The following is a 55,521-nucleotide window of genomic DNA, read 5'->3' on the forward strand; positions in this document are numbered from 1 at the left end:
GGGCTATGAAGAGTGGATAGCGTTTAGAGTCTATGCAATCGTCCGGGATGCGACACATAGGCCAATAAGATAAAGCGCCAACCGCTATCAAATCGATACTAAATATGTTCCTGCAAGCCCGCCTTCAACCCCAACAACCCGCTGGAGCAGCCCGATGAAACGGCTGTTCGACGTCGTCGCTTCAGCCTGCGCGCTGCTGCTGCTGGCCCTGCCCTTGTTGGTCGTGATCTGGATGGTGCGCCGCAAGCTGGGCAGCCCGGTATTTTTTACCCAAATGCGCCCGGGCCTGCAGGGCAAGCCGTTCTTGATGGTCAAGTTCCGCACCATGACGGATGCGCGTGGGCCCGATGGTGCGCTGTTACCCGATGCCGACCGCCTGACGCCCTTTGGCCGCTTTCTGCGCGCCAGCAGCCTGGATGAATTGCCCGAGCTGTGGAACGTGCTCAAGGGCGACATGAGCCTGGTGGGCCCGCGCCCGCTGCTGATGGAGTATTTGCCGTTGTATTCGCCCGAACAGGCACGCCGCCACGCGGTGCGCCCCGGCGTCACCGGCTGGGCGCAGGTCAATGGCCGCAATACCCTGAGTTGGGACGACAAGTTCAAGCTGGACGTGTGGTACGTGGACCATCGCTCCCTGTGGCTTGACCTGAAGATTCTGTGGCTGACCGTGCGCAAGGTGCTGGTGCGCGAGGGCATCAGTGCGGCGGGCGAGGCGACAATGGGGAAGTTCACCGGCAGCAGCACGAACCGGGTTTCATGATAAAAATGGCATCTAACGCTTACCAGAAAAGCGCCAGCAGCTATAAATAGAGGAGCAAACGCCATGCAATCAAATCTGTACGCCGTGTATGGCGCCAGCGGTTACGGTCGCGAAGTGATGCCGCTGGCACGCCAGCAGTTGGCGCAAGCGGGCGTGGCGCCTGACAGGCTGGTGTTTGTGGATGATGCGCCGGGGCCGGCCCAGATCAATGGCCAGCGGCTGCTGACTTATGCACAGTTTCTGGCCGAGCCCGCTGCTGCCCGCCATGCTGTATTGGCCATTGCCAGCGGTGGCGTGCGTGAGAAGCTGGCGCAGCGGTGCACGCAAGACGGCGTGCACGCTTGGGGCGTAAGCGCCGCCAATGTGGTGCGCATGGATGCGGTGGCGCTGGGCGAGGGGGTCATCCTGAGCCCCTTTGTCACTTTGACCAGCAACATCCGTATTGGCAGGCACTTCCATGGAAACATTTACAGCTATGTCGCGCACGATTGCGTGATTGGAGACTTTGTCACGTTTGCACCGGGTGTGCACTGCAACGGCAACATCGTGGTGGAAGACCATGCCTACATAGGCACGGGCGCCGTGATCAAGCAAGGCCTGCCTGGCCAGCCCCTGGTGATTGGCCGGGGCGCGGTGGTGGGGATGGGCGCCGTGGTCACCAAAAGCGTGGCTCCAGGCGCCACGGTGGTGGGCAATCCGGCACGCCCCGTGGTATGTGCGTAACTTTTAAGATTTGTCCACAATTGGTTACAACGTTTATCATGCCAGCGTAAGCACTTTTCATTTTTGTTGGATACGCACATATGTTGAACACGCCGTTTTCACCGTGGCCCAGCTTTTCTGACGAAGAGGCCAATGCCGCGCGTGATGTGATCTTGTCCAACAAGGTCAACTACTGGACGGGTAGTGAGTGCCGTAACTTTGAAAAAGAGTTTGCGGCCTGGGCTGGCGCCAGCCATGCCGTGGCGCTAGCCAATGGCACGCTGGCGCTGGACGTGGCTTTGAAGGCGCTGGGCGTGGGGCCGGGCGACGAGGTGGTGGTTACCCCACGCACCTTCATGGCCAGTGTGTCGTGCGTGGTCAATGCCGGCGCCACGCCAGTATTTGCAGATGTAGAGGCTGACAGCGGCAACCTGAGTGCTGCCACCATTTCGGCGGTGATCACGCCGCGCACGCGCGCGGTGATTGTGGTGCACCTTGCGGGCTGGCCCTGCGACATGGACCCCATCATGGATTTGGCCCGCGAGCATGGCCTGAAGGTCATTGAAGACTGCGCCCAGGCCCATGGCGCACGTTACAAGGGCCGCAGTGTAGGCACCATAGGGCATGTGGGCGCCTGGAGCTTTTGCCAGGACAAGATCATGACCACCGGCGGCGAAGGCGGGATGGTCACCACCAACGACGAGGCGCTGTGGCGGGCCATGTGGGCGTACAAAGACCATGGCAAGAGCTACGAGGCGGTGTATGAACGCACGCACCCACCGGGCTACCGCTGGTTGTGTGATGGTTTTGGCACCAACTGGCGCATGCTGGAGGTGCAGGCGGCCATCGGCCGCATTCAGCTGCGCCATATGTCCGACTGGACGACGCAACGCACCAGGAATGCAGCGGCACTGCACCAGGCGTTAACGCCATTTGCTGGCCCTGACGGGGTACTCTGTTTGCCAGTTGTTCCCAGCCACAGTGTGCATGCTTTTTACAAGTGGTACGCCTATGTGCGCCCCGAAAACCTGGCCCCCGGCTGGACGCGGGACCGCATCTTGGAACAAGTGGGCGCCGCAGGCGTGCCGTGCTACCAGGGTAGCTGCTCAGAGGTCTATCTGGAAAAAGCCTTTGAAGGCACGGGATGGCGCCCGAGGCAACGCTTGCCCGTGGCGCGCAAGCTGGGCGAAACCAGCTTGATGCTGCTGGTGCACCCTACCCTCACGGCATCAGATACCGACAACGCCTGCCGGGTTCTGACGCAGGTGCTCGAAGCGGCGTCGTTGCCTGCATTGAAGCTTGCATGAGTGCCGGTATCCAGTCAGCGGCGTACCGGGTTTCGGCCGCCAGGTGGAAATTGATGTTTTTACTGGCCTTGTGGGTCACGCTGTTTTTGTTGCTGCTACCCGGGGAGGCAATACTGTCGCTGAAAATTTGGGTGGCCTCGTGGTTACCCTATGCCCAGATGCTGGATGAGTCCAGCGTTACCGACAATTCGGACAAATGGGTGCATTTTTCATTGTTCGCCGTGCTCGGGGCGCTGACAGCGCGTATTTGGTCGGGTCACCGCGCGCACAGTGCCGCACTGTTGGGGCTTGTGGCCTTGGCCATAGGCACCGAGTGCATTCAGCACTTCATACCCGGGCGCAGCGCCAGCTTTGGCGACTTCGCAATCGATATCGTTGGCCTGGCGGCAGGCTCCATCGTGATGCAGATGCGCGAACGCCGGGCCGCCCCGGCGCGGCTCAGTGCTTCAGGTGGCGGCAGCGGCGGGCGATGATGATGCCCGCTTGGCTTACTTGGCACAACCATTGATGACCCATAAAAATTACGTAGTCAGGCAGCTGGTCCATATGCCGCGCCCGTTGAAACGGGTACTGGCATTGGCCACAGATGCGCTTTTGTGTACCGCGACAGTGTGGCTGGCGCTGTGTCTGCGCCTGGAAAGCTGGGTGAGCCTTCAACCCATGCATTGGTGGGCCGTAGCAACCGCTGTATTGCTGTCTGCGCCTATTTTTTACGGCTACGGTCTCTACGCCAGTATCTTCAGATACGCCGGGTGGCAGGCCATGCTGGCCCTGGTTCGGGCCATGGGCGTTTATAGCCTGGCGTACATGACCGTATTTACCGTCGTGGGGGTTTCCGGCGTGCCCCGCACCTTGGGAGTATTGCAACCGCTGCTGCTGTTTATCGGTGTGGGTGTCAGCCGCGTTCTGGTGCGATTTTTTTTGGGCGATCTGTATCGCAGCATTATTAACAAGCGCAAGGCACCGGGGGTGTTGATCTATGGGGCGGGCTCTGCCGGGCGGCAGCTGGCCTCAGCACTGGGCCACTCTGCCGAGCATCGTCTGCTGGGGTTTATTGACGACCACCCTGGATTGCAAGGGCGCCAGCTGGATACCGTACCGATCTATGCGCCTGCCGATTTGCCGGCCCTTTTGCACAAGCTTCAGGTGACGGATGTCCTGTTGGCGATACCATCGGCGACTCACAAGCGGCGTCTTGAAATCGTTGATTTTCTGCGCGCTTTTCCGGTGCACGTGCGCACGCTGCCGGGAGTGGCAGATCTGGCGAACGGGCGCGTGTCTTTGAACGATATCGCCGAACTCGACATCGAAGATCTGCTGGGGCGTGACCCTGTAGCGCCAGACCCTGTGCTCATGCCCAGGCATGTGCGGAACAAGGTGGTCATGGTGACTGGAGCAGGCGGCTCGATCGGCCAGGAGCTGTGCCGCCAAATCGTGCAAGAAGCACCCAAGACGCTGTTGCTGGTGGAGCTGAGCGAATACTCTCTGTACCAGGTACAACAAAGTTTGGAGGCCGCGCTGACAAATCTGCGCCCCAGCGTGGTGGATGTAGAGCTGGTCCCCTTGCTGGCCTCTGCCCGCGATGAACAGCGCATGACGGAGATCATTGCCACCTGGCGCCCCGAGACGATCTACCATGCTGCCGCCTACAAGCACGTCCCTCTGGTTGAACACAACATGCTGGAGGGCTTGCGCAACAACGTGTGGGGAACCTGGATTTGCGCCAAGGTGGCCGCCGCCCACAGGGTTGCCAATTTCGTGTTGATCAGTACAGACAAAGCGGTGCGGCCCACCAATGTCATGGGCGCAAGCAAGCGGCTGTCCGAAATGGTGCTGCAAGCGTTGGCCGCGCAACCCCACCAATCCACTTGCTTCACCATGGTGCGTTTTGGCAACGTGCTGGGCTCGTCCGGATCCGTGGTGCCACTTTTCAGGCAGCAAATCGCGCAAAAGGGGCCCATTACCCTGACGCACACAGACATTACCAGGTACTTCATGACGATTGCCGAGGCATCGCAACTGGTCATCCAGGCCGGAGCAATGGCTGATGGTGGAGATGTTTTTGTGCTGGATATGGGTGAACCCGTGCGCATTTACGACCTGGCAAGCCGCATGGTCGAACTGTCGGGTTTGCGGGTACGCAACGATGCCAACCCGCACGGTGATATCGAGATCCGTATCACGGGCTTGCGCCCTGGGGAAAAACTGTATGAAGAGCTGTTGATTGGCGACGGCGTACAGCCTACAAGCCATCCCCGCATCATGAAGGCCCACGAAGTGTTCCTCCCATGGAGCCAACTCGAGCCCCGGCTTCACACACTGGAAAGCGCCATGGCCGCCTTCGACATGGACAAGACCCGCGCTCTGATGATGGAACTGGTGTCCGGGTACCAGCCAGCCAACGGACTGGTGGATTGGGTCTACCGGGAAGAGCAGCGCCAAAGGGCTCATTACCCCAAAGGACACAACAGCACCCCGTCATCCCCGTCATCCCCGTCATCCCTGTCATCCCTGCCAAGTGTCGAGGCAATGCCGTCGACGCCCGCACAGTGGTCTCAAATTTGATTGAGACGACTGGCCTCAGCCTAAGGCATGATTCAACGCGGCAAAGCCTCCGGCTTTACCCCCACAACCCGCAATGACAATGCCTCCCGGAGCATCGGTGAATCTCGCCCAAGGGTCGTCGAGCATGGCACGCGAGCAACACTGTTGCTGACAAACTCCCCCAAAGGTGCTAGCATGGCTCCCATTGTCGTAAAGAATGGAGTCCCATATGAAAAAACTCGCCGTACTTGTTGCAGTAGGCTCACTGGCAGCTGCAGCCAGCGCCCAAGAGACTATTGGCACGCTCCAAGGCGTGACAGGCGCCGTGAGCATCAGCGGCAAGAACTTCGTTTCCAAAGCAAAAGACGGGGCCGGGCTCACTGATGGGGCTTCCGTGCTGGTGTCTAGCACAGGCAAGGCAACAATTGTGCTGAAGAACGGCTGCACTGTATCTCTGGGAGCCAACCAGCATCTGACTGTGAACTCCAAGTTGCCGTGCGAACAAATATCCGCCTCGGTGAAGCACCTTTTCCCTGCTTATCAGGTCGCACAAGCGCCTGTTGGAGCTGGTCTGCCGCCGTCTCCGCCAGCTGTTTCATCTGCTGGCATCGCCCCGGTCGGGCCTATGCCTGGCGGTGTTGCTTGGGGACCGCTGGTTGGTTTTGCGGCCGTGGGAGCTATCGCGATTCACAGTGTCAACAACAATAATAACAACTCGGTATCTGGTTTGTAATTGACTACTACGTTCGAGACTATTCAAACCCAAAAAACCAGCCAAGTGTTATCTTGGCTGGTTTTTTTATGTGCGGGCGGCACTCTCTTCCTTGCGCCTTTGATCAGGGGAGGAAACCGTCATATTGCGCTGGTAGTGCTTCTCGCCTTGGGCTTGATAGTCGCTGCAGCGTTATTGGCACACGCAAGCTACCAATGGTTGGCCGCCGACAGGGTAACTCGATCCGGGATCCCAAAACTTTCGATCACGGATATTAGGCACGAAAGCAGCACCGTCACCTCAGGTGGGTTCTGGTGGATGCTGGTGATGTTGGTCGTGTTGAGTCCGATATGGGTCAGCGCGGTTCAACTTGTTCCTATCGGCAACGAAACATGGAGCAATCTGGCTGGGCGGGCAAGTTATCTCACAGCCCTGGCTTCCGCTGAAGTTCCTGTGCCAAACGCTCTTCCCATCAGTCTCGTCCCTTCCGCAACGTGGGCAGCGCTTTGGGCCACCGTACCGGTCTCAGCGGTGTTTGTTGCGGCATTGCTTCTGGGCCAGCGTGACGTGGAAAAATTGCTGCTGTTGCTTTTTTTTGCTGCCGGCATCCAGGCGATTTTGGGTCTCCTCCAACTCATCCAAGGACCCAAAAGCGCTTTTTATTTTGAATCTGCTTTTAGTGGAATTATTGGAAGTTTTAATAACAGAAACCACCTGGCAGATTTTTTAGCCATGCTTATCCCACCATGGTTTTATTTTCTGATGATTTTTTTGAAAAAGAAAAAAAATAGTCGAGAATCGAAACGCTCAAATCTTTCCTCTGCAACGCCACTATGGTTTTTTGGCGGTTTCGCAATGCTTGTCATGATTTTATTGACACGCTCCCGCGGAGGTTTGATTGCGGTGACATCAGTTTTATTTTTGACCATTCTTTTTTATATCGCAACCCAAGGCAAAAATTTCAAACTGATTCACAAACTGAGTGTTGTTGTAGTTTTTCTGTTGTTTTCGATTTTCGCATTAATGGCAGTTGACACCGACACACTCGCTCAAAGGTGGGAAGGGCAACAGTTTAAAACCGATGCAGAGATACGCAATGCGTATGCATTGGCGACCCTGAACGGCGCGCGAACGTTTTGGCCTTGGGGTAGTGGCATGGGCACTTTTGAGGCAGTTTTCCCACGTTTTCAGCCTCTCCAAACGCCGGGTTACGTTCCTCATGCTCACAATGACTATGCCCAGATGCTCATGGAACTGGGTGCAGCCGCCCCGGTCATCTTGACGGCTGCTGCAATTCTCGTTGGTTGGCAGATACTTGTTTTATGGCGTGCTGCAAAACGTAGGCGAGGCACAACCACTGAAATATCACTCAGGGTTTTTTCTGGCCTGGGCGCACTAGCACTCCTAATACACAGCTGGGTGGAGTTCAATATGCACATTCCTGCATTGGCCATAACCGCTGCATTCTTGGCAGGTATTTTTTTGAGGCCCCTCTCCTCCCACGTTGAATCTCGGTCCAAGGCGACGGGGACGCCCTCCAGCGTCAGTACGGCCTAAATCAACCCGTATTGCGCAACCCCGCTGCAATCCCGTTGATGGAGATGTGGATACCTGTCTGCACCCGCTCATCGCCCTGCCCCGCACGCCAGCGGCGTACCAGTTCGACCTGCAGGTGGTGCAGTGGGTCGATGTACGGAAAACGGTGCTTGATGGACCGCGCCAGGGCCGTGTTGTGCGCCAGACGCTGCTTGTCGCCAGTGATACGGGTGAGCGCATCGGCCGTGCGGTGCCACTCAGCCTCGATGGCGGTGAACACCTTCTTGCGCAGGCGGGCATCAGTCACTAACTCGCTGTAGCGGGATGCCAGAGCCAGATCGCTCTTGGCCAGCACCATGTCCATGTTGGACAGCAGCGTGCGGAAGAACGGCCACTGCCGGTACATGCGCTGCAGCAGGGCCAACTGGGTCTTGGGGTCTTTGCCCTCGGCATTCACAAAGGCTTCGACGGCAGAACCAAAGCCAAACCACCCCGGCAACGTAAGACGGCACTGCCCCCAGCTGAAGCCCCACGGAATGGCACGCAAGTCCTCGATCTTCTGGCTGGCCTTGCGCGATGCGGGGCGCGATCCAATATTCAGCTCGGCGATCTCGCGGATGGGCGTGGAGTTGAAGAAGTACTCGGTAAAGCCCGAGGTCTCGTACACCAGCGCGCGGTAGCTGGCCATGCTGGCCAGCGAGAGCTGCGCAGCAGCATCCAGAAACGCCTTGGTGGCAGGCTTGGTGGGCTGCAGCAAGGTGGCTTCGAGCGTGGCGGCCACCAGGGTTTCGAGGTTGCGGCGGCCGATTTCGGGGTTGGCGTATTTCGACGCGATGACTTCGCCCTGCTCCGTCAGGCGAATCTGCCCGCGCACCGTACCAGGCGGCTGCGCCAGGATGGCCTGGTAGCTGGGACCACCGCCCCGGCCCACCGTGCCGCCCCGGCCGTGGAACATGCGCAGCTGGATGCCGTGGCTGGTGGCAAGTTCGTCGAAGAGTTCGACGAGGGCAATCTCGGCGCGGTACAGCTCCCAGTTGCTGGTGAAGATGCCGCCGTCCTTGTTGCTGTCGCTGTAGCCCAGCATGATGTCCTGCTCGCCACCACTGCGCTGCACCAATGCCGCCACGCCGGGCAGCGCATAGAACTCGCGCATGATGGGCGCGGCGTTGCGCAGGTCTTCGATGGTTTCGAACAACGGTACCACGATGAGGTGGTTCTTCGATTCGGCATCGAGCGTGCCGTTCATCAAGCCCACTTCCTTTTGCAGCAGCAGCACTTCGAGCAGATCGCTCACCGTTTCGGTGTGGCTGATGATGTAGTGGCGAATGGCTTCGTGGCCAAACCGCTCACGCATCACCCGGGCGGTTTCAAAAATGGCAAGCTCGCCCTGGGTGTGGGCCGAATACTCGGCGCACACCACGCGCAGCGGGCGTGCGTCATTCAGCAGCTTGATCAGCAGCGCGCGCTTGGCGGCCTCTTGCAGGCCCGCGTAGTTCGGCTCGATGCGCGCCTTGGCCAGCAATTCGGCCACCACCTCTTCGTGCTTGTCAGAGCTTTGGCGCAGGTCCACCGTGGCCAGGTGGAAGCCAAACACCTGCACGGCGCGGATCAACGGGTGCAGACGCTCTTGCGCCAGCGCTTCGCCATGGTGTGACTTGAGTGATGTCTCGATCACACGCAGATCGGCCAGAAACTCCTCTGCGCTGGCGTAGGCATTCTGGGGCGCAACGGCATGGCGCGCGGCCTCACCGCCCGTCAGGTCTTTGAGCGATGCCGCCAGGCGGGCGTAAATGCCGGTGAGGGCGCGACGATAAGGCTCATCCACACGATGCTCGCTGGTGTCGGGCGAGCGCTGAGCCAGGGCTTCCATCTCGGGCGACACCCGCACCAGGCGCGCAGACAAAGACAGTTCTCCACCCAGGTAGTGCACCTCGGTCAGGTAGTGGCGCAGCGCCACGTCAGACTGTCGGCTCAGTGCGTATTGCAGCGTTTGCGCAGTGACGTTGGGGTTGCCGTCGCGGTCGCCGCCAATCCATTGGCCCATGCGCAGAAAACTGTGCACGGGGTATTGGCCCAGTTCGGCTTCCAGGTCCGCATAGATCTTCGGGATCTCGCGCAGGAAGGTGGCTTCGTAATACGACAGCGCGTTCTCGATCTCATCGGCCACGGTGAGCTTGCTGTAGCGCAGCAGGCGCGTTTGCCACAGCTGCGCCACGCGGGCACGCAGCAAGGCTTCGTTGGCGGCCAGTTCGCGAGGGGTGAGCGCGTCCTTGGCGCTGTTGTAAAGCTGCGCGCGCACCTGGATGTCATCGCGCACGGCCAGCAGTTGGGCGATGTCGCGCTCGGCGTCCAGAATGCTCTTGCGCTGAACTTCGGTGGGGTGGGCGGTGAGCACGGGTGCCACGTAGCTGCCGGCCAGCGTTTGCGAAATCGTCTTGGGCGCAATGCCGGCCCAGCGCAGGCGCGACAGGGCCACTTCAATGCTGCCTTCTTGCGTATCGCCCGCACGTTCATGCACAGCGCGGCGGCGGATGTGGTGGCGGTCTTCCGCCAGGTTGGCCAGGTGACTGAAATAGGTGAAGGCGCGGATCACGCTCACCGTCTGGTCGCCCGAGAGGGACTTGAGCAGCTTCTTGAGCGCGCGGTCGGCGTCCTGATCGGCATCGCGGCGGAAAGCCACAGACAGCTTGCGCACCTGCTCGACCAGTTCGTAGGCCTCCACCCCCTCTTGCTCACGGATCACGTCGCCCAAAATACGCCCCAGCAGGCGGATATCGTCAATCAGGGGCTGGTCCTTGTCGGATCGTTTCATGCGCGAGGGTCTCCGGAGATGGGAAAGAGGTGCCCGATCAGCGCCGCTACTGCAATAGACACGCGCCACATCAAGGTCACCGATGCGGGCGCATGCTAGCATCGCCCGCCGCAGAATGATTACAAACAGGTTACGAACTTGAGCCCCGTCCAATCCCCCCTTTCCATCGTCATCGCCACCCGCGAAAGCCGCCTTGCGCTGTGGCAGGCAGAGCATGTGCAGGCACTTTTGCGCGCAAGGGGCCACTCTGTGGAACTGCTGGGCATGACCACCAAGGGCGACCAGATTCTGGACCGCTCGCTATCCAAGGTGGGGGGCAAGGGGCTGTTCGTGAAAGAGCTGGAAGTGGCGCTGGAAGAAGGCCGCGCCCACATCGCCGTGCACTCGCTCAAAGATGTGCCGATGGAGCTTCCTGAAGGCTTCGCACTGGCCTGCGTGATGGAGCGCGAAGACCCCCGTGACGCATTCGTTTCGCCGCGCTACGCCAGCCTAGAAGCGCTGCCGCAAGGTGCGGTGGTGGGCACATCCAGCCTGCGCCGCCAGGTGCTGCTGCAAGCCCTGCGGCCTGACCTGAAGATTGAGCCCCTGCGCGGCAACCTCGACACCCGTTTGCGCAAGCTCGACGAAGGCCAGTACGACGCGATTGTTCTGGCCGCAGCGGGCCTCAAACGGCTGAAGATGGGCGAGCGCATCCGCGCCACATTCGCCCCCACCGCCATGCTGCCTGCCGCGGGCCAAGGGGCCCTGGGCATTGAAGTGCGCAGTGATCGCCAAGACTTGATTGACGCCCTTGCGCCGCTGGCCCACATGCCCACCTGGCTGACGGTGACGGCCGAGCGCGCGGTGAGCCGTGCCATGGGTGGCAGCTGCTCCATGCCCTTGGCCGCCCATGGCACCCTGACCGGCACCACCCTGCAGCTCGATGCCGCATGGGGCGACACGGAAGGCAAACTCCCCTTGGTGCGCGCCAGCGCCAGTGCTACCGTCACCACGCTGGCCCAGGCGGATGCGTTGGGGCTTGCCATTGCACAGCAACTGCGCGATGGCGGTGCCGTCGGCACAACGCCTGCCACCGCGGGCTGAATCACCCAGGCGGCGCCTTGCATCCCCCGCAAGTCATCGTGACCCGGCCAGCGCGTGAAGCCGCGCACTGGGTGGGCCAGTTGACCCAGCGGGGCATTGCTGCGGTAGCGTTGCCCTTGATCCACGTGGGCCCCGCCTCTGAACCCACGCTGCAACAGGCCCTGCAGCACGCATGCAGCCGTTTGGACAGCTACCGCGCTGCCATGTTTGTCAGCGGCAATGCGGCCTTGTATTTTCTTGAATCATTTCATGCTCTAGCGCCCATCCATAAAGCGCCAGCAGCTATCAAAACAAGAGCATGGTCACCCGGTCCAGGCACAGCGCGCGTGTTGCAAGAGGCTGGCTGGCCCGCCCCCCTGATTGATGGGCCCGCAGCCCACGCACCGCAGTTCGACTCCGAAGCGCTGTGGGAGCAAGTCCACACCCAGGTTCGCCCGGGGGATCGCATCCTGATCGTGCGTGGCCGCTCTGCCGGCGTGCACGAAAACCAGGGTTCCGGTCGCGACTGGCTGGCCCGCCAGATCGAAGCCGCCGGGGGGCATGTGGATTTCGTGGTGGCTTACGAGCGTGGCGCCCCGCAGCTGTCAGCGGATGATTTAGCCCTCGCCCGCCAGGCATCCCACAACGGATCCCTGTGGCTGCTCAGCAGCTCCGAAGCCGTCGCCCATCTGGTTGAATCGTTGCCGCAGCACCACTGGCACACCGCCCGCGCACTGGCCACCCACCCCCGTATTGCGCAGGCAGCCCACGACGCCGGCTTTGGCGAGGTGCGGGAATGCCGTCCAGCGCTTGCGGACGTGGTGGCCTCGATAGAATCGGGCGCATGAGCTCTGCGCCACCCAACGATCTTCCACAGCCCCCTGCTGCCGCCATTGCACCGCCCCCCGCTGAGGCAGTGATAGCACCGGCCGCCGCCCCTGGGCGCGCCACGGGCGTGGGCATCACCCACTTGTTGCTGGGCGTGGTGGCGGCAGCGGCACTCGCCAGCAGCGTCATGCTGTGGCAAAAGCTCACCGGCATCCAGGAACAGCTGGCGCGGCAGTCGGCAGACTCGGGGGCGCTGGCGATTGAGGCGCGCACCATCGCCCGACAGGCGGAAGATCAAGTCCGAGAAATGTCTGCCCGGCTTTCGGTGGCAGAAGCCCGCGTGAGCGAAGTGGCGCTGCAGCGCAGCCAGCTTGAAGAGCTGATGCAAAGCCTGTCGCGCTCACGCGACGAAAACCTGGTGGTGGACATTGAATCAGCCATCAGGCTGGCGCAGCAACAGGCCCAGCTCACTGGCAGCCTCGATCCACTGGTCGCAGCCCTGAAAACCGCCAACCAGCGCATCGAGCGCGCCGCCCAGCCGCGCCTGGCGCCCCTGCAAAGGGCCATCGGCCGCGATCTGGACCGGCTGACCCGCGCTGCCGTGACGGACACCGCCGGCCTGCTGGGTCGGCTGGACGAGCTGGTACGCCAGGTGGATGACCTGCCCGTGCTCAACGCCGTGGCGCAGGCAGCAGCCACGCGGCGCCTGTCAGCACCCGCCGCAACCAGCACCGCCGCTGACCTGGCCAACCTGCCCTGGTGGCAAGCCACCCTGCAGCGCAGCTGGGAAGTGGTGCGCGACGAAGCCCGCGGGCTGGTACGCGTCAGCCGCATTGATCAGCCAGAAGCCATCTTGCTGGCCCCTGACCAGACCTTCTTCCTGCGCGAAAACCTCAAGCTCAAGCTGCTCAATGCCCGCCTGGGCGTGCTGGCACGGCAATACGACTCAGCCCGCGCCGACCTGGCAGCCGCCACCGCGGCGCTGAACAAATACTTTGACCCCACCTCGCGCCGCACCCAGAACGCAGCCACCATGCTGCAGCAAGCCCAGCAGAACATGAAGGGCGCTGAGCTGCCACGGCTGGACGAAACCCTCTCTGCGCTGGCGACCGCCGCCGCAGGCCGATAAAGAGGGCCCCCAGCATGCGCGCAGCTCTCTGGCTCTTGGCATTGTTTGGCGTGGCCGTGGCTGCTGCGCTGTTTGCGGGCAACAACCAGGGCACTGTCACCCTGTACTGGCCGCCCTACCGCGTAGACCTGTCACTCAATCTGGTCGTGCTGCTGCTGGTGGGCGGATTCACCACGCTGTACGCGGCCCTGCGGGCCCTGGCAGCCCTGCTGGCACTGCCCCACCAGGCCCGCCGCTGGCGCGTGCAGCAAAAAGAACGCGCCATGCACCATGCGCTGCTGGACGCGCTAACGCACATGCTGGCCGGGCGCTTCCTGCGCTCTCGCAAATCAGCGCTGGCTGCGCTGGCGCAAGAAGGTGCATTGCAGTCCGCTGGCGAGCCGGTACCCCATGGCAAGCAACTGCGCGCGCTGGCGCATCTGATTGCGGCCGAATCCTCCCATGCCCTGCAAGACCGGGCCACGCGCGAAAGCCACCTGCAAAACGCCCTGGAAGAGGCCCCCGCCAAGGGCAACGGGCAAGACCAGGAACTGCGTGAGGGAGCCCAGATTCGCGCCGCCCGCTGGAGCCTGGACGACCGGGACCCCAACGCAACCCTGGAGCGCCTCGCTGCGTTGCCACAAGGGGCGGCCCGTCGCACTCTGGCGCTGCGCATTCGCCTCAAGGCCACACGCCAGGCACGGCAAACCCGTGAAGCGCTGGACACCGCCCGTTTGCTGGGCAAGCACCGCGCGTTCTCGGCAGGTGCTGCGCAAAGCATCGTGCGCGGACTGGCCATTGAACTCATCCAGTCGGCGCACGACCCCGCGCAGCTGGTGCAGATCTGGGCATCGCTGGAAAACTCTGAGCGCAACATGCCCGAACTGGCGGTGCAAGCCGCCCAGCGCCTGGCCCATCTGGGTGGCGATCCGGCCCAGGTGCGAGCCTGGCTCCTGCCCGTGTGGGAGCGCATGGTAGAGCTGCCCGATGGCCTGCCCGAAGGACTGGCGCTGAAGCTCATCCATTGCCTAGAAGACGGGTTGTCCACCATCGACGCCGGCTGGCTGGCGCGCATTGAAGCAGCGCAACAGGCCAACCCTCGCGATGCACGGTTGCAGTACTTGGCAGGCATGGCCTGCCTGAAACGGCAGCTTTGGGGCAAGGCACAGCAGCTGCTGACGCAAGCAGCATCACAGCTGACCGACAAATCCCTGCGCGCCAGCGCCTGGCGCAACTTGGTCGAGCTGGCAGAACAGCGGGGCGACAGCGAAGCCGCTGCCCGCGCCTGGAAATCTGCCGCGCAGCAGCAACGCTGAGTTCGGAGGGCTGCAACAGCCCTCACACCCCTTCTCCCTGCCTTTCTCAGCCAGCACAGGTACGGCCAAGGTCTGCCGTACCGCCATGGCCCCCTTTGCCCTAGCCCCCTTGTAGATCCTTGGTGTTGACCACCAGGGAAAGCCACGTTTTGCGTGCAATGCGCCATCTCAAACGTTGGGGAACTTTGATTGCAGAGGCTATATCAATTCAGTTTTTTTGAACCAAGGCAACAATTCGCCTGAAACCGACACGGGCCGCCGCTTCCTAAACTGCAGGTATTGCAGCGATGGCACTGGCTCCCAAGCCAGCCCTTCTGCCCCCTTACTTTCGACCAATACACCCCATGTCATCGCTCTCTTACGAAACGGGCTCCAGGCCCCTGCGGTACTCAGGCACCGCCATGCTGCTGCACTGGGTGCTGGCCATCGCACTGATCGCGATTTTTGGCCTGGGCCTTTACATGACCGGGCTTCCCTTCTCGCCCCAGCGGCTCAAGCTCTACAACTGGCACAAATGGGCGGGCGTGACGATTTTGGCGCTGTCTGTACTGCGACTGGTGTGGCGCATCGCCCACCGGCCACCGGCCTTGCCACGCGCCATGGAACGCGCCATGCCCGTGTGGCAAAAGGCGGCGCACCACGCCACGCACCACCTGCTGTATGTGCTGTTTTTCGCGGTGCCGTTGATTGGCTGGGCTTACAGCTCGGCAGCAGGCTTCCCCATCGTGTTCCTGGGCGTGTGGCAATTGCCCGACTTTGTGCCCGTGAGCAAGGAATTGGCCGAGGCGATCAAGCCCTGGCACGAGCTATCTGCCTATGCCATGGCAGGCCTGGTGGTGGTGCATGTGGCCGCAGCGCTCAAGCACCAGATCATTGACCGTGACGGCTTGCTGCAACGCATGCTGCCCGGCAAGCGCTGAAACAACCGCTGAACCTGCTTGCACCGCAAAACCAACACTCTCATCGCTGCCAACCTCGCTGGCAGGCCCCATATCTCTGAGGAGTTTTCATGAAATTCGCCAACATCGTTTCCGCACTGGCCCTGGGCTCCACTTTGCTCGCCCAACCCGCCCTGGCCCAGCAGAAGCTGGACACTGCCAAGAGCGAAGTGCAGTTCACCGCACGCCAGATGGGCGTGCCCCTGGACGGTCACTTCAAGAAGTTCGATGCCCAAGTGGCCTTCGACCCTGCCAAGCTGGCCACCAGCAAGATCACCTTCACGGTAGACACCGGCAGCGCCACCCTCGGCTCCAAGGAAACAGACGCCGAACTGCCCAAGGCCGTGTGGTTCAACGTGCCCAAGTTCCCCCAAGCTACGTTTGAATCCAGCGCCATCAAGGCCCTGGGCGGCGGCAAGTTTGAGGTGGCGGGCAAGCTCACCATCAAGGGCAACTCGGTGAATGTCGTGGCCCCCGTCACGTTGACACAAGCAGGCCCCATCACTACGGCAACCGGTTCCTTTCCCATCAAGCGCCTGGCCTTCAAGATTGGCGAGAACGAGTGGGCCGACACCTCGATGGTGGCCGATGACGTTCAAGTCAAGTTCAAGCTGGCATTGACGGGGGTGGGCAAGCTGTAAGCCCCGCCATCCCACCCGCCGTGCATTCAATTTTCATAACCCTTTCCTCAACCCTCTGATTTTCAGGAGTTTTTCCCATGCGCAAATCTCTCTTCGCACTGGCCGCCGTAGCAACCATGTTTGCAGGCGCTGCACAAGCCCAGTCGGCCAACTACGCCATCGACCCCACACACACCTTCGTGACCTTTGAAATCAGCCACTTTGGCGCATCGGTCAACCGCGCTCGCTTCGACAAGAAGGAAGGCACAGTGCAATTCGACCGTGCTGGCAAGACTGGCAAGGTGGAGATTTCTTTCGACGCCACTTCGGTCAACTCTGGCACGCCTGCATTCGACAAGCACCTGCAAAGCGCAGACCTGTTCAACGCAGCCGCCCACCCCACCATCAAGTTCGTTTCTGACAAATTCGTCTTCAAGGGCGACAACGTGAGCGAAGTCACCGGCCAGCTGACCTTGCTGGGCAAAACAGCCCCCATCACCCTCAAGGCCAACCAGTTCGCCTGCTACCAAAGCCCCATGCTCAAGCGCGAAGTGTGCGGCGGCGACTTTGAAGCCACCATCGACCGCACCCAGTGGGGCATGAACTACGGCGTGGACTGGGGCTTCTCCAAGAACGTGCGCCTGGTCGTGCAAGTGGAAGCTGTGAAGCAGTAATTCCTGGCGCTTCCTCCAATAAAAAGCCACCGCCGCGCCTGCCGCAGCGGTGGCTTTTTTTATACCGGTGGCCCCGCCAAAGTTATTTTTAAGTAAATCAATTATGGATAGTAGAATTTGATCCACATTCAGGAGACGCCCCATGACCGCCCCCCAAACCCCTGCGCCCACAACCACATTGCCTGCGCCGGCCGCCATTCAGCAGTTGCACCACTACGCGTACAAAGCCAGGGATGCGGAGGAAACCCGCCATTTCTACGAAGACATCCTGGGCCTTCCGCTGTACCACATCATCCAGAGCGACTATGTGCCCAGCACGGGTGAGTACTGCCCTTACACCCACTTTTTCTTCCGCCTGCAAGACGGCTCTTTCATCGCCTTCTTTGACCTGGGCGATGACGTCAAGCCCGAGCCCTCGCCCAACACCCCCCTGTGGGTCAACCACATCGCCTTTCGCGTGAACACTGTGCAGGAGCTGGAAGACACCAAGGCCCGCCTGCAAGCCCACGGCGTGGAGGTGCTAGGCGTGACCGACCACCACATCTTCAAGAGCATTTATTTCTTCGACCCCAACGGCATCCGCCTGGAACTGGCGGCACAAGTGGCCAACGAAGAACAGATGGCCAAAGACAGCACCGTGGCCCACGCCCGACTCAAAGAGTGGACAGCACGCAAGGAGCAATGGCGCAAGGAACGCGCTGAAGGCAAGGTGGCTGCACCTTTGAAGCCCCAGCAAAACGACCGGCCCGAGTTCGCACGGGGCTGATGTTCAAAAAGAGCCGCACAGGTGCGGCCGTTCGACTGATCAACGACAAAGGCTACGCCTTGCCCGCCTGACCAGAGGCTCAGGTGCCGCACTTCTTGCCTGGCCCCAAGGCACGCCATTGTCAGTGCTGAAAAAACAGCCCTTCGCTGCCGCCAGAGTTCAACGCCCCGCCAGCACCCAAAAGTCCTGCTCATAGCCTTTCACAGACTGCACCGCCTTCATCCGCTGGCCAGGCGTCATCGCGCGGTGCACCAGGGCAAAACCGGCGCACCCTTCCTCCACCAGTTTTCGGGCGTAGCGCTGGTAAGCCGGGTCGGGTGAGGTGTTGAAACGCTCCATGTAGCCACGCAGCAGGCTTCGGTTGCGCTCTGTACTGGCTGGGTCAGAGGCAATCTGCCGCAGTACCTGGGCCAGATCCTTTTGCCGGCGCAGGCGTTCTGCGTAGCTGCGCTGGGGATCGAACGTTGACTGGGCAATAAAGCTGCGCAAAGCGGCTTTCTGCGGCTCCTGCAGCGCACCATAAAAGCCTTCAGCCCGCGACAACAGCAACTTGAACCGATGCGCAGCCAGTTTGTCGGCAGGCACATCCAGCCACTCCCGCCGCCAGTCAGCATTGCTGTCTGCTTGTTGTTTTTCGAAGTTCCGAATCTGACTTTCGGTCAACTGCGATGCGAGCACCACGAGCCTGGGCTCCACCTGCGCGATGAGCTGGTCAATCTGCAAGCGCACGTCGGCATACACACGGCACGCTTGGTCAGCGGTGATGTCATCGGCCAGCCGCTGCTGCACCTGCTGCAGCAAGGCAGCGTGCTGCGGCAGCATCTGATCGCGGTGCCACTGGTGCAGGTCGCCCAGTTCGCTGCGCAAACGGTCTGCCTGGGCGTCGGTCAGGTTGAAATAGTTATTCAGCCGCCAATACACCAGCTGCGGCGCCTGGTTGTAGGCCAGCTTGACGGCGCTGCAGCCCTGCAGGAAAAGTACGCACGCCAGCAAGGCAAAGGCGCGCCATGCGGAATGAAAAGGAAACAACAGTGCACGCACGATGGCTCCTGGCGATAACAGCAATGGGGGCGTCAGGATAGGGGCAATGGGGTGCCGAAGTGTGCGGCAGGGGTAATGGGGCGGCTGGGTCTATCACAGCCAAAAGATGCTGTGACGCCCAGCACCCGTCCATCAACTGAAGTCAGGCGATCACCCGCCCCCACCCGCCTGTCCTGCAGCGCTGGTGGCCGTCTGGGCCATGGTCTGCAGCCACTGCGCAAACGTGGTCAGCACCGGGGGTTGGGCCTGTGCAGGGCTGATGAGGTAATACGCCCGCTCGCCACGCAGCGGGCGGTTGCAGGCCACCACCAGCTCGCCACTGGCAAGTTCTGCCTCGATCAGCAGCGGCGGCATCAACGCTACGCCCATGCCGTGTGTGGCGGCCACGGCCAGCATGGAGAACAGCTCATACCGCGGGCCATCCAAGGCGTGCGGAGCATCCACCCCCATCGCGTCAAACCACTGGCGCCAGCCGTAGGGACGCGTGCTTTGCTGCAGCAGCGGCAACTCGGCCAGCGCCTCGGCGGCCACCGGCTGGTGCGCACGGCCCCGGCCCCGGGGCGCGGCGGATTCGAGCAGGCGTGGGCTGCACACCGGCACCACGTCTTCGTGCAACAGCAACTGCGCCTGCACACCGGGCCAGTGGGCCACCTGCTCGGGTGTGCCTGCGTAAAGGGCAGCATCGAAGGTGGTATCGGCAAACAGGAAAGGGCGCGTCTGCGTGTCGATGTGGACCACGATGTCGGGGTGCGCCTGCGCCAGTTGCGGCAGGCGCGGGATGAGCCAACGCGTGGCGAACGTGGGTACCGCCGCCAACGACAGCGCGCCGCCCTCACCCTGGTGGGCCATCACGTCCAGCGTGTCACGCTCCAGCCCCTGCAGCCAGCGCGCCACCTGGCGGCCGTAGTGGGCCCCAGCGGGTGTCAGCACCACGCCGTGGCGTGTGCGGCGAAACAGTTGCACGCCCAAGAATTCTTCTAGCGCCTGAATCTGGCGCGACACCGCGCTCTGCGTCAAGAACAGCTCTTGTGCGGCACGGGTGTAGCTTTCATGCCGGGCGGCCACTTCAAAGCAGGCCAGGGCTTGGGTCGATGGAATGTTGCGGCGCATGATGATGAAAAGGAACTTGAGCAGCAGCGATTTCCTCTACTGCCAGCAGAATCAAGTATTCCATATATTCATGAAACGCATTTCTGGATGAAAAGAACTCGCTTGCGGCTCGGCCAAGCCAGGCCTACGATGCAATCCAGATTCTTTTGTTACCCCCCTCTTTTTGACCTGGAGACACGCACATGGCCCACGCCGCTTTTCAATGGGATGACCCGTTCCTCCTGAGCCAGCAACTGACCGACGACGAGCGCGCCATCCGCGACGCAGCGGCGGCCTACTGCCAGGACAAGCTGGCCCCGCGCGTGCTGGACGCCTTCCGCCACGAAAAGATGGACGTGAGCATCTTCCGCGAGATGGGCGAAGTGGGCCTGCTGGGCCCCACCATCCCCGAGCAGTACGGCGGCCCCGGACTGTCATATGTGGCCTACGGCCTGATCGCCCGCGAAGTGGAGCGTGTGGACTCAGGCTACCGCTCGATGGCCAGCGTGCAGTCGTCGCTGGTGATGGTGCCCATTTATGAATTCGGCAGCGAAGCCCAGCGCCAGAAGTACCTGCCCAAGCTCGCCAGCGGCGAGTGGATTGGCTGCTTTGGCCTGACCGAGCCCGACCATGGCTCTGACCCTGGCAGCATGGCCACGCGCGCCTACAAGGTCCATGGCGGCTACAAGCTCAAGGGCAGCAAGATGTGGATCACCAACAGCCCCGTGGCCGACGTGTTCGTGGTCTGGGCCAAGGAAGTCTCCGAAGGCGGCGCCGTGGGCCCGATTCGTGGCTTCGTGCTAGAAAAGGGCATGAAGGGATTGAGCGCCCCCGCCATCCACGGCAAGGTGGGCCTGCGCGCATCGATCACCGGTGAGATCGTGATGGACGACGTGTTCGTGCCCGAAGAAAACGCCTTCCCTGAAGTGCAAGGCCTAAAGGGCCCGTTCACCTGCCTGAACAGCGCCCGCTACGGCATCGCCTGGGGCGCACTGGGCGCGGCCGAGTTCTGCTGGCACACCGCCCGCCAGTACACGCTGGACCGCAAGCAGTTTGGCCGCCCCCTGGCTGCCAACCAGCTCATCCAGAAGAAGCTAGCCGACATGCAGACCGAGATCGCCATCGGCCTGCAGGCCTGCCTGCAGTTCGGCCGCATGAAGGACGCAGGCACGGCCAGCGTGGAAGGCACCTCCATCATCAAGCGCAACAGCTGTGGCAAGGCGCTGGACATTGCCCGCCTGGCGCGCGACATGATGGGCGGCAACGGCATCAGCGACGAGTTTGGCGTGGCCCGCCACTTGGTGAATCTGGAAGTGGTGAACACCTACGAAGGCACGCACGATGTGCACGCGCTGATTCTGGGCCGCGCACAGACGGGTCTGGCGGCGTTCGCCAACTGATAGCGCTCATCTTTTGATAGCTGCTAGCGCTTTATCCATAAGCGCTAGCGGCATTTTTTTATTCAAAACCATGAATTCCACCTCTGCAACGCCGGGCGCGCTGGCCGGTATCCGAGTCCTTGACCTGTCGCGCGTTCTGGCGGGCCCCTGGTGCACGCAAATGCTGGCAGACCTGGGTGCAGATGTGGTGAAGGTGGAGCGCCCAGGCCTGGGCGACGACACGCGCCAGTGGGGCCCTCCCTTTCTGAAGGATGCCCAGGGCAACGACACCCACCAGGCCAGCTACTTCACGGCCTGCAATCGCAACAAGCGCTCGGTCACCATCGACATGGCCACTGCCGAGGGCCAGGCGCTCATCAAGCAGATGGCGCTGCAGGCTGACATCGTGGTGGAGAACTTCAAGGTCGGCGGCCTCAAGCAGTACGGGCTGGACCATGAAAGCCTGCGGGCGCTCAACCCACGGCTCATCTACTGCTCCGTCACCGGCTTTGGGCAAGACGGCCCCTACGCCGAACGCGCAGGCTACGACCTGATGGTGCAGGCCATGACAGGCCTGATGAGCATCACCGGCCACGCAGACAACGCCCCCGGCGGTGGCCCCATGCGCGTGGGTGTGGCCGTCATCGACCTGTTCACAGGCCTGTACGCCAGCAATGCCATTTTGGCGGCGCTGAACGTGCGCCACCACACGGGCCAGGGCCAGCACATCGACATGGCCCTGCTGGACGTGGGCATGGCCGTGCTGGCCAACCAGGCCGCAGGCTTTTTGGCCACCGGCCAGGCCCCTGGCCGCATGGGCAACAGCCACCCCAGCCTCGCGCCCTACCAGGACTTCCCCACGCAGGACGGCAACATGCTGCTGGCCATTGGCAACGACGGGCAGTTCCAGCGCTTTTGCGCAGCCGCCGGGCAACCCCAGTGGGCCAGCGACGAACGCTTTGCCACCAACACGCTGCGTGTGAAGCACCGCGCAGAGCTCATCCCCGCCATGGAGGCTGTGACCCGAACGCGCACCACGGCCGATTGGATTACTTTGCTGGAAGACAAGGCCGTGCCCTGCGGTCCCATCAACACCATTGCCCAGGCGTTTGACGACGCACAAGTCAAGGCACGCGGCCTGGCCGTATCGTTGCCGCGCTGGAAGGATGGTGAAGCGGGCGATGGCATCACGCACATCACCGGCGTGGCCAGCCCGCTGCGCCTGTCGGCCACACCGCCCGTGCTGCGCAATGCGCCGCCCGCCCTGGGGCAGCACACCGATGAGGTGCTGCGCGAGCTGGGGCTGGATGCCGACCGCATTGCAGCGCTGCGCGCGGCCAAGGCCATCTGACTTCCGGGCCAAAAACATTGGGTGCACAGGCACCCTCATGCGAGAAAGCTGCGCCAGCCTGTGCTGCGCGCACCCTATAACAAGGAGAGACAACCTCATGATTCGCCGCACCGCCCTCGCTCTGGGCATCCTCGCCCTCGCAGCCAGCACAGCCCAGGCCCAAACCGCCTGGCCCAGCAAGCCCATCCGCCTGCTGGTTCCGTTTGCGGCAGGCGGCACCACCGACCTGATTGCCCGCGTGATTGCCGAGCCCCTGGGGCGCGAACTGGGCCAACCCGTGGTGGTGGAAAACCGCGGCGGTGGCGGCGGCAGCATTGGCGCTGCCGAAACCGCGCGCGCCGCCCCCGATGGCTATAACCTGGGCATGGCCACCGTCTCCACCACGGCCACCAACCCGGCCATCAACCCCAAAATTCCGTACAACGTCGCCACCGACTTCACACCCATCATCAACATTGCGGCCACGCCCAATGTGATTGCGGCCTACCCCAAGCTGCCTTTTCAGGATTACAAGGGCATGCTGGCTGCCGTGAAGCGCGAGCCAGGCAAGTACTCGTACGCCTCGCCCGGCAATGGCAGCATCACCCACCTGATGATGGAGATGTTCAAGCTGGGCACGCAGACCTTCATGGTGCACGTGCCTTACCGTGGCTCAGGCCCCGCACTGACCGATGCGGTGGCCGGCCAGGTGCCGCTGATTTTTGACAACCTGCCCTCGGCCCTGCCCTTCATCAAGGAAAAGCGCCTGGTGGCCCTGGTGGTGGCAGCGCCCCAGCGCGTACCTGCTCTGCCCGACGTTCCCACCTTCAAGGAAGTCGGCCTGGAGCAGGTGAACCGCATGGCCTACTACGGGCTGATTGGCCCCAAGGGCATGCCCAAGGACGTGGTGGACAAAGTGAACGCCGCCGTGCGCAAGGTGGTGCAAGACCCCGCCATTCGCAAGCGCATCGAGGAAACCGGCTCCATCATCATGGCCGACACGCCTGAGGCCTTTGCCAAGCAGATGCGTGAAGAACTCGCGGTTTACAAAGACGTAGTGGCCAAGCAAAAGCTGACCATGGACTGATCTGCCGCGCCCCTGCGTTGGCCCTGCAAGCGAAGCAGGCCAACGCCTGAGCCACGCAAGCCCCCGTACCCCGGGGGCTTTTTTCATGGGCGAGGCTGCCTGCCAAGGCCTGTGGTCTTCACACAAACAATTCGTAACCGGTGCGCAATGCGCCAGCCCGCGTTGCGCAGTGCGGGGCACCGACAAAGCGCGGCATTTGCTCTTGGGTCATCCGGGGTGACGTGAGGGATGGACGAGAGCAGATACGAAGAACAGGTCTGCTTTTTGTTTGGAGATTTCCATGAAGCTCAGTCTCAAGCGCCTCCTCGCCTTTCTGGCGGCGCTGCTGCTGTTGATGGGTGCGGTTCTGTTCGGCATACAGCAGCTGAACCAGGCACTTGCGGTGTACGAAACCTCCGTAGCGCAGAGCTACGCACAAGGGCTACGAAGCCTTTCAGGCAGCAGACCACGACCCACAGGCTGGCGACAAGGCGGTGCAAGGCATGGACCGGGAGCCGTCGAAGCTGCTGGACGAAGCCGCAGAGCTGATCGCCAAGGCCAGTGCAGACACCGCCAGCCAGGCGGCCCAGCGCGCCAGCCAGGCCACCACGCTCAGCCTGATCGTGATGCTGGCCGTGTGCGCTGCCAGCGTGGTGGGGGCGCTGCTGTTCAGCCGGTCGGTGGTGCGCACCAACGCCAACAGCGTGGCAGGTGACCCAGCAAAACCCCGCCCTGGTGGAAGAAAGCGCGGCTGCGGCCGACAGCCTCAAGCTACAGGCGCGGCAGCTGGTTGATGCGGTGGCGTTCTTCCGTGTGTCTGCGCAGGACTCGGCCTCTCCCGCCCCCGCCGCTCGCACTCCGTCACTGGCTGCGGGCTAGGCCCCCACATGACGCTAGCGCCGCCAGAGCGTGGCAGGCTTGGCTGGCCTTATTAGAGGATCGCGCCGGGCTGCTCGCCACGCTCGTACACCACATGGGCGCGCCCAACGATGAGCGGGTCCAGCTTGCCGATGCGGGCGAGGTCTTTGGCCGCGTAAGGCAGCTTGTGCAGCACGTAACGCATGGCATTGAGGCGTGCGCGCTTCTTGCAGTCGCTTTTGATCACCGTCCAGGGCGCGTCGGCCGTGTCGGTATCGCAGAACATGGCTTCCTTGGCGCGCGTGTAGTCGTCCCACTTGTCGAGCGATGCGGTGTCGATGGGGCTGAGCTTCCACTGCTTGAGCGGGTGCGCCTCACGCTCCTTGAAGCGGCGGCGCTGCTCTTTTTGGCTGACCGAGAACCAGAATTTGATCACATGCACGCCACTGCGCACCAGGTGGCGCTCAAACTCTGGGGCCTGGCGCATGAACTCGGCGTATTCGGCGTCCGAGCAAAAGCCCATCACCCGCTCCACACGGGCGCGGTTGTACCAGCTGCGGTCAAACATCACGATCTCGCCCTGCGTGGGCAGGTGCTGCACATAGCGCTGGAAGTACCACTGGCCACGCTCGGTTTCAGTGGGCTTTTGCAGCGCCACCACGCGCGCGCCACGGGGGTTCAAATGCTCCATGAAGCGCTTGATGGTGCCGCCCTTGCCTGCGGCGTCGCGCCCCTCAAACAAGATCACCACGCGCTGCCCAGTCTCCTTGACCCAGGCCTGCAGCTTGAGCAATTCGACCTGCAGACGAAACTTCTCACGTTCGTAGGTAGAGCGGCGCAGCAAGTTGCGGTAAGGGTAGGCGCCCCGGCGCCAATCCCTGGCCAGCTCCTCGTCAGGGTTCACGCTGTCGTCAGACTCTTCATCCCCACGGTCCATGTGCTGGCGCAGGGCTTCGCGCAGCGCGTCCAGGTCATCTTGCGAAGCCCCCGCCAGCAAGGCCCGCAGGCTGTCAATGCGCTCCTGGGTGGTTTGCGTGGCGTCGTCGCTGCCCAGCAAAGACAGCACGGCCGACGTCTGCTGCCCATCTGCCGCCTGCACCGCCTGCTGCGCCACATGCCGCGCCAGCGTGGCGGGCCGCAGACTGGGAGAGACATCGCCACGGGCCACGGTGCGCCCCGCACGCACGGGAGTCTTGACCGCCGCCGATGCCCGGCGGCGCCTGGCCGGCGTGGCAGGCTCGACGCCATCAAGAGGGCTGACCGAAGCGGCGGGAGGAACAGAAGCGCGGCGTTGTGTCATGGCGAGGTATCAGGTTGGGCACGCCCACGTTCGCAGCTTGTGCTGCAGGCCAGACCGAGCAAGGCCGTTTTCTGGCATCCGCAGTAGCGATCTCAGCGCGCGAGGGCTTGTTACAAAATTATGAAAGTACCATTTTTGCGCGCACCGCTGGTTGCAATTTGACAAGCATCAAGCCTGCAAGGGATTAACGATCACAAGAAGTCGCAAGCAAGTGTGGATGGCGAATTTGAGAAAAAACACCCTCTAGCGCCCGCCAGATAAGCGCAAGCAGCTATATTTTTAATAGCAACGCAATTCTGCTGAGGGAAAACCACGGTTTGCTGATGTGACCCGGCATTCTTGGCCTAGGCGTGAAAGCCCGCGCAAGGCACTCGGGGCAGCAGGCCAGAACGGGGGTTGGCCGCCCCCTTCAAAGCGCCTCGTCCAGCCACGCGCACATCCCTGCCAGCCAATGCACGCACGTACCGAGAGTGGGATATCCCCTTCATTGCGCAAAATTACGCGTAAATGCGACGCGCAAGACGTATGCTGGCACCTTGGCAGCCGCCCATGCCGCTGTGCCACCCCTGGTTGCCCCGCTGCCGGGCAGATTCGGGGCGGGTTGTACGGGTTAAGCCTGAAAATTTCCTCACCCTCGCAACCTGAACTCCTCCTAGAATTTGTAAATATGCGTATCAACGCGAAGGACACGACCATGAAAGCAGTTCAGCAGGAAATTGACGAGCGAACCAACCTCACCAGCACCAACAAGTTCGAGCTGCTGCTGTTCCGCCTGGGTATCGACAGCGCGCTGGGCAAGTCCGAGCTGTTCGGGATCAACGTATTCAAGATCCGCGAAATCGTGGCCATGCCCAGCATCACCCCGATTGCGGGCACCACGGCGCATTCGCTAGGGGTGGTCAACCTGCGCGGCCAGGTGATTCCGGTGCTGGACTTGCCCTCCATCGTGGGCTGCAAGCCCCAGACGGGTTTGAACATCATTCTGGTGACGGAATACGCGCGCACCACGCAGGCTTTCGCCGTGGAATCGGTGGAAGACATCGTGCGTCTGGACTGGAAACAAGTGCTCTCCGCTGAAACCAGCGGCGCCGCTGGCAAGCTGGTGACCAGCATTGCCCGCCTGGATGGCAACACCGACGAGTCGCGCCTGGCCCAGGTGCTGGACGTGGAAGCCATCTTGCAGATGGTGTCGCCATCGGACGGCCACGAAGTGACCGAAGAGAAGGTCGGCGCCAAGCTCAAGCTCAAGCCCGGCACCATCGTTCTGGCGGCAGACGATTCGTTTGTCGCCCGCTCGCTCATCGAGCAAGAGCTGAAGGCTCTGCATGCTCCCTATGAAATGGTCAAGTCAGGCAAGGAAGCCTGGGACCGCTTGAACGCCATCGCCAAGGCCGCCGAAGCCGAGGGCAAGGCCGTGACCGACCGCGTGGCCATGGTGCTGACTGACTTGGAAATGCCCGAGATGGACGGCTTTACGCTCACGCGCAACATCAAGCAGGATACGCGCTTCAGCGGCCTGCCCGTGGTCATCCACTCGTCGCTCTCGGGCTCAGCCAATGAAGACCATGTGCGCAGCGTGGGCGCTGATGGCTACGTGGCCAAGTTCGTGGCCGAAGAACTGGCGGAAACCATCCGCCGGGTTCTGCCGCACTGACGCAGACTTGGCCCGGCAGCGCTTGCCCACACCCGCAAGCGCCGCGGGGCCTGGGCCGGGCCCTGGTTGGCCGCAACGGTCAACCAGACCGTGTGCCCAAACGTCATGTGGTAGCGTGCTCCCACCGTGAATACCGCCTGCTTGGGCAGTTCACGGCGCCTGCAAAGGTGGCACCACCCCAGGGAACGGCCCATGACGACATTTTTCCTCCGGTTTATGAGTGCAGCGGCAGTGGCAACAGTCCTTGCCGGTTGCGCCACCGTACCCGGAGATAGCTACTACGAGCCCGCCTACCACCCCGTGTATGGCGAGCCACCGGTGTACATCTAGCCGCAGCCCTACATCGTTCGCCCCTACCCGGCGCCACCCCCACCGGCCTACTACGGCCGCCCCGGCTACGACCGCCACTGGGATGACCGCCGCCCCGCGCCCCCTGGCCACTGGAGGCGGCCGGACCGGGACAACGCACGCGATCCCCACCGCGACCGTGACCCAGACCGGCCCAGCCCCCCGCGCCCCAACCGCCCCGACCGAAGAGAGCCTGACCGCGAGCCCCAGGGCGGCGAACCCAGCCGCAAACCCACCCCGCAAGGGCCTGACCGGGTATGGCGCGACGCACGCCCTCCAGCCCAGGGGCAAAGTGCGGAAGATGGCCGCGGCCCTGGAGGGCGCCCCTCCATGCCGGGTGCCCGGCCCTGAACCTTGCCAGCAGACCCTGCCATGACCCAGCCACGCCGCTTAATCACCCTCTGGAAACCAGTCGCCTTGCTGGCCGTCGCTGCCTGCAGCGCGTTGCCTGCATTCAGCCAGGTGGTGCGCTGCACCGACCCTAAAACCGGCCAAGTCACCTACACCGATGGGAAATGCGCGGCGGGCACCACAGGCCACGAGGTGGAGGCCAAACGCTCCGCCGAAGAGATCGAGCAGGACCGCAAAGCGGCCGAGCGGGCCATTGAGCTCAAACAGCAACGCCTGCAAGCCGAAAAAGCAGCGGCCGATCTGCAGGCGCAGCGCGAAGCCGACCAAGAACGCGTGAGGGCGGCCAGAGCAGCCGCCACCGCGCCGCAACCCCAGGACTACGCACGCTCTGCGGAATGCGCGCGTTCACGCAGAAATCTGGAGCTTGTTTCCAGCACCTTGTCAGGCAACACCTATGACCAGGAACCGCGCCTGGAGGCGGCGCAGCGGCAGATGGATCTGGACTGCCTGGGCCCACAGGGTTACGCCGAACTGGAGCGCGCCCGCGCCACGCAGCCGCGCATCGTCGTGGCCCCGCCACGGCAGCCGGTGTATGCACCCCCTGTTCCGCAAAAGCCGTACCTCACGCACTGCGGCAACTTTCACTGCGTGGACAACACCGGCGCCCGCTACCCACGCGCGGGGCCGGGGCGCTTTCCCGGCAACGACGGCGTGTGCCGTTCCAAAGGCGGTCAGGCCCCCTGCTGATGGGCGGATAGCCCGGAGCGCAGGCCTGCCACCACATCCGGGAACCGCAACCGCACCCCCAGCTCGCGCAGCATGCGCTGGTTGTCGAGCCGGCGCGATTCACTCATGAAGCTCAGCAGCATGAGCGAGAGCTGCTCTTTCGCAGCGCTGCGCGGAATGCGTGGAGGGCGTGGCAGCCCATACAGATCGGCAGCCAAGTCGAAGTACGCCCCCATCTGCATATGCTGCCCATCGCTGATGTGGTACGCCCGCTGCGCACGCCCCCGCCACAGTGCGGCCACGCAGGCACGGGCCAGGTCGTCCGCATGGATGTGGTTGGTGTAGACGTCGTCGCCCGCCTCCAGCACTGGCGTGCCCTTGAGCAAACGCGCCTGGGGCGTGCCGCCCTCCCGGTCAGGCGCGTAAATGCCCGGAATGCGCAGAATGCTGGCCCGCACCCCTGCGCGGCCCAGGTGGCGCACGGCGGCTTCGGCATCCACACGGCGCTGGGCGCGTGGGGTAGCAGGCGCCACGGGGCGCGTTTCGCGCACCAGCGTCCCCGCGCAATCGCCATACACCCCACTGGTCGATGCATACGCCAGCGATATTGGCAAATTGCGCATGCGCAGCGCGCGGGCCAGCGCCAGCGTGCGCGGATCGCGCCACCACGCGTCACGCCCACCCCCTTCGCTAGGCGGTGGGGCCAGGTGCAACACCCGCGTGGCCAGCCCAGCCAGGCGGCGCAACGTGGCAGGCTGGTCCAGGTCTCCCAAGAGCGGCGTGACAGACACCCCGCGCAAAGCCGCCTTGCGTTCTGGACTGGAGGTCAGGGCCATCACCCGAACGCGGCCGGCACCCGCGCCCTGCGCATAGTTGCGGGCCACGCGCATGCCCACATCGCCACACCCCACAATCAACAACCGCTCGCGGCGGAAACGCGCGGGCAGGGCGCCCAAGCCACTGGACAAAGCCACGGTACTCATGAATTCTTTCGGACAGACAAGCGAGGATGATGGGTGTTGCTCAGGCGCAGGCAGGTCATCCGCACGCAAAGCTCGCGTGGCGACCACATCCAGCCCATGTCAAGGAAACGTCGGGCAAATAGGCCACCTCAGCAGACCTTCAGTTTCTGAGGGCAAAATCGGCGCCATTCGCACAAGAACCCCGAGGATACCCACAACATGACGCGACCTGAAGACAGTGGCGCCGCCGCATTCCAGATTTCTGTCGCCCCCAGCGGGCGCAGCTTCCAAAGCCAGGGCGACGAAACCATTCTGGCTGCCGCCATTCGCAGCGGCGTGGGCCTGCCCTATGGCTGCAAGGACGGTGCCTGCGGCTCCTGCAAATGCAAGAAGCTCAGCGGCTCAGTAGCCCACGCAAACCATCAGGCCAAGGCATTGAGCGCCGACGAAGAAGCCGCCGGTTTCGTGCTGACCTGCTGCGCACGGCCTTTGTCTGATGTGGTGCTGGAGTCCCGGCAAGTCACTGACGAAAGCGCCTACCCCATCAAGAAAATGCCTGTGCGCGTGTCCACGCTGGAGAAAAAGTCGCACGACGTGATGCAGGTGCGCCTGCAACTGCCTGCGGCCGATACGTTCCGCTACCACGCAGGCCAGTACATCGAATTCATCCTGCGCGACGGCGCGCGGCGCGCTTACTCGATGGCCAATGCGCCGCACACCCAGACCACCGCCGCAGGTGTCGAATTGCACATTCGGCATTTGCCGGGGGGCAAGTTCACCGACCACGTGTTTGGCGCAATGAAGGAGAAAGAAATCCTGCGCGTGGAAGGCCCGTTCGGCAGCTTCTTCCTGCGCGAAGATTCCGACAAACCCATCGTGCTGCTAGCCTCGGGCACGGGCTTTGCCCCCATCAAGGCTTTGTTGGATCACATGCAGTTCAAGGGCATCACACGCCCCACCACGCTGTACTGGGGCGGCCGCCGGCCGGGTGACCTGTACATGCACCAGTGGGTGGTCGAACTGGCTGCGCAAATGCCGCAACTGCGCTACGTGCCCGTAGTGTCTGACGCGCTGCCCGAAGACCAGTGGACAGGCCGCACCGGCTTTGTGCACCAGGCCGTGCTGGACGACTTTGCCGACCTCTCGGGCCACCAGGTCTACGCCTGCGGTGCACCCATCGTGGTGGAATCGGCACGCACGGCCTACACGGCGCAGCGGGGTCTTCCTGCAGAAGAGTTCTTCGCGGATTCCTTCACCTCCGAAGCCGACAAACACGGCCCGCAGGCTTGAGGGCTGGCGGGCACGGCGGTGCGGTGCAAGGATGAATCTCTGGCTGCCTTGGCACCACTAGCGATTCATCCACTTCCTGGATTCTGCTGCTTTCCGAAAGGGTTGGAGGGCCTGCCACACATCGCTCGATGCTGGCTTCCCTCTGAGGTTGTTCACTTTTTTGCAACAATGTAGCCATGAACCGCAGAAACCTCCTCGTCGCCGGCGCTGCTGTCGCAGCAGCCTTCTCGTCCCCCCTGGTCTTGGCACAAGACACCGGGCAACCCATCCGAATCATTGTTCCATACGCCCCTGGCGGGCCGATTGATGTGACGGCACGCGCCCTGGCAGAGCGTGTGCACGATTCGCTGGGCACGGTCATCATCGACAACAAGGGCGGTGCGGGCGGCAACATCGGGGCCGATGCGATTGCCAAGGCTTCGCCTGACGGGCTGACCATTGGCATCGCGGCCACAGCCACCCATGCGGTGAACCCGTGGCTCTACAGCCGCATGCCGTTCGATGCAGCCAAAGACTTCGTGGCCATCACGCAGATGGTGCGGGTGCCCAATGTGCTGGTCATGAATGCAGCGAAGGCAGAGCAACTCAAGATCAACACCCTGGCTGACCTGATTGCCTACGCCAAAGCCAACCCCGCCAAGCTGAACTACGGCAGCGGCGGCAATGGCAGTGCAGGCCATCTGGCGGGTGAAATGTTCAAGCAGCGCGCAGGCATCTACGCCCTGCACATCCCTTACCGCGGAGCCAACCCTGCGCAGCTGGCACTGCTGGCGGGCGAGGTGGACTTCAACATCGACAACCTGGCCGCAGCGGCGCCCAATATCCGTTCGGGCAAGCTCAAGGCATTGGCCGTGACATCGCTGGAGCCCTCCTCTGCGCTGCCGGGTGTGCCCACCATGGCCAGCACGTTCAAGGGCTTTTCCATTGACACCTGGTGGGGCCTTGTAGCGCCCAAGGACACGCCCAAGCCCGTGGTGGACAAGCTCAACCGCGCCTTTGTCGCAGCCCTGCAGGCCCCGGAAACCAAGACGCGCTTTGGCGCGCTGCTGGCAGAGCCTGTACCCACCACACCGCAGCAGTTTGAATCCTTCATGGCCAGCGAACGTGCCAAGTACAAGGACGTGGTGAAACTCTCTGGCGCGAAGGTAGATTAAGAGAGAAATTGGGCTCTAGCGCTTATATGGCAAGCGCTAGCAGCTCATATTTTTATAGCAAACCTGCAACCCATGCCTGGGGTAAACGGGTAATGCGCTGGTCTGCCACGGCATCCAGCGCAGCTTGGCTCACCAAGCCAGGCGCTAGGTCCGCCAGCGGCAACAGCACAAATGCGCGTTCGTTCATGCGAGGGTGCGGCACCGTGAGCGTAGGAGTAGACAGCACTTCACTGCCGTACAGCAGCACGTCCAAGTCCAGCGTGCGCGGAGCATTGCGGTAAGGCCGCTCGCGGCCAGCGCCCTGCTCTATGACCTGCAGGCGCTGCAGTACATCCAGGGGCGCCAGCGTGGTCTGCAAGTGCGCCACGGCATTCAGGTAGTCGGGGCCACCCGCGTCTACGGGGGCGCTGGCGTACAGGGCAGACACTGCGATCAAGCGGGTGCCAGGCCATTCAGCCATGCGCTGCAAGGCACTGCGCAGGGCCTCTTCCCGTTCACCCAGGTTGGCCCCCAGGCCCACCCACACATCGACGGGCGCGGCGGCGCCCTGCTCCGCAATCATTCTGGGGACGATGCTGGCCCGGCGTCTCCTGCCGCGCCACCTGGCTTGCGGCGACGGCGGCGGCGCTTTTTGGGTGCGGCAGCATCATCAGGCGCGCCATCTGCGGTGGGTAACTCTGCCTCGGCCGATGGCGCGGCGGCTGCGGGGGCCGCCTTCTTGGGCACGCGGCGCACCACGGGCTGGGCCTGTTGCTGCGCTTTCTGGCGCGCCCGCTGCTCTTCCCGGGCCTGGTCCATCAGGTCGTCGCGGCGCTCATCGTCGGCCGTCTGGAAGTCTTGCCACCACTCAGCCAGCGCTTCCTCGACCTCGCCCACATCGGCGCGCAGGCGCATGAAGTCGAACCCGGCACGGAAACGCGGCTGCATCACCATGCCGAACGGCGTGTTGCCCACGCGCTTTTCAAAGCGCGGCTGCATGACCCAGATCTCGCGCATGTCGGCGGCCAGCTTGCCGCGGCCCGACACATCGCCAATGCGGCGGTCAAACACCTCGTCAATCGCATCCTGCAAGGCAGGCAGCGCATGCTCGCGGCGATTCAGGCGCTCGTCCCAGCCCTTGCGCACGTCTTCCCACAGCACGCAGGCCAGCAAGAAGCTGGGCGCCACGGGTTTGCCTTCTTGCACGCGGCGGTCGGTGTCCATGAGGGCCGCCTTCACAAACGGCGTGTCGGCCCGCTCCACAGCCACGTCGAGCAGGGGGTAGATGCCCTTGGCCATGCCCAGCTTGCGCAATTGCTCGATGGTGGCAATGGCGTGGCCGGTTTGCAGCAGCTTGAGCATTTCGTCAAACATGCGGCTTTGCGGCACATCGGCCAACAGCGCCTGCGACTGCACCAGCGGCGCGGCCGTCTTGGCGTCGATAGTGAAACCCAGGGGGCTGAGCTTGGCGGCGAAACGCACGGCGCGGATGATGCGCACCGGGTCTTCGCGGTAGCGCGTGGCGGGGTCGCCAATCATGCGCAGGGTTTTCTTCTTCGCGTCCTGGATGCCCTTGTGGTAGTCCACCACCACCTGGGTTTCCGGGTCGTAGTACATGGCGTTCACAGTGAAGTCGCGGCGGGTGGCGTCTTCGTCTTGCGGGCCCCACACGTTGTCGCGCAGCACGCGGCCGCTGGCATCCACCGCATGCTGCATGCCCGACAGCTGAGCCTTGCTGGTCTTTTCGTTGCCACTCACCTGCCCTGCGGCCGAGTTGTCGAGGTAGGCGCGGAAGGTGGAAACCTCGATCACTTCATGCTCGCGGCCCCGGCCATGCACCACGTGCACGATGCGAAAGCGCTTGCCAATGATGAACGCACGGCGAAACAGCGCCTTCACCTGCTCAGGCGTGGCGTTGGTAGCCACGTCAAAGTCCTTGGGGCGCAGACCCAGCAGCAGGTCGCGCACGGCACCACCCACGATGTAGGCCTCGTAGCCCGCATCCTTGAGCGTGTGCACCACATCGGCCGCGCGCCGGTCCACCAGCTCGGGGTTGATGCCGTGCACCGAGGCAGGAACCTCTTCGCGCTTGCCGAAGTGCGGCTTGCCGCCAGAGGTTCCGGGCGTCGATTTGCCCAGCAGTTTGTCGATGAACTTCTTGATCATGGGTATGCAGTAAACAGTGTGACTGGCACGGGGCGCAGTTCAGGGGGCGGGAGCTTACGCGCCCGCAGTGGCGGCGCTGGCATCGTCCGCGAAAAGGTCCAGTATGCGCCAGCCGCGCTCTTGCGCCAGGGCGCGCAGCCGGGGATCGGGGTTGGTGGCCACAGGATGGTCGACTTTTTCCAGCAAAGGCACGTCGTTCATGGAGTCGCTGTAGAACGTGCTTTCCACGTCGCCCCAGCCCAGTTGGCGGTCGGCCAGCCATTGTTCCATGCGCAGCACCTTACCCTGGCGCATGGTCGGTATGCCGTCAATTTCACCGGTGTACCAGCCTTGCGCATCGCGCGCCAATTGCACGGCCAGCAATTCCTCCACGCCCAGCGCCTTGGCGATGGGACGGGTGACGAATTCGTTGGTTGCCGTGACGATAAGCACCTGCTCCCCCACCGCCTGGTGCTGGCGGATCAAATCCAGCGCCTGCGGGCGGATGGCAGGGGCAATCACCTCGCGCATGAACTGCGCGTGGGCTGCCGCGGCGGCCTCAGCCCCCCGCAGGCGAACCGCCTCAGTGGCGAAGCGTACGTAGTCGTGTACGTCGAGCGTGCCTGCCTGGTAATGGGCGTAGAACTCGTCGTTGCGGCGGGCAAACTCCACCGGGTCGTTCCAGCCAAGGCGAATGGTGAACTCGCCCCACTCGTAATCGGAGTCGAGCGGCAGCAGGGTGTGGTCCAGGTCGAACAAGGCCAACCGAAGGCGAGGGGTCTGGGTATCCGTCATTGATTCTTTAAGTGCATTGAGCGTGGGCGGGCTTGGGTGGATCCACAGCAATCCACAGGCCTCAGCCTTTTCATTCCGATTCAAGCATCGCCTTCAGCAACGGAATGGTGATGGCACGCTGGGTGCGCAAGGCAAAGGCATCGAGCTGGTCCAGCAACTGCATCAGACTGCCCAGATCGCGCGAAAAACGCTTGAGCATGAAGTCCATGACCTCATCGCCCAAAAACACGCCCCGGGCGTCTGCTTCCTGGCGCAGCACGGCGCGACGCGCGGTTTCATCCAGCAATTGCAGCTGGAACACATGCCCCCAGCCCATGCGGCTGCGCAAATCATCACGCAGCGGCAGGTCGGCAGGCGGCAAATCGCCCGCAGCCAGCACCCAGCGCTGGCCGCCGGTGGCGGGGTTGATGGCGTTCACGAACCAGTTGAACGCGCTGGCCTGCTGGGCCGTGTTGTAAAGATGCACTTCGTCCATCACCACAGCCGCCCAGCGCTCGTCAAAGTCGGGGGGGTTGGCGACCGAGGCATCCATCCAGCCGACGCTCGCGCCTTGCTCGTGCAGGGCTTCGCACACCGCCTTGAGCAAATGGGTTTTGCCACTGCCGGCCTCGCCCCACAGGTAGGTGGGCACAGGCGAGCGGGTGTTCTGGCTGCTGCCCTCACCAGCCCACAAGCGCAGGTGCTGCAGGGCGGCTTCGTTGGGGCCCGCATAGAAACTTGACAGTGTCGGCCCCGTGGCAAGGCCGATATCCAGCGCCAGCTGCTTCATGGCAACTGCCCGCTGGCCAACACGCTGGAGCAAGGAGAAAAGGCGAAGAACGGCATGGGCTCCAGAGAGAAAACAGGACGGTGTGAAGGGAGAGCCGCCGGGCAGGCGGCGCGCACCCCGTAAAATCTGCGCAAATTTTAGTCTGCTGCGCACGCTGGTCCGTGCCATCTTCGCCATGAGCAACTCTGCCGCTACCCCTACCCCCCTGTCCTACAAAGACGCTGGCGTTGACATCGACGCTGGCGACGCACTCGTCGAGCGCATCAAGCCCCTGGCCAAGAAAACCATGCGCGAAGGCGTGCTGGCAGGCATTGGCGGCTTTGGTGCCCTGTTTGAAGTGCCCAAGCGCTACAAGGAACCCGTGCTGGTGAGCGGCACTGACGGCGTGGGCACCAAGCTCAAGCTGGCGTTTGAATGGAACATACACGACACCGTGGGCATCGACCTGGTGGCCATGAGCGTGAACGACGTGCTGGTGCAAGGCGCCGAGCCCCTGTTCTTCCTCGACTACTTTGCCTGCGGTAAGCTGGACGTGGACACCGCCGCCGCTGTGGTGGGCGGCATTGCCAAGGGCTGCGAACTGAGCGGCTGCGCGCTGATTGGCGGTGAAACCGCTGAAATGCCCGGCATGTACCCCGCAGGTGAATACGACCTGGCCGGCTTTGCCGTGGGCGCAGTCGAAAAGTCCAAGATCCTGACTGGTCAGAACGTCGCCCCTGGCGATGTGGTGCTGGGCCTGGCCAGCCACGGCGTGCATTCCAACGGCTTCAGCCTGGTGCGCAAGTGCATTGAACGTGCCGAAGCCGCTGGTACCGTGCCCGCCACGCTGGACGGCAAGCCCTTCAAGCAAGCCATCATGGAACCCACCCGCCTGTACGTGAAGAACGTACTGGCCGCGCTGGCACAACATCCCATCAAGGCACTGGCCCACATCACCGGGGGCGGCCTGCTGGAAAACATTCCCCGCGTGCTGCCCGAAGGCACTGCCGCTCACCTGAAGAAGGGCAGCTGGCCCCAGACCGAGCTGTTTGCCTGGCTGCAAAAGACCGCAGGCATTGACGACATCGAGATGAACCGCACGTTCAACAACGGCATCGGGATGGTGGTGGTGGTAGACGCCGCCAACGCCGAAGCCACGGCCGCCACGCTGCGCGCCGCGGGCGAGCAGGTGTACACCATTGGCACGATTGCGCAGCGCGGCGAGGGTGCCGCAGTGGTCGTCGCCTAACCCCGCACTGCTCCACCACCACGCGCATGGCGCAGCACCAGCCCCCTGCCCTCTCGCCCGAGCAGCCCCCGGCGGCGCTCACCACCTATACCACCGCCCCACCGCCCCTTCGGCCGGTGAGATCGGGTGTGGTGCTGGCCAGCTATCTACTGATGGGAGGCGCACTCTTGTTGGTGATGTGGCGCGGGCTGCTGCCCGGCCTGCTGTGCGTATGCCTGGGCTTTTTGCTCACCCGCGCGCTGACTGCGTGGATCGCTGCGGGCACGCGGCGCCTGCCCGGCGCGCAGCGCAACCGCCAAACGGCTGATGCCCCACCCAGGTCCGCCCAGGTGGTAGCCGCTGCCGTGATCATGCTCATGCCCCTGGCGCTGCTGGCCGCCGGGCTGACGCATTCGCGTGGTTACCTGGTTGATGCGCCTCAGCAATACCGCGAATTGCTCACCTACATGGCCCGCACGGTGCTGGAATTGCGCCTGAAGCTGCCGGCCGACATGGCGGCCCATCTGCCCGAGGGCGCCGCAGAAATCCAGCGCATCATCGCCAACTACCTGGGCGCCAAGGCAGGCGCACTGGCCATGGCAGGGCGTGCATGGCTGGGCAGTGTGCTGTTTGCCTATGTGGGCCTGCTCATTGGCTCGCTGGCCGCTGTGCGCACCACCAAGGCAGGCCTGGGGCCTTTGGCCCAGCAATTGGCCCAGCGCGTCACCCTGTTTGGCGAGGCATTCCGGCAGATCGTGGCGGCGCAGTTCTGGATTGCAGCCTTCAACACCTTGCTCACGGCCCTGTTTCTGCTGTTCATTTTGCCGATGTGGGACATGGCCCTTCCCTACACTCCGGTGCTCATCACGCTGACCTTTGTGGCGGGCCTGGTACCCATCGTGGGCAACCTGCTGTGCAATGTGGTGATGACGATTGTGGGCTTGTCGGTGTCCCCCCTGGCGGCGGCGGCCTGCCTGGGCTTTCTCATCCTGATCCACAAGGCCGAATACGTTATCAACGCCAAGGTGGTGGGCCAACGCACGCAGATGGGTGTGTGGGAGTTGCTGAGCGTGATGTTTGTGGCCGAGGCCGTCTTTGGCCCGGCGGGACTGGTGGCAGCGCCACTGTTTTACGCCTACCTCAAAAAGGAACTGGTCGCCGCACGACTGGTATGACCTTGGATCGCCACCTCTGAAGGGTGACCCGCGCCTGTAGACATTCCCGCGCTTGCGGGGCTTTGTCGGGACAAACCCTGAAGAACGGGGTCAATGTCAGAACATTGCAAACCCAAAGACTAAAATCTGCGCGCACCAGCACAATTTGCAACTTTTTGTAAAAAAGTTGGGATTTGCACCTCTCCTTTCACTTCAAGCGCGCCCCATGACCATTGCAAGAAAACTGGCACTTCAAGTGCTGTTCGCCCTTTTGGGCATGGTGGTGATGACGGCCTGGTTCCTGGTTTCCGAACGCAAGCTGATCCTTGAAGAGCGACAAACCGGTGTGCGCCAGGTGGTCGAGGTGGCTTATGGCATTGCCGTGCATTTCCACACGCTGAGCACCAAGGGCGCCATGCCCGACGAAGAAGCCCGGCAGCGCGCAGCAGCGGCCATGCAAGCGCTGCGCTACAGCGGCAATGAATACATCTGAATCAACGACATGCATCCCCGCATGGTGATGCACCCCGTCAGGCCCGAACTGAACGGGCAGGACCTTTCTGCCAACAAAGACCCCAACGGCCTGCCGCTGTTCATGGAGTTTGTGCGCATCGTGAAGACCCAAGGCGCCGGTTTTGTGCCCTACATGTGGCCCAAGGCTGGCAGTGATATTCCGGTGGAGAAGACCTCCTACGTCAAAGGCTTTGAGCCCTGGGGCTGGGTGATTGGTTCAGGCGTCTACATCGACACCGTGAACGCCGCCATCTGGAAACGCGCCATGGGCTTTGGTGCCGTAGCACTGGCGCTGGGTGCAGCGCTGCTGGTGGTGGGCACCCTGATCTCACGCAACCTGCTGCGCCAGTTGGGTGGCGAGCCCGACTATGCGCGCCACATCGCGCGCAGCATTGCCCAGGGTGACCTGGCCGTGGCGGTGAAGACCCGGCCCGGTGACGAGTCCAGCCTGATGCTGGACATACAGGCCATGCGCGACAGCCTGCACCGCATCGTGCAGCGGGTGCGCAGCGGCACCGAGCACATCGCCAGCGCCTCGCAACAGATCGCGGCGGGCAACAGCAACCTGTCGGGCCGCACCGAATCCCAAGCCAGCGCTCTGGAGCAAACCGCCGCCTCGATGGAGGAAATGACCTCCAACGTCAAACAGAACGCCGACAACGCACGCCAGGCCAGCAGGTTGGCGAAGTCTGCCTCCGACGTGGCGCGCCAGGGGGGCGCTGCGGTGGAAAAGGTCGTGCAGACCATGGACTCGATTGAAGCGTCGTCGCGCAAGGTCGCAGACATCACAGGCGTGATTGAAAGCATTGCCTTCCAGACCAACATCCTCGCGCTGAATGCGGCGGTGGAAGCAGCCCGCGCCGGTGAACAAGGCCGGGGCTTTGCGGTGGTGGCGACCGAAGTGCGCAGCCTGGCGCAGCGCTCCTCCGAAGCGGCCAAGGAAATCAAGGCCCTGATCGGTAATTCCGCCGAACAGGTCAAGGCAGGCACGCAACTGGCTCAGGAAGCTGGCACCACCATGCAGGCGGTGGTGAACAGCGTGCTGCAGGTGTCGTCCGTGATCGAAGAAATCAGCCAGGCCAGCCGCGAGCAGACCGACGGCATCGAGCAGATCAACCAGGCCGTGGCACAGATGGACCAGGGCACGCAGCAGAACGCCGCGCTGGTGGAAGAAGCCGCAGCGGCTGCCGCAGCCTTGCAGCAGCACGCGCAAGAGCTGACGCAGGTGGTGGCGACTTTCCATCTGGACGAATCCCACCAGGCCCCAGCTGCACGCTCGACCGGCACGGCACCGCTGCGACTGACCTGAGCGGCCTTCGTGCACGCAATCCATCAAAAATGATAGCTACCAGCGCTTGATACATAAGCGCTAGCGGCCATTTTCTTCAAATTTTCTTGAACTGCCTCGCCACAAAAGCCCAGATCAGGGCGGATGCATCCGGCCCCGCCGGATCGCTGTAAGGCCAACGGGAAGCGCCGCCGCTCCAGGCGTGGTCCAGCCCGGCAATTTCGCGCAACGACACGGCCAACTGGCCGCGCAGCTTGAAGTCCACCGCCCGCATCGGATACCGCTGCCCGCGCGCCACGGTGCGCTCTGCCGTGGCACGGGCGCCCGACGCCTGGGCCCAGAGCAGCGCTGTGGCCATGGCGTTGCGCACGGACACCACGCGGTCGGCATCGCCATGCAGCACCAGCAGGGGCGGCAGGCGCAATCCCTGGGGGGCAGCGGGCAACCCTGTGTCGGTCATGGCGGCTGGCAGCGCGGGCCATGCATCAGGCAATTGCGCATCACGGGTGCCGCGCATGGCGGCCAAGGCGTTGGCGGCCGATTCGGCCGTACCCGGTGCCACCCCCGAATGCATGGCCACGGCGCAGAACCGCGTGGGGTACAGCGCCGCGAGCAGCGCAGCCATGCTGGCACCCGCCGACAGGCCCGCCACGGCCACACGTGACAGGTCCACGGGGTGCCGCCGCGCCACCTGGTCCACGGCGGCGAGGACCGTGGCCGCCTCGGCATCGGCCTTGCCGCTGCGGCGCTCGTACCAGTTCCAGCAGCCCTGGGGGTTGGCCATGCGCTCTTGCTCCGGGTAGAGCACAAGAAAGCGCTTGCGCGTTGCAATGCGGTTCATGCGCGAGATGGCGGCCAGGTCACTTCCCGTCTGGCGGCACCCATGCAGCATGACCAGCAGCGCAAAAGTCTCGCCCGGTGCAGCCACCAGCCCCGGCGGCACAAACAGGTGAAAGCGCCGCGCACCGGCAGGGCCGGGCGCCACGCCAGCGATCCATTGCTCAGAAGGGTTAGCCAGTTTGGGCCGTTGGGGAGCAGGCTTGGCTGCCACCTTGCGCTCCGGCCGGGCCTGCGCTGAAACGGCCTTTTTCCGGGGCGCTGGCTGGGTTGCGCGCACCAGGGCCGCAAGGTTGCGCTGGTAGGCGCGGGTCCAGTTGGCCAGGGAGAAGAGACGGGGTTTGCGGGGCATGGAGGAAGGGAAGATTGCAGGCAGGGTGACATGCATCACCAAGGGAAAACCCTTGCCACCTTAACAGGAGTGAAGCTCCACGGGGCGCGATGCTTTCCCCCAGCCTCCGTGAGACAAACACATACGGCGGGGGGCGCCACCGTAAAAAGCCCGCAACGGTGTGGGGCACCGCGCCATTTCGGGTGCGCTTTAGCGGAGGCAGGAACCGCTCGCAAGCTGGGGCGGGGCTACATGATCGGCCCACAACAAATACAGACGGCCCCATCAGTTTGAAGTGTTTTTGGCCTCCAGCGCTTACTGGACAAGCGCTAGCAGCTATCAACTCTATAGCAACACCGCCCAGACGGAGATAGCTTCGGCGCCTGCGGCGCTCAATACACCTCAGGCACGTACATCGACGCAGGCACAGGCTGGCGGAAATACTCGGGGTTGCGTACCCGCTCGGGCAACACCACGGGGGCATGGGGCACTTCCTGGTAGGGCAGCTGGCTCAGCAGGTGGTGAATGCAGTTGAGGCGGGCCTTTTTCTTGTCCACCGCCTGCACCACCCACCAGGGGGCTTCGGGGATGTGGGTGCGCTCCAGCATGGTTTCCTTGGCCTTGGTGTAAGCCTCCCAGCGCACGCGGCTTTCCAGGTCCATGGGGCTGAGCTTCCACTGCTTGAGGGGGTCGTGGATGCGCCCCAGAAAGCGCAGGTGCTGCTCTTCATCGGTGATGGAGAACCAGTATTTGACGAGCTTGATGCCCGAGCGCACCAGCATCTTTTCAAATTCGGGTACGGTGCGGAAAAATTCTTCGTACTCGTCGTCCGAGCAAAAGCCCATCACGCGCTCCACACCCGCCCGGTTGTACCAGCTGCGGTCAAACAGCACGATCTCGCCCGCCGCTGGCAGGTGCGCCACATAGCGCTGAAAGTACCACTGCGTGCGCTCACGGTCGTTGGGCGCTGGCAGTGCAGCCACGCGGGCCACGCGCGGGTTCAGCCGCTGGGTGATGCGTTTGATCACCCCGCCCTTGCCTGCCGCATCGCGGCCCTCAAACAGAATCACCACCTTCTGGCGGCTGTGTTGCACCCAGTCCTGCAACTTGACCAACTCGCCCTGCAGGCGAAACAGCTCTTTGAAGTAGCGCTGGCGCTCCAGCTTGTCGGTGGCCACCAGGTCACCCACCTCATCCACGTTGCGGTCTTCAATCTCCAGCTCCAACTCTTCGTCGTAGCTGTCCATCAAGTCATTGGCGATGCGCTGCATCAGGTCCTGGGCGTCGAACGGTGTGTTCTGGAGCATGGCTGTGAAACGGTGCAAAAAGGTGCGCCCATGCTGCCCTGCTTTGGTGACAACACCGTGACAGCCGCCAAACGGTCATCAAACCGTCATGCTCGCAGCGCACGATGGCAGGCAGCCCTCCCGACCGGGCCCTTGTTCCTTTTGCCTACCCATTCCATGACAGTCCACTCTGCAGGCACGCTGCCGCACCACAGCTACGGCGGCGACTCGGCAGGTCTGGTGTGCGGCTACCTCATGCAGGGCAGCACGCCTGCCATGCCGCTGGACAGCACCGAAGCAGCACACTGGCTGCATGCCCATGGCAACCCCGCCACGCCAGCAGGCCAGGGGCCGGTGCAGCGGCCCGACCCTGCCCCCTTCGTGTGGTTGCATTTCAACCTGGCCCACGCCCAGGCCCTGCGCTGGATACAGCGGCACGCCCAGTTGCCCGATGCGTTTTTTGAGGCACTCAAAGAGGGCTCGCACTCCACCCGCATCGAACGCGACGACGATGCCCTGGTGGGCGTGCTCAACGACGCACATTTCGACTTCGCCTTCGAGCCCTTTGACATTGCCACGCTGTGGATTTGCGTGCTGCCCCATGTGGTCATCACCGCGCGCGCCCACCCGCTGCGGTCGGTAGATGCCCTGCGCACGGCCGTGCGGCAGGGCTACACGCCGCGCTCTAGCGTGGCGCTGCTGGAGCAACTGATGCGCACACAGGCCGCCGGGCTGGTGGACATCGTGCGCGGCGTCACTCAGCGCATCGACGGCATTGAGGATGAATTGCTGGCGGGCCGGCTCAACCACAAGCGGGCGCGGCTGGGCGTATTGCGGCGGTTGCTGGTGCGGCTGCAGCGGCTGCTGGCCCCCGAGCCTGCGGCCTTGTTCCGCCTACTGCAGCACCCACCCACCTGGATGGGCGCCGACGATGTGCAGGAGCTGCGCGATTCCACCGAAGAGTTCTCGGTGGTGCTACGCGACATGCAGGGCCTGCAAGAGCGCATCAAGCTGCTGCAGGAAGAACTTGCGGCCAGCGTGCAAGAGGCCAACAGCCGCAGCCTGTTTGTGCTGACCGTGGTCACCGTGCTGGCGCTGCCCATCAACATCCTTGCGGGCTTGCTGGGCATGAACGTCGGGGGCATCCCGCTGGCCGACAGCGAACATGGCTTTTGGGTCATCGTGGGCATCCTCGTGGTGTTCACAGCGGTGGCGGGCTGGCTGGCCCTGCGCGGCGCTCGGGACAAGTAAGCCTTGCCAGACGGCGCGCACGGCGCAACTACAATGCCGCCCCTGCCTTGAAGACCCGGCCACGCGCCCACACACCATGAACATCGTTGTCAACGAAGAACTCAAAGCCTACATCGACCCCCTGACCCCGGAAGAACACGATGCGCTGGAGCGCAGCATCCTGGCCGAGGGTTGCCGCGATGCCCTGGTGCTGTGGGGCGATGTTCTGGTGGACGGCCACAACCGCTACGGCATTTGCCAAAAGCACGGCCTGCCCTTCCAAACCGTGCAGAACACGCGCTTCCAATCGATGGAAGATGTGCACCTGTGGATGATTGACCAGCACCTGGGCCGCCGCAGCGTGTCTGACTTTCAGCGTGGCGTGCTGGCACTGCGCAAGCGCGAGATCGTGGCGGAGCGCCGTGCACGCGCGGCAGCTGCCTTTGTGGCGGGCAATGCGCAAGCAGAAACGCAGCCTGAAGAAAGCTCTGCAACCGCCGCCCCTGCGGCGGCCAGCGTGGCGCCCCCCGAAGACCTGAGCAGCCGCGAAGCCATTGCGCGCGCGGCCCGCCTGAGCAGTAGCCAGGTGGTCATGATTGAAAAAATCCAGAAGCAGGCAGCGCCTGAGCTGGTGGCGGCGGTGAAGTCCGGCACCATCTCGCTCAATGCAGCCGCCGCCGTGGCCACCCTGCCGGCTGAAGAACAGGTGGCGGCCGCCACCGCAGGCAAAGACGAGCTCAAACAAGCCGCCAAGCGCGTGCGCGAAGCCAAGCGCAAAACCCGCGAAGAAGCCGCCCCAAAAAATGCAGATGAGGCCCCGCAGCCGACTGAAGGCGCCCACACCGATGAGCTGCCAGCCTTGCGCGCGCGCGTGGCCGAGCTGACGGCCGAAAACGAGGCCCTGCGCCAGCAACTGGCCCAGTTGCGCGCACAACTCTCGGCAGAAGACGGCCAGCCGTTTTAAAGGGCGCTAGGCGCCAATCTTTTGGGTTAACCCAGCGAACGCCGCAGTGCGTTCAACCGCTCGGCAACCATGTCGGCATCCAGCCCGTCTTCGGCGTGGGCCAGGTAAGTTTCCAGGTCTTGCACCGCTTCCTTGGCATTGCCCAGTTCAGCATGGGCCAGGCCACGGTCCCGCCGCTCACCCCACGCCTGGGGTGAGAGCACCACCAAGCGGTCCAGCACCGCCGTCAGGCGCTGCCAGTCTTGCTGCGAGCGGTGCACTTCCTTGAGGTTGCGCAGCATGCGGGCAATGATGTCGCGCGGCGTGGCGGCCTGCAAATACAGGCCCAGCGGCACGTCATAGTCATCCACCAGCCCGCTCTGGCGCTTGTAGGGCTCCAGCCGCTCAGAAAGGTCTTCACGGCTGAGCGACTGGCCCGTGGTCGGGTCCATCACCACCTGCCCCTTGGGCAGCAGCACCTTCACCATGAAGTGGCCCGGAAAACCCACCCCGCGCACATGCAGACCCAGCCCCTGGGCCAGCTCCATCCACAACACCGCCAAGCTGATGGGAATGCCCCGGCGCGTGCGCAGCACCGCATTCAAGTAGCTGTTGTCGGGGTCGTAGTAATTGTTGACGTTGCCCGCAAAGCCCAGGTCGGAATAAAAGAACTGGTTGAGCATGTGCAACCGCTGCAGCGACGGGGCATCGCTGGCCAGGCGTCGGCGGATGCGGGCCTGCATCTGGTCCACGTCGCCCAGCAGTTGCTGCACGTCCAGTTCGGGGTACTCGTCCTGCGCGATGCTGGCGGCGGCTTCGAGCAGCGGAAAGTGCTCGTCGCTTTGCACCAGGCAAGCGAAATACTCCAGGGACGAAGGAACGGTATAGCTCAGGGACATGGCAGATTTTTAGGTGGGGGCCGCATGGCAGTCAAGGCGCAAAACCGGGGGCTTTACCCCGGTGTTACCGCCACTGCGCCGCGTGCAAAGAACGCTCAGCGGCGCAGCATCTGCCGCAGCTTGAGCCCTGCGGCCCACAGGGCACCGAAATACACCACGGCAGCCGCCGCCATCAGCCCCAGCAACAGAAGCACCCGCTGGCCGCTGTGGGCGCGCAGGGCCACCCAGTCAAAGTAATGCGAGCCCCAGGCCAGCAGCACTGCCAGCAAGGCGCTGGCCGCCACCACCTGCAGGGCAAAGCGCGACCAGCCCGGCTGGGGCTGGTAGCTGCCGCGCCGCACCAGCCCGACCAACAGCCACAGCGCGTTGACCAGAGCCCCCAGGCCAATCGACAGGGCCAGCCCCGCGTGGTCAATGAGCGGCACCAGCACGGCGTTGAGGATCTGGGTGATGACCAGCACCACGATGGCAATCTTGACCGGCGTGCGCACATCTTGGCTGGCGTAGTAGCCGGGGGCCAGCACCTTGATGGCGACCAGGCCCAGCAAGCCTGCGCCGTAGCCAGCCAACGCCACGGCAATCTGCCCTACATCGGTGTCTGCCAGCTTGCCGTAGTGGAACAAGGTGGCCACGAGGGGTTTGGCAAAGGTGAGCAACGCTACGGCACAGGGCACGGCCAGCAGCACCACAATGCGCAAGCCCCAGTCCAGCATGGCCGAGTATTTCTGCGCGTCCCCAGCCGCTTTGGCGGCAGTGAGCTGGGGGGTGAGCACCACGCCCAGGGCCACCCCCAGCAAGGCCGTGGGGAATTCCATCAACCGATCGGCATAAAACAACCAGGTGACGCTGCCAGGCGCCAGGTAAGAAGCAATCTGCGTGTTGATCATCAGGGACACCTGCGCCACCCCCACGCCCAGCAGAATGGGCGCCATCAACGTCAGCACCCGGCGCACGCCCGGCTCAGCCCAGGCCGCGCGCAGGGCACCCCAGGTCACGCCAATGCGGGGCATGAGCCCCATGCGAAGCAGCACCGGGATTTGAACCCCCAGCTGCAGCACGCCCCCCAGCATCACCCCTCCTGCCATGGCGTAAATGGGCTCGATGCCGCGCGCCTCCAGCTGGGGCGCCCCCAGCCAGGCCGCGCCGATCATGCAGAGATTGAGCAACACGGGCGAGGCAGCAGGCACGGCAAAGTGCTTCCAGGTGTTGAGAATGCCGGCGGCCAGTGCCACCATGGACATGAAGCCGATGTAGGGGAACATCCACCGCGTCATCAACACGGCAGCGTCAAAAGCCTCGGGGGTTTGGCGCATGCCGCTGGCCAGAGCCCACACCAGCGCTGGCGCGCCCAGCACGCCCAGCGTGCAAGTCAACAGCAGCGTCCAGGCCAGGGCAGTGGCCACCGCAGCGATCAGCCGGTGCGTGGCCTCCTCGCCTTCTTTGGTTTTGGTGGTTGCCAGCACGGGCACAAAAGCTTGCGCAAATGCACCCTCGGCAAACAGGCGGCGAAACAGGTTAGGAATGCGGAAAGCGACGTTGAAGGCGTCCGTGAGGGCGCTGGCGCCAAACATGGACGCCATCAAAAGGTCGCGCACCAGGCCCGTCACGCGGGAGGCCAGGGTCAGCAGGGATACGGTGGAGGCGGCTTTGAACAGAGACACCGCCGGGAGTGTATTCGCAGCGCACCGCCCCGCCTGTGCGGCTGTGGGGTTGTTTCACGCCCTTACCTGAAACATCCGGGCGGGTGCAGCGCCGCGCAGGGCCCATATGCCCGGTGAGCAGATGCCCGGAATGCGTCCGCTGGCGAAAAGCCACGCCCTTTTCAGCCAGTGGGCTATAATCGTCGGCTTTGCTGACATCATCCTCAGACTCAAGGAACTAAATCATGGCATCCGCTAAACCAAAGAAAAAGAACCCACGCCTGGCGTCGGGCCGTAAGCGCGTCCGTCAGGACGTCAAGATCAACGCAGCCAACACATCGCTGCGTTCCAAATACCGCACTGCCGTCAAGAACGTCGAAAAGGCGGTTCTGGCTGGCGACAAGGTGAAGGCTGCTGAAGCTTTTGCCAAGGCACAAAGCGTGGTTGATACCGTTGCCGACAAGGGCATCTTCCACAAGAACAAGGCAGCTCGCGATAAGAGCCGCCTGGCAGCCAAGGTGAAAGCCCTGGCACTGGCCGCCTGACCCACTTCAGGCAAACAGCACGGGTAGCGCAAGCTGCCCGCCGTTTGTAACGGGTGCGCTGTCAGCAAAACATCAAAACCGCCTTCGGGCGGTTTTTTTGTGCCCGCTTGGTTTTCAGGTGCGGCGCAAACCATCTTCTTGGCGCATCTGGCGGATTTTGGTGCATTGCATGCCGCCTTCATGGACCCCACCTGCAGCGCGAGCAGGCGTAAAAAAAGGCCAGTCAGGCCTTGGGGGGGGGAGCGTCGGGTAGCAAACAGGCTTCTGCGACTTGCAAGTTGTTGTCCCTTGCGAAGTTGATCACAAAGTCCCAGGCCATGGGCTCGTGGCTTTGCAGGTCTCGGTGGACCACCACACATTTCACGCCGTTGAGGGTGGTGGGAATGCACCAGGGCGAATAGCTCAGGTGGCTGCCCGGCCGCGAGCCACCGGGGCGGAACTGGCTCATGACGCCCGCCAAGCGCTCGGCCCAATCGCTGGGTCGAAAGGTTTTCCCGTCGTGGGTAACGCCTTGGATGAAGACTTCTTTGGTGGAGGGGGAAACCATCGCGGTCGGTTGGGTAAGTGGCAGCTCACCGCAGGGTTGCTACAGCCATCCATTCTAACTCTTATATAAGAGCTAACCCGGTACTCCTGCAGCCCAGGCGGGTAACGCATCGCAGTGATGCGCAATTGTCAATGGCCAGCCACGGCACTCCCCCTAGAATCGTGCTTCGCTTTTCGGGTGAAACACCCTGTTCGCAGGCCACAAGCCCAACCTTTTTCTGCACCGTCTGGAGATCTCTGCATGACCGCTTTCATCGAGGCAGCCTCGCCCCACGTAATGAACACCTATGGCCGCGTACCGATCGCGCTGGCCCGAGGCCAGGGCTGCCGAGTCTGGGACGTCAACGGCAAGGAATACCTGGACGCGCTGGGCGGCATTGCCGTGAACACGCTGGGGCACAACCACCCCAAGCTGGTGCCGGCGCTGCAAGACCAGCTCACCAAGCTCATCCACACCTCCAACTACTACCACTCGCCGCTGCAAGAAGCGCTGGCTGCCAAGCTGGTGGAACGCTCTGGCATGACCAACGTGTTCTTCTGCAACTCGGGTCTGGAAGCCAACGAGGCGGCCATCAAGATCGCACGCAAGTACGGCGTGGACAAGGGCATCGCCAAGCCCGAGATCGTGGTTTACGAAAAGGCCTTCCACGGCCGCTCCATCGCCACCATGTCGGCCACGGGCAACCCCAAAATCTACAGCGGCTTTGGCCCTCTGGTCGAGGGCTTCATCCGGGTGCCACTGAACGACATCGAAGCCATCAAGCAACGCACCGAGGGCAACCCCAACGTGGTGGCGGTGTTCTTTGAAACCATCCAGGGCGAAGGCGGCGTGAACCCCACCCGCGTCGAATACCTGCAGCAGTTGCGTGCCCTGTGCGACGAGCGCGGCTGGCTGATGATGATTGACGAAGTGCAGTGCGGCATGGGCCGCACCGGCAAGTGGTTTGCCCACCAGTGGGCAGGCATCGTGCCCGACGTGATGCCCCTGGCCAAGGGCCTGGGCTCTGGCGTGCCGATTGGTGCGGTGGTGGCGGGCCCCAAGGCCGCCAACGTGCTGCAACCGGGCAACCACGGCACCACCTTTGGTGGCAACCAGTTGGCCATGCGCGCAGGCAACGAAACCATCCGCATCATGGAAGAAGAAGGCCTGCTGGAGAACGCAGCCACGGTGGGCGCGCACCTGAAGGCGGCCCTGCAGCGCGAACTGGGCAGCCTGCCCGGCGTGAAGGAAATCCGCGGCCAGGGCCTGATGCTGGGCATTGAGCTGAACAAGCCCTGCGGCGCCCTCACCGGCCGCGCCGCTGAAGCAGGCCTGCTGATCAGCGTGACGGCGGACAGCGTCATCCGCCTGGTGCCCTCGCTGATCCTCACCGTGGCCGAGGCCGACGAAATCGTCGCCAAGCTCACCCCTCTGGTCAAAGCCATCCTGGCCGAATAAACCTTGCAGGGCGCGCCACGGCGTGCCCTTTTTTGCCATGAAACACTATCTGCAGTTCACCGACCTCACCGCTGACGAATACGCTTACCTGTTCGAGCGCGCAGCCATCATCAAGAAGAAGTTCAAGTCGTACGAAAAGTACCACCCGCTGGCCGACCGCACCCTGGCCATGATTTTTGAAAAGGCCAGCACCCGCACCCGCGTGAGCTTTGAAGCGGGCATGTACCAGCTGGGCGGCAGTGTGGTGCACCTGACCACGGGCGACAGCCAGCTGGGCCGCGCCGAGCCAATTGAAGACAGCGCCAAGGTCATCAGCCGCATGACCGATCTGGTGATGATCCGCACATTCGAGCAAACCAAGATCGAGCGCTTTGCCGCCCATTCGCGCGTGCCCGTCATCAACGGGCTGACCAACGAATACCACCCCTGCCAGATCCTGGCCGACATCTTCACCTACATCGAACACCGTGGCTCCATCGCAGGCAAGACGGTGGCCTGGGTGGGCGACGGTAACAACATGGCCAACACCTGGGTGCAGGCCGCTGCACTGCTGGGCTTCAAGGTGAACGTGAGCACACCGCGTGGCTACGAAATTGATGAGAAATTGGCCTCTGGCGCCCAAGGGGTAAGCGCCAGCAGCTATCAGTTCTATAGCAACCCGCTCGAAGCCTGCAAGGGCGCCGACCTGGTCACCACCGACGTGTGGACCAGCATGGGCTACGAAGCCGAGAACGAGGCCCGCAAGAAGGCCTTTGCCGACTGGTGCGTGGACGCCGAAATGATGGCCGCCGCCCAGCCTGACGCCCTTTTCATGCACTGCCTGCCCGCGCACCGTGGCGAAGAGGTGGAGGCCGAAGTGATCGACGGCCCGCAATCGGTGGTGTGGGACGAAGCAGAAAACAGGATGCACGTGCAGAAGGCACTCATGGAGTACCTGCTGCTCGGCCGCGTGGCATGAAATGCAACGCGGTGGCGCGCCAGCGCCGGCAGACTGTTTCGGCGCAGGCTCATGTCCGCCATGCGGACGTGAAGCAGCCGCAGGCTGCGGGCCGAAGCCAGAATCGGATGCACGTGCAGAAGGCACTCATGGAGTACCTTCTGCTCGGCCGCGTGGCATAACGCCAAAGCGGCATGTTCGACCGCAGCACGGTAAACACCGACGCGCTGCTCACCCAATGGGCAGTCCTGGGCACGGCCCTGGGCTGCCCCGCCAATCCGTGGATGCAAGAAGGCCAGCGCCTGCTGCGCAGCTGGCAGCGTTGGCCCCGGGCGTACCACAATGCATCGCACCTGCAGGCCTGCCTGGGGCACTGGCAGACGGTGCAAAAGGAACTGCCCGGCGCGCTGGAGCAACCCCATGCCGTAGCGCTGGCCCTGTGGTTTCACGACGCGGTGTATTGGCCCTGGAGTGCCCACAACGAGCTACGCAGCGCGCAGTGGGCATCGCGCTTTCTCAACGGCCAGCACGTGCCACCCAGCCTGGTTTCAACCGTTCACGCACACATCATGGCCACATGCCACAACTCGGGCGCGCTGCAAGGCGACGCCACCTGGGTCGTGGGCATCGACCTGGCCGTGCTGGGCCAAAGCGATGCGGTGTACCGCCAGTTTGAGCGCAACGTGCGCAAGGAGTATTTCTTTGTGCGCTGGCCGCGCTACGTAGCGGGGCGCAGCGCAGTGCTGCAAGGCTTTCTGGACAGGCCGCGCATCTATCACAACGAGTGGTTTTTCTACCGCTATGAATCGCAGGCCCGCGCCAATCTGCGCCAAGCACTGGCAGCATTGCAGCAAGGCCAGTTGTACGCCTGACGCGGCGCACGCATCGACAAACGCCAACCACCACCAGGCAGACAGCGCCAACGCGTTGCACAGGGCGCTTGCCGCCGCTCAGCCCGAACGGCGGCTGAACAGGCGCAAGGGCCGCCCATTCAGATCAGAACCGCTCCTGGCGCTCTGCGGCGTGCACCGTCGCGCGGGGTGCTGCAGACGACGAACACCCGCCGCAACTGCTGCAACCGCCGCCCCCGCCACCACCACAGCCTGCGCTCTGCCCCATGGCCGGGTGCACCCGGCCCAGCTTTTTACGCAGCCCGGCCGGCAGCCAGCGCCACACCATGTAAGCGGCGGCCAGCGCCACGATCAAACCGGTGATCCATTGTTGCCACATCACGCGCCACCTCCCAGAGCCAAAGCGATTCGATAGGTCACAAAGCTGGCCGCGTAGGCCAGGCTGAACAGGTACACCACCATCAGCAGCGGGTAGCGCCAGCTGTTCGTCTCGCGCCGCACGGCGGCGATGGTGGAGATGCATTGCGGCGCAAACACAAACCACACCAGCAGCGACAGTGCCGTGGCCAGTGACCAGTTCTGCGCAATCAGCGGCGCGAGCTGGCTGGCCACTTCGTCCCCCGTGGCCGACAGCGCATACACCGTGCCCAGGGCGCCCACCGCCACCTCGCGCGCGGCCATGCCGGGAACCAGGGCGATGGCAATCTGCCAGTTAAAGCCAATGGGCGCCACCAGCACCTCCAGCAGGCGGCCCAACTGGCCTGCAAAACTGTAGGTAATGGCCGCCCCGGTGGCCCCTTCGGGCGGGGCGGGGTAGGTGGACAGGAACCACAGCAGCACCGTCACCGCCAAAATGATGCCGCCCACGCGCTTGATGAAAATCACCGCCCGCTCGTACAGGCCATGCGCCAGGCTGCGCAGGCTGGGCCAGCGGTAGGCGGGCAACTCCATCAGCAGCTGCGGGGGCCGCTGGTCAGACCGGGCCAGCTTGGCCACGCCTGCCACGGCCATGGCACTGGCAATGCCGCCCACATACAGCGCAAACAACACCAGGCCCTGCAGATTGAACAGGCCCGCCACGGTGCGCTCGGGGATGAAGGCGCCAATCAGCAGCGCATACACCGGCAAGCGGGCCGAGCAGGTCATGAGCGGCGCGATCATGATGGTGACCAGCCGATCGCGCCAGTGGGTGATGGAGCGCGTGGCCATCACGCCCGGCACGGCGCAGGCAAAGCTCGACAGCAGTGGAATGAACGAACGGCCCGACAACCCCACGGTGCCCATCACGCGGTCGAGCAAGAAGGCGGCACGCGGAAGGTAGCCCGAGTCTTCCAGCGCCAGGATGAACAGAAACAGCGTGAGGATTTGCGGCAGGAACACCAGCACCCCGCCCGCGCCGGCCACGATGCCATCCACCAGCAGGCTGCGCAGCGGGCCATCGGCCATGTGCTGCTGGATGAAGGCGGACGTCCATTCCACGCCTGCGTTGATCCAGTCGGTAGGCACGGAAGCCCAGGTGAATACCGCCTGGAACATCAAAAACAACGTGGCCAGCAGCAGCAACATGCCCCACACGGGGTGCAGTACCACGGCGTCGATGCGGTCATCCACACGCAGACTGGCTGCGGGGGCCCGCACCGCCAGTTCCATCAGCCGGTGCACCTGCTGATGGGTGCGAATGACCTGGGTCTGCGCGTCCAGCGGCGAGGCATCCAGCGCCACCGCCTCCTGGGCGGCTACCACCGGGGCCTTCAGGGCCTGCGCGGCGGGCGAATCCAGCCAGGCCAGCAATTCCTGCGCGCCATCACCGCGCACACCCACCGTGGCCAGCACGGGCATCCCCAGCTCACGGGCCAACACCTCACGGTCAATCTGAATGCCCCGGCGCTCGGCCATGTCGCTCATGTTCAGCACCAGCACCATGGGCAGGCCCAGGGCCCGGGCTTCCAGCACCAGGCGCAGGTTCAGGCGCAGGTGGGTGGCATCGGTCACGCACACCAGCAAGTCGGGCAGCGGCTCGCCGGGGCGGCGGCCACGCACGATGTCACGGGTGATGGCTTCATCCAGGCTGTGCGCGTGCAGGCTGTAGGCACCGGGTAAATCCAGCACGCACACCTTGCGGCCACTGGCCGTGTGCATCGTGCCCTCTTTACGCTCTACCGTCACACCTGCGTAATTGGCCACCTTCTGGCGCGCACCGGTCAGCAGGTTGAACAGCGCCGTCTTGCCGCAATTGGGGTTGCCCAGCAAAGCCACACGCAGGAAATCTGCCTTGGGCGACACGCCCCCAGCGTTCAGTACCGCGCTCATGACTGCCCCTGCGTCTGAACCTGCACCATCGCTGCCTCTTGGTGCCGCAACGCAAAAGTGGCCTGCCCCACCCGCACGGCCAGAGGGTCGCCCCCCCAGGCGCCCCGCGCCAGCACTTGCACGGTCTCGCCGGGCACAAAGCCAATTTCCAGCAAACGCAGCAAGGTGCTGTGCTCACGCCCATCGCGCGCCGATACCAGCCCGGTCACCAGCGCGGGCGTGCGCAATTTCAGTCCATCCAGGCCCGAAGCCGCTGACGGAGACGCCGAGGCCACGGTCAATGTGGCGGCCAGCGCGCTGGGGTACAGGGCGGCGGCGCTCTCGTGCATGGTTTTCATGGGGATCAGCCTTTTCGCAAATGAGTTTGGTTCTCATTCTACAAACTGAATTCTGGCGGCTATTGATTCAAATCAGAGCAGCCCTGATGGTCAGGAGATCTCAGGCACTTTGCACAAGGTACGGGCGCACGGGGGCCACCCTGAACTCCTCCAAACCAATTGCTGGCCCGCTCCATCCGGCCAACGCTGTTACCTGCTCAAGCTGCCCCCCTTCTCGCAGGCTGGTCATCGGCTGATCCCGCACGACAAATCCCCTTGAATGCAGGGTGCGCTTGGCGCTGCAAAAATGCGCGCACCTTCACTTCATGAGTAGCACATGGACTCCATCAGCCAGGCCGCCCTGGGCAGTGCCGTGGTGCTGGCCACCCTCGGGCGCCGCACCGCAGCATGGAAGGCAGCCCTGTGGGGAGCCGCCGCTGGCACCCTGCCCGACCTGGACGCTTTCATCGACCATGGCGACCCGCTGCTCAACATGGTGCGCCACCGGGCCGAGAGCCATGGCCTGGCACTACTCGCGCTGGCATCGGCCCCGCTGGGCTGGCTGGCCGCCCGCCTGTCGGGTCAGCCCGACCTGTGGCGGCGCTGGTGGCTGGCCATGGCGCTGGCGCTCATCACCCACCCGCTGCTCGACACCCTGACGGTGTACGGCACGCAGTTGCTGCAGCCGTTCAGCAACCATCCCTTTGCCGTGGGCAGCGTTTTCATCATCGACCCGTTCTACACCTTGCCACTGCTGCTCGGGGTTCTGGTCGCCGTACTTTGGTCATCCACCAAGGGGCTGCGCTGGAACACAGCCATGTTGGCGCTCAGCACCGCCTACCTGGGGTGGAGTGTGCTGGCACAGCAGCATGTGCGCGGCGTTCTGGAGGCTTCGTTGCGTCACAACGGAATGGCAGCCAGCCAGATGCTGGTCACGCCCGCCCCATTCAGCACCGTGCTGTGGCGTGCTGTGGCCATGGGGCCGGAGCACTACCACGAAGCGTATTACTCCTTGCTGGATGGCGCGCACCCCGTTGCCTGGACATCCCACCCGCGCGGCGCCGATCTGCGCCTGCAGCACGCAGACAACCCCCATGTGCAACGGCTGTCATGGTTCAGCCACGGGTTCATGCGCATGCAAGCGAACAGCCAGGGGCGGCTCACCATCACCGACCTGCGCATGGGGCTGGAGCCCTGCTATTCCTTCCACTTCGACATCGGCCCGGCCCACTCCCCGGCGAGCGAGACAGGCCCAGTGGTTCAGCAATGGCAGCGCCCTGATCTTTCGATGGCCTTGCCCTGGCTGTGGCGCCGCCTGACAGACCCCA

The 55,521-nt window shown here is 63.4% G+C and carries 52 protein-coding genes (1 of these 52 only partly in view); 35 read left to right on the plus strand and 17 right to left on the minus strand.

Annotated elements, in window-relative coordinates:
- Positions 1-154 precede the first annotated feature (154 nt).
- The 7 genes from IHV84_RS12170 to IHV84_RS12200 all read left to right on the plus strand — a co-directional run bounded on the left by IHV84_RS12170 (position 155) and on the right by IHV84_RS12200 (position 7,582).
- On the plus strand, positions 155-760 hold the full coding sequence (locus IHV84_RS12170; protein WP_198847057.1) for a sugar transferase: 606 nt from the start codon (positions 155-157) through the stop codon (positions 758-760).
- Positions 761-823: 63 nt separating this feature from the next.
- Positions 824-1,483 (plus strand): acetyltransferase, encoded by a 660-nt coding sequence (locus tag IHV84_RS12175; protein ID WP_198847058.1) that lies wholly within the window; start codon positions 824-826, stop codon positions 1,481-1,483.
- Positions 1,484-1,563: 80 nt separating this feature from the next.
- Positions 1,564-2,769, plus strand: a complete 1,206-nt coding sequence (locus IHV84_RS12180) for a DegT/DnrJ/EryC1/StrS aminotransferase family protein (protein ID WP_198847059.1) — start codon at positions 1,564-1,566, stop codon at positions 2,767-2,769.
- Positions 2,766-3,242 carry a VanZ family protein gene (locus IHV84_RS12185; RefSeq protein ID WP_198847060.1) on the plus strand — a complete coding sequence of 159 codons (477 nt, stop codon included), beginning with the start codon at positions 2,766-2,768 and terminating at the stop codon, positions 3,240-3,242. Before IHV84_RS12180 ends, IHV84_RS12185 begins: the two co-directional genes overlap by 4 nt.
- Positions 3,243-3,276: 34 nt before the next feature.
- Positions 3,277-5,334 (plus strand): nucleoside-diphosphate sugar epimerase/dehydratase, encoded by a 2,058-nt coding sequence (locus IHV84_RS12190; protein ID WP_198847061.1) that lies wholly within the window; start codon positions 3,277-3,279, stop codon positions 5,332-5,334.
- A gap of 208 nt (positions 5,335-5,542) precedes the next feature.
- A complete protein-coding gene (locus IHV84_RS12195; RefSeq protein WP_198847062.1) occupies positions 5,543-6,046 on the plus strand; it encodes a hypothetical protein in 504 nt (167 codons plus the stop codon).
- The gene (locus IHV84_RS12200; RefSeq protein WP_198847063.1) at positions 6,047-7,582 is read left to right on the plus strand and encodes an O-antigen ligase; all 1,536 of its coding nucleotides are present in this window, start codon (positions 6,047-6,049) and stop codon (positions 7,580-7,582) included.
- A gap of 1 nt (position 7,583) precedes the next feature.
- On the opposite strand, the gene ppc is transcribed toward IHV84_RS12200, so the two are convergent.
- Positions 7,584-10,373 (minus strand): phosphoenolpyruvate carboxylase, encoded by a 2,790-nt coding sequence (gene ppc / locus IHV84_RS12205; RefSeq protein WP_198847064.1) that lies wholly within the window; start codon positions 10,371-10,373, stop codon positions 7,584-7,586.
- A 138-nt stretch (positions 10,374-10,511) separates the two neighbouring features.
- On the opposite strand from ppc, the gene hemC reads away from it, so the two are divergent.
- The 8 genes from hemC to IHV84_RS12245 all read left to right on the plus strand — a co-directional run bounded on the left by hemC (position 10,512) and on the right by IHV84_RS12245 (position 17,685).
- A complete protein-coding gene (hemC, locus tag IHV84_RS12210) occupies positions 10,512-11,456 on the plus strand; it encodes a hydroxymethylbilane synthase (protein ID WP_198847065.1) in 945 nt (314 codons plus the stop codon).
- A 17-nt stretch (positions 11,457-11,473) separates the two neighbouring features.
- The gene (locus IHV84_RS12215) at positions 11,474-12,283 is read left to right on the plus strand and encodes a uroporphyrinogen-III synthase (protein WP_198847066.1); all 810 of its coding nucleotides are present in this window, start codon (positions 11,474-11,476) and stop codon (positions 12,281-12,283) included.
- A complete protein-coding gene (locus IHV84_RS12220; RefSeq protein ID WP_198847067.1) occupies positions 12,280-13,392 on the plus strand; it encodes a uroporphyrinogen-III C-methyltransferase in 1,113 nt (370 codons plus the stop codon). Before IHV84_RS12215 ends, IHV84_RS12220 begins: the two co-directional genes overlap by 4 nt.
- Positions 13,393-13,406: 14 nt before the next feature.
- Positions 13,407-14,687 carry a heme biosynthesis protein HemY gene (locus IHV84_RS12225; protein WP_198847068.1) on the plus strand — a complete coding sequence of 427 codons (1,281 nt, stop codon included), beginning with the start codon at positions 13,407-13,409 and terminating at the stop codon, positions 14,685-14,687.
- Between the two features lie 344 nt (positions 14,688-15,031).
- Positions 15,032-15,607, plus strand: coding sequence for a cytochrome b (locus IHV84_RS12230; protein WP_233099977.1), 576 nt, complete (start codon positions 15,032-15,034; stop codon positions 15,605-15,607).
- An 89-nt stretch (positions 15,608-15,696) separates the two neighbouring features.
- Positions 15,697-16,266, plus strand: coding sequence for a YceI family protein (locus tag IHV84_RS12235; RefSeq protein ID WP_198847070.1), 570 nt, complete (start codon positions 15,697-15,699; stop codon positions 16,264-16,266).
- Between the two features lie 77 nt (positions 16,267-16,343).
- On the plus strand, positions 16,344-16,919 hold the full coding sequence (locus IHV84_RS12240) for a YceI family protein (protein WP_066783672.1): 576 nt from the start codon (positions 16,344-16,346) through the stop codon (positions 16,917-16,919).
- A gap of 142 nt (positions 16,920-17,061) precedes the next feature.
- The gene (locus tag IHV84_RS12245) at positions 17,062-17,685 is read left to right on the plus strand and encodes a VOC family protein (protein ID WP_198847071.1); all 624 of its coding nucleotides are present in this window, start codon (positions 17,062-17,064) and stop codon (positions 17,683-17,685) included.
- 159 nt (positions 17,686-17,844) lie between these two features.
- Here the strand turns inward: IHV84_RS12245 and IHV84_RS12250 are convergent, their stop codons facing one another.
- Positions 17,845-18,726, minus strand: coding sequence for a DUF6279 family lipoprotein (locus IHV84_RS12250; RefSeq protein ID WP_370541261.1), 882 nt, complete (start codon positions 18,724-18,726; stop codon positions 17,845-17,847).
- 150 nt (positions 18,727-18,876) lie between these two features.
- A complete protein-coding gene (locus IHV84_RS12255; protein ID WP_198847072.1) occupies positions 18,877-19,836 on the minus strand; it encodes a LysR family transcriptional regulator in 960 nt (319 codons plus the stop codon).
- Between the two features lie 182 nt (positions 19,837-20,018).
- Between IHV84_RS12255 and IHV84_RS12260 the strand changes: the two genes are divergently transcribed.
- The 4 genes from IHV84_RS12260 (at position 20,019) to IHV84_RS12275 (ending at position 24,384) form a co-directional block, all read left to right on the plus strand.
- On the plus strand, positions 20,019-21,215 hold the full coding sequence (locus IHV84_RS12260; RefSeq protein ID WP_198847073.1) for an acyl-CoA dehydrogenase: 1,197 nt from the start codon (positions 20,019-20,021) through the stop codon (positions 21,213-21,215).
- Between the two features lie 70 nt (positions 21,216-21,285).
- Positions 21,286-22,545: a CaiB/BaiF CoA-transferase family protein gene (locus IHV84_RS12265; protein ID WP_198847074.1), complete on the plus strand. Its 1,260-nt coding sequence runs from the start codon at positions 21,286-21,288 to the stop codon at positions 22,543-22,545.
- A 97-nt stretch (positions 22,546-22,642) separates the two neighbouring features.
- Positions 22,643-23,611: a tripartite tricarboxylate transporter substrate binding protein BugE gene (locus IHV84_RS12270; RefSeq protein ID WP_044398175.1), complete on the plus strand. Its 969-nt coding sequence runs from the start codon at positions 22,643-22,645 to the stop codon at positions 23,609-23,611.
- 482 nt (positions 23,612-24,093) lie between these two features.
- Complete coding sequence (locus IHV84_RS12275; protein WP_198847075.1) at positions 24,094-24,384, plus strand: hypothetical protein; 291 nt, start codon at positions 24,094-24,096, stop codon at positions 24,382-24,384.
- A gap of 137 nt (positions 24,385-24,521) precedes the next feature.
- Here IHV84_RS12275 and ppk2 (IHV84_RS12280) read toward each other — a convergent pair whose 3' ends face one another.
- Positions 24,522-25,748 carry a polyphosphate kinase 2 gene (gene ppk2 / locus IHV84_RS12280; RefSeq protein ID WP_198847076.1) on the minus strand — a complete coding sequence of 409 codons (1,227 nt, stop codon included), beginning with the start codon at positions 25,746-25,748 and terminating at the stop codon, positions 24,522-24,524.
- Between the two features lie 694 nt (positions 25,749-26,442).
- Here ppk2 (IHV84_RS12280) and IHV84_RS12285 point away from each other — a divergent pair.
- The 3 genes from IHV84_RS12285 (at position 26,443) to IHV84_RS12295 (ending at position 28,848) form a co-directional block, all read left to right on the plus strand.
- Positions 26,443-27,402, plus strand: coding sequence for a chemotaxis protein (locus IHV84_RS12285; protein WP_198847077.1), 960 nt, complete (start codon positions 26,443-26,445; stop codon positions 27,400-27,402).
- A 192-nt stretch (positions 27,403-27,594) separates the two neighbouring features.
- On the plus strand, positions 27,595-27,732 hold the full coding sequence (locus tag IHV84_RS12290; RefSeq protein WP_198847078.1) for a hypothetical protein: 138 nt from the start codon (positions 27,595-27,597) through the stop codon (positions 27,730-27,732).
- 390 nt (positions 27,733-28,122) lie between these two features.
- Positions 28,123-28,848, plus strand: coding sequence for a DUF4124 domain-containing protein (locus IHV84_RS12295; RefSeq protein ID WP_233099978.1), 726 nt, complete (start codon positions 28,123-28,125; stop codon positions 28,846-28,848).
- Here IHV84_RS12295 and IHV84_RS12300 read toward each other — a convergent pair.
- On the minus strand, positions 28,833-29,810 hold the full coding sequence (locus IHV84_RS12300) for an SDR family oxidoreductase (RefSeq protein WP_198847079.1): 978 nt from the start codon (positions 29,808-29,810) through the stop codon (positions 28,833-28,835). The two genes, IHV84_RS12295 and IHV84_RS12300, sit on opposite strands and share 16 nt — an antisense overlap.
- Positions 29,811-30,008: 198 nt before the next feature.
- On the opposite strand from IHV84_RS12300, the gene IHV84_RS12305 reads away from it, so the two are divergent.
- Both IHV84_RS12305 and IHV84_RS12310 read left to right on the plus strand, forming a co-directional pair.
- Positions 30,009-31,079, plus strand: coding sequence for a CDP-6-deoxy-delta-3,4-glucoseen reductase (locus IHV84_RS12305; RefSeq protein WP_198847080.1), 1,071 nt, complete (start codon positions 30,009-30,011; stop codon positions 31,077-31,079).
- A 176-nt stretch (positions 31,080-31,255) separates the two neighbouring features.
- Positions 31,256-32,233 (plus strand): tripartite tricarboxylate transporter substrate binding protein, encoded by a 978-nt coding sequence (locus tag IHV84_RS12310; RefSeq protein ID WP_198847081.1) that lies wholly within the window; start codon positions 31,256-31,258, stop codon positions 32,231-32,233.
- 52 nt (positions 32,234-32,285) lie between these two features.
- On the opposite strand, the gene folK is transcribed toward IHV84_RS12310, so the two are convergent.
- The 4 genes from folK to hda all read right to left on the minus strand — a co-directional run bounded on the left by folK (position 32,286) and on the right by hda (position 35,921).
- A complete protein-coding gene (gene folK / locus IHV84_RS12315) occupies positions 32,286-32,795 on the minus strand; it encodes a 2-amino-4-hydroxy-6-hydroxymethyldihydropteridine diphosphokinase (protein WP_198847082.1) in 510 nt (169 codons plus the stop codon).
- On the minus strand, positions 32,792-34,378 hold the full coding sequence (gene pcnB / locus IHV84_RS12320; protein WP_198847083.1) for a polynucleotide adenylyltransferase PcnB: 1,587 nt from the start codon (positions 34,376-34,378) through the stop codon (positions 32,792-32,794). The genes folK and pcnB overlap by 4 nt, the downstream gene beginning before the upstream one ends.
- Positions 34,379-34,432: 54 nt before the next feature.
- Complete coding sequence (locus IHV84_RS12325) at positions 34,433-35,152, minus strand: HAD family phosphatase (RefSeq protein ID WP_198847084.1); 720 nt, start codon at positions 35,150-35,152, stop codon at positions 34,433-34,435.
- 70 nt (positions 35,153-35,222) lie between these two features.
- The gene (gene hda, locus IHV84_RS12330; protein ID WP_066697200.1) at positions 35,223-35,921 is read right to left on the minus strand and encodes a DnaA regulatory inactivator Hda; all 699 of its coding nucleotides are present in this window, start codon (positions 35,919-35,921) and stop codon (positions 35,223-35,225) included.
- A 175-nt stretch (positions 35,922-36,096) separates the two neighbouring features.
- Here hda and purM point away from each other — a divergent pair, with 175 nt between their 5' ends.
- The 4 genes from purM to IHV84_RS12345 all read left to right on the plus strand — a co-directional run bounded on the left by purM (position 36,097) and on the right by IHV84_RS12345 (position 40,104).
- Positions 36,097-37,149, plus strand: coding sequence for a phosphoribosylformylglycinamidine cyclo-ligase (gene purM / locus IHV84_RS12335; protein WP_198847085.1), 1,053 nt, complete (start codon positions 36,097-36,099; stop codon positions 37,147-37,149).
- A gap of 26 nt (positions 37,150-37,175) precedes the next feature.
- The gene (locus tag IHV84_RS12340; protein WP_198847086.1) at positions 37,176-38,303 is read left to right on the plus strand and encodes an AI-2E family transporter; all 1,128 of its coding nucleotides are present in this window, start codon (positions 37,176-37,178) and stop codon (positions 38,301-38,303) included.
- 205 nt (positions 38,304-38,508) lie between these two features.
- Entirely contained in the window at positions 38,509-38,775 is a 267-nt protein-coding gene (locus tag IHV84_RS20455) for a hypothetical protein (RefSeq protein WP_233099979.1), read from the plus strand.
- Between the two features lie 9 nt (positions 38,776-38,784).
- Positions 38,785-40,104, plus strand: a complete 1,320-nt coding sequence (locus IHV84_RS12345) for a methyl-accepting chemotaxis protein (RefSeq protein WP_255523766.1) — start codon at positions 38,785-38,787, stop codon at positions 40,102-40,104.
- A gap of 76 nt (positions 40,105-40,180) precedes the next feature.
- Here IHV84_RS12345 and IHV84_RS12350 read toward each other — a convergent pair whose 3' ends face one another.
- A complete protein-coding gene (locus IHV84_RS12350; protein ID WP_198847087.1) occupies positions 40,181-41,272 on the minus strand; it encodes a PHB depolymerase family esterase in 1,092 nt (363 codons plus the stop codon).
- A 371-nt stretch (positions 41,273-41,643) separates the two neighbouring features.
- Positions 41,644-42,558: a polyphosphate kinase 2 gene (gene ppk2, locus IHV84_RS12355; RefSeq protein ID WP_198847088.1), complete on the minus strand. Its 915-nt coding sequence runs from the start codon at positions 42,556-42,558 to the stop codon at positions 41,644-41,646.
- Positions 42,559-42,714: 156 nt separating this feature from the next.
- Here ppk2 (IHV84_RS12355) and IHV84_RS12360 point away from each other — a divergent pair, with 156 nt between their 5' ends.
- Positions 42,715-43,788 carry a transporter gene (locus IHV84_RS12360; RefSeq protein WP_233099980.1) on the plus strand — a complete coding sequence of 358 codons (1,074 nt, stop codon included), beginning with the start codon at positions 42,715-42,717 and terminating at the stop codon, positions 43,786-43,788.
- 76 nt (positions 43,789-43,864) lie between these two features.
- Positions 43,865-44,731, plus strand: coding sequence for a plasmid replication/partition related protein (locus tag IHV84_RS12365; protein ID WP_198847089.1), 867 nt, complete (start codon positions 43,865-43,867; stop codon positions 44,729-44,731).
- Between the two features lie 26 nt (positions 44,732-44,757).
- Here the strand turns inward: IHV84_RS12365 and IHV84_RS12370 are convergent, their stop codons facing one another.
- Both IHV84_RS12370 and murJ read right to left on the minus strand, forming a co-directional pair.
- Entirely contained in the window at positions 44,758-45,609 is an 852-nt protein-coding gene (locus IHV84_RS12370) for a SirB1 family protein (RefSeq protein WP_198847090.1), read from the minus strand.
- Positions 45,610-45,704: 95 nt separating this feature from the next.
- Positions 45,705-47,270, minus strand: a complete 1,566-nt coding sequence (gene murJ / locus IHV84_RS12375) for a murein biosynthesis integral membrane protein MurJ (RefSeq protein WP_198847091.1) — start codon at positions 47,268-47,270, stop codon at positions 45,705-45,707.
- 224 nt (positions 47,271-47,494) lie between these two features.
- On the opposite strand from murJ, the gene rpsT reads away from it, so the two are divergent.
- The gene (gene rpsT / locus IHV84_RS12380) at positions 47,495-47,794 is read left to right on the plus strand and encodes a 30S ribosomal protein S20 (RefSeq protein WP_044398144.1); all 300 of its coding nucleotides are present in this window, start codon (positions 47,495-47,497) and stop codon (positions 47,792-47,794) included.
- Between the two features lie 223 nt (positions 47,795-48,017).
- Here rpsT and IHV84_RS12385 read toward each other — a convergent pair whose 3' ends face one another.
- Positions 48,018-48,341, minus strand: coding sequence for a DUF3579 domain-containing protein (locus IHV84_RS12385; protein WP_198847092.1), 324 nt, complete (start codon positions 48,339-48,341; stop codon positions 48,018-48,020).
- A 240-nt stretch (positions 48,342-48,581) separates the two neighbouring features.
- On the opposite strand from IHV84_RS12385, the gene IHV84_RS12390 reads away from it, so the two are divergent.
- The 3 genes from IHV84_RS12390 to IHV84_RS12400 all read left to right on the plus strand — a co-directional run bounded on the left by IHV84_RS12390 (position 48,582) and on the right by IHV84_RS12400 (position 51,587).
- Positions 48,582-49,778: an aspartate aminotransferase family protein gene (locus IHV84_RS12390; RefSeq protein WP_142084904.1), complete on the plus strand. Its 1,197-nt coding sequence runs from the start codon at positions 48,582-48,584 to the stop codon at positions 49,776-49,778.
- 37 nt (positions 49,779-49,815) lie between these two features.
- Positions 49,816-50,736 carry an ornithine carbamoyltransferase gene (gene argF, locus IHV84_RS12395; RefSeq protein WP_198847093.1) on the plus strand — a complete coding sequence of 307 codons (921 nt, stop codon included), beginning with the start codon at positions 49,816-49,818 and terminating at the stop codon, positions 50,734-50,736.
- A 173-nt stretch (positions 50,737-50,909) separates the two neighbouring features.
- Positions 50,910-51,587: a hypothetical protein gene (locus IHV84_RS12400; protein WP_198847094.1), complete on the plus strand. Its 678-nt coding sequence runs from the start codon at positions 50,910-50,912 to the stop codon at positions 51,585-51,587.
- A gap of 124 nt (positions 51,588-51,711) precedes the next feature.
- On the opposite strand, the gene IHV84_RS12405 is transcribed toward IHV84_RS12400, so the two are convergent.
- From IHV84_RS12405 to IHV84_RS12415, 3 genes are read right to left on the minus strand one after another with little or no spacing between them, the layout of a single operon-like run.
- A complete protein-coding gene (locus tag IHV84_RS12405; protein ID WP_142084911.1) occupies positions 51,712-51,945 on the minus strand; it encodes a hypothetical protein in 234 nt (77 codons plus the stop codon).
- The gene (locus IHV84_RS12410; protein ID WP_198847095.1) at positions 51,945-53,876 is read right to left on the minus strand and encodes a ferrous iron transporter B; all 1,932 of its coding nucleotides are present in this window, start codon (positions 53,874-53,876) and stop codon (positions 51,945-51,947) included. The genes IHV84_RS12405 and IHV84_RS12410 overlap by 1 nt, the downstream gene beginning before the upstream one ends.
- On the minus strand, positions 53,873-54,214 hold the full coding sequence (locus tag IHV84_RS12415; protein WP_198847096.1) for a FeoA family protein: 342 nt from the start codon (positions 54,212-54,214) through the stop codon (positions 53,873-53,875). Before IHV84_RS12415 ends, IHV84_RS12410 begins: the two co-directional genes overlap by 4 nt.
- Before the next feature lie 316 nt (positions 54,215-54,530).
- Between IHV84_RS12415 and IHV84_RS12420 the strand changes: the two genes are divergently transcribed.
- A protein-coding gene (locus tag IHV84_RS12420; protein ID WP_198847097.1) for a metal-dependent hydrolase crosses the window boundary here: on the plus strand, positions 54,531-55,521 show its 5' portion. 56 nt of this gene lie beyond the right edge of the window; the window shows 991 of its 1,047 coding nt (coding positions 1-991); its start codon is at positions 54,531-54,533; its stop codon lies off the right edge, out of view.

Origin of the sequence: Acidovorax sp. IB03, assembly GCF_016406015.1 — a bacterium.
GTDB lineage: Bacteria > Pseudomonadota > Gammaproteobacteria > Burkholderiales > Burkholderiaceae_C > Acidovorax > Acidovorax temperans.

What these genes read in the sequence shown, in the direction of transcription:
- IHV84_RS12195 (WP_198847062.1), top strand. Translation starts at nt 5,543, where the DNA reads ATGAAAAAACTCGCCGTACTTGTTGCAGTAGGCTCACTGGCAGCTGCA.
- IHV84_RS12405 (WP_142084911.1), bottom strand. Translation starts at nt 51,945, where the DNA reads ATGTGGCAACAATGGATCACCGGTTTGATCGTGGCGCTGGCCGCCGCT.
- folK (WP_198847082.1), bottom strand. Translation starts at nt 32,795, where the DNA reads ATGATTGCGGAGCAGGGCGCCGCCGCGCCCGTCGATGTGTGGGTGGGC.
- IHV84_RS12415 (WP_198847096.1), bottom strand. Translation starts at nt 54,214, where the DNA reads ATGAAAACCATGCACGAGAGCGCCGCCGCCCTGTACCCCAGCGCGCTG.
- IHV84_RS12410 (WP_198847095.1), bottom strand. Translation starts at nt 53,876, where the DNA reads ATGAGCGCGGTACTGAACGCTGGGGGCGTGTCGCCCAAGGCAGATTTC.
- IHV84_RS12310 (WP_198847081.1), top strand. Translation starts at nt 31,256, where the DNA reads ATGAACCGCAGAAACCTCCTCGTCGCCGGCGCTGCTGTCGCAGCAGCC.
- IHV84_RS12245 (WP_198847071.1), top strand. Translation starts at nt 17,062, where the DNA reads ATGACCGCCCCCCAAACCCCTGCGCCCACAACCACATTGCCTGCGCCG.
- IHV84_RS12190 (WP_198847061.1), top strand. Translation starts at nt 3,277, where the DNA reads ATGACCCATAAAAATTACGTAGTCAGGCAGCTGGTCCATATGCCGCGC.
- IHV84_RS12295 (WP_233099978.1), top strand. Translation starts at nt 28,123, where the DNA reads ATGACCCAGCCACGCCGCTTAATCACCCTCTGGAAACCAGTCGCCTTG.
- pcnB (WP_198847083.1), bottom strand. Translation starts at nt 34,378, where the DNA reads ATGATCAAGAAGTTCATCGACAAACTGCTGGGCAAATCGACGCCCGGA.
- argF (WP_198847093.1), top strand. Translation starts at nt 49,816, where the DNA reads ATGAAACACTATCTGCAGTTCACCGACCTCACCGCTGACGAATACGCT.
- IHV84_RS12265 (WP_198847074.1), top strand. Translation starts at nt 21,286, where the DNA reads ATGAATTCCACCTCTGCAACGCCGGGCGCGCTGGCCGGTATCCGAGTC.
- IHV84_RS12255 (WP_198847072.1), bottom strand. Translation starts at nt 19,836, where the DNA reads ATGCGCCGCAACATTCCATCGACCCAAGCCCTGGCCTGCTTTGAAGTG.
- IHV84_RS12285 (WP_198847077.1), top strand. Translation starts at nt 26,443, where the DNA reads ATGAAAGCAGTTCAGCAGGAAATTGACGAGCGAACCAACCTCACCAGC.
- ppk2 (WP_198847076.1), bottom strand. Translation starts at nt 25,748, where the DNA reads ATGACACAACGCCGCGCTTCTGTTCCTCCCGCCGCTTCGGTCAGCCCT.
- IHV84_RS12365 (WP_198847089.1), top strand. Translation starts at nt 43,865, where the DNA reads ATGAACATCGTTGTCAACGAAGAACTCAAAGCCTACATCGACCCCCTG.
- ppc (WP_198847064.1), bottom strand. Translation starts at nt 10,373, where the DNA reads ATGAAACGATCCGACAAGGACCAGCCCCTGATTGACGATATCCGCCTG.
- IHV84_RS12400 (WP_198847094.1), top strand. Translation starts at nt 50,910, where the DNA reads ATGTTCGACCGCAGCACGGTAAACACCGACGCGCTGCTCACCCAATGG.
- IHV84_RS12185 (WP_198847060.1), top strand. Translation starts at nt 2,766, where the DNA reads ATGAGTGCCGGTATCCAGTCAGCGGCGTACCGGGTTTCGGCCGCCAGG.
- IHV84_RS12225 (WP_198847068.1), top strand. Translation starts at nt 13,407, where the DNA reads ATGCGCGCAGCTCTCTGGCTCTTGGCATTGTTTGGCGTGGCCGTGGCT.
- ppk2 (WP_198847088.1), bottom strand. Translation starts at nt 42,558, where the DNA reads ATGCTCCAGAACACACCGTTCGACGCCCAGGACCTGATGCAGCGCATC.
- IHV84_RS12270 (WP_044398175.1), top strand. Translation starts at nt 22,643, where the DNA reads ATGATTCGCCGCACCGCCCTCGCTCTGGGCATCCTCGCCCTCGCAGCC.
- purM (WP_198847085.1), top strand. Translation starts at nt 36,097, where the DNA reads ATGAGCAACTCTGCCGCTACCCCTACCCCCCTGTCCTACAAAGACGCT.
- IHV84_RS12390 (WP_142084904.1), top strand. Translation starts at nt 48,582, where the DNA reads ATGACCGCTTTCATCGAGGCAGCCTCGCCCCACGTAATGAACACCTAT.
- hda (WP_066697200.1), bottom strand. Translation starts at nt 35,921, where the DNA reads ATGAAGCAGCTGGCGCTGGATATCGGCCTTGCCACGGGGCCGACACTG.
- IHV84_RS12180 (WP_198847059.1), top strand. Translation starts at nt 1,564, where the DNA reads ATGTTGAACACGCCGTTTTCACCGTGGCCCAGCTTTTCTGACGAAGAG.
- IHV84_RS12290 (WP_198847078.1), top strand. Translation starts at nt 27,595, where the DNA reads ATGACGACATTTTTCCTCCGGTTTATGAGTGCAGCGGCAGTGGCAACA.
- rpsT (WP_044398144.1), top strand. Translation starts at nt 47,495, where the DNA reads ATGGCATCCGCTAAACCAAAGAAAAAGAACCCACGCCTGGCGTCGGGC.
- IHV84_RS12220 (WP_198847067.1), top strand. Translation starts at nt 12,280, where the DNA reads ATGAGCTCTGCGCCACCCAACGATCTTCCACAGCCCCCTGCTGCCGCC.
- IHV84_RS12360 (WP_233099980.1), top strand. Translation starts at nt 42,715, where the DNA reads ATGACAGTCCACTCTGCAGGCACGCTGCCGCACCACAGCTACGGCGGC.
- IHV84_RS12260 (WP_198847073.1), top strand. Translation starts at nt 20,019, where the DNA reads ATGGCCCACGCCGCTTTTCAATGGGATGACCCGTTCCTCCTGAGCCAG.
- IHV84_RS12300 (WP_198847079.1), bottom strand. Translation starts at nt 29,810, where the DNA reads ATGAGTACCGTGGCTTTGTCCAGTGGCTTGGGCGCCCTGCCCGCGCGT.
- IHV84_RS12275 (WP_198847075.1), top strand. Translation starts at nt 24,094, where the DNA reads ATGGACCGGGAGCCGTCGAAGCTGCTGGACGAAGCCGCAGAGCTGATC.
- IHV84_RS12175 (WP_198847058.1), top strand. Translation starts at nt 824, where the DNA reads ATGCAATCAAATCTGTACGCCGTGTATGGCGCCAGCGGTTACGGTCGC.
- IHV84_RS12350 (WP_198847087.1), bottom strand. Translation starts at nt 41,272, where the DNA reads ATGCCCCGCAAACCCCGTCTCTTCTCCCTGGCCAACTGGACCCGCGCC.
- IHV84_RS20455 (WP_233099979.1), top strand. Translation starts at nt 38,509, where the DNA reads ATGACCATTGCAAGAAAACTGGCACTTCAAGTGCTGTTCGCCCTTTTG.
- IHV84_RS12345 (WP_255523766.1), top strand. Translation starts at nt 38,785, where the DNA reads ATGCATCCCCGCATGGTGATGCACCCCGTCAGGCCCGAACTGAACGGG.
- IHV84_RS12230 (WP_233099977.1), top strand. Translation starts at nt 15,032, where the DNA reads ATGTCATCGCTCTCTTACGAAACGGGCTCCAGGCCCCTGCGGTACTCA.
- IHV84_RS12170 (WP_198847057.1), top strand. Translation starts at nt 155, where the DNA reads ATGAAACGGCTGTTCGACGTCGTCGCTTCAGCCTGCGCGCTGCTGCTG.
- IHV84_RS12305 (WP_198847080.1), top strand. Translation starts at nt 30,009, where the DNA reads ATGACGCGACCTGAAGACAGTGGCGCCGCCGCATTCCAGATTTCTGTC.
- IHV84_RS12370 (WP_198847090.1), bottom strand. Translation starts at nt 45,609, where the DNA reads ATGTCCCTGAGCTATACCGTTCCTTCGTCCCTGGAGTATTTCGCTTGC.
- IHV84_RS12385 (WP_198847092.1), bottom strand. Translation starts at nt 48,341, where the DNA reads ATGGTTTCCCCCTCCACCAAAGAAGTCTTCATCCAAGGCGTTACCCAC.
- IHV84_RS12235 (WP_198847070.1), top strand. Translation starts at nt 15,697, where the DNA reads ATGAAATTCGCCAACATCGTTTCCGCACTGGCCCTGGGCTCCACTTTG.
- IHV84_RS12340 (WP_198847086.1), top strand. Translation starts at nt 37,176, where the DNA reads ATGGCGCAGCACCAGCCCCCTGCCCTCTCGCCCGAGCAGCCCCCGGCG.
- IHV84_RS12325 (WP_198847084.1), bottom strand. Translation starts at nt 35,152, where the DNA reads ATGACGGATACCCAGACCCCTCGCCTTCGGTTGGCCTTGTTCGACCTG.
- IHV84_RS12240 (WP_066783672.1), top strand. Translation starts at nt 16,344, where the DNA reads ATGCGCAAATCTCTCTTCGCACTGGCCGCCGTAGCAACCATGTTTGCA.